The sequence below is a fragment of the Amycolatopsis sp. NPDC098790 genome (assembly GCF_044759945.1).
Lineage (GTDB): Bacteria > Actinomycetota > Actinomycetes > Mycobacteriales > Pseudonocardiaceae > Amycolatopsis.
The window spans coordinates 517,704-573,560 of sequence record NZ_JBIWAI010000002.1 but is presented as its reverse complement, the minus strand read 5'-3'; the positions used below and the strand labels follow the sequence as shown (position 1 = coordinate 573,560).

The window sequence follows — 55,857 nt, the reverse complement described above, 5'->3', positions numbered from 1 at the left end:
TCGTCGTGGTTCCACAGGGCGTCCAGCTTGGGCGCGCCCTGCAGCAGGTTCGCCGTCTGCTGCTCCCCCGACTCCGAGGTGAACTGCGCCGAGACGCGTGGGCCGACCTTGAACCCGGCGCGCCCCAGCGCGTCCGAGAAGCCCTTGCTGCGTTCCTGGGTCAGCGGCAGCGAGTCGATGCCGGCGACCTCGCCGATGATCGGGTTGGCGACGTTCTTCTTCTTGAGCTCCGCGGCGATGTAGTTGCCCGCGTTGACGCCCATCCGGTAGTTGTCGCCGCCGATCCACGTCCGGTACGCCAGCGGCGTGTCGAAGACGCGGTCGAGGTTGATCACCGGGATGCCCGCGTCCATCGCCTGCTGGCCGACCGAGGTCAGGGCCTTGCCGTCGAAGGGCAGGATCACGAGCACGTCGACCTTGGCGTTGATCAGCGTCTCCACCTGGGAGATCTGCTGGTTGACGTCGTTGGTGCCCTCGGTCGCGTTGAACTTCACCTCGCTGAACTTCTGGGCCTGGGCCTTGGCGTTCTTGGTGATCGCCGCGATCCAGCCGTGGTCGGCGGCCGGCGCGGAAAAGCCGATCGTGACCGGCTTTCCGGGCTGGGCGTTGTTGCCCGCGTTGGCGACCGGCGCGTTGGATTCCGAGTTCGCGGGCGTGTTCGACGTGCAGCCGGCCAGCAGGGCGCCGGCGCCGACGGCGGCCCCGCCCAGCAGGAACCCTCGGCGGCCGAGGAAGGGTTGTTCGGCCATGGTGACCTCCATCGGTGGGGATTAACTACCGGTCCTGGCTTTCCTGGCCCGGAACTGCAAGAGCACGGCGAGCACGATGATCACGCCCTTGGCGATGTTCTGGATGTCGGTGTCCAGGTTGTTCAGCGTGAAGATGTTCGACAGCACCGTGAAGATCAGCACGCCGATGAGGGTGCCGATGAGCGAGCCGCGGCCGCCGGTCAGCAGCGTGCCGCCGATGACCACCGCCGCGATCGCGTCGAGCTCGTAGAACATGCCGTTGGTCGACGCGCCGGCGGTCGTCCGCGCGACGACCATGAGCGCGGCGATCCCGCAGCACAGCCCGGCCACCCCGTAGACGAGCGCGAGGTGGCGCTTGACGTTGATGCCGGCCAGCCGCGACGCCTCGGCGTTGCCGCCGACCGCGTACGTCCGGCGGCCGAAGGTGGTGCGGTTGAGCACGACCCAGCCGACCGCGAACACGAGCGCGAACAACCAGATCAGCGTGGGGATGCCGAGGAAGCTGCCGCGGAAGAAGGCGAGGAAGTCCTGGTCGTCGACCACCTGGGTGCGCCGGCCGCTGATCCGCTCGGCGAGCCCGCGTGCCGAGACGTACATCGCCAGCGTCGCGATGAACGGCACGACCTTGCCGTAGGCGACGAGGACGCCGTTGATCAGCCCGCAGCCGAGGCCGACCGCGAGGCCGCAGACCACCATCACGAACGGCCCGTACGACTGCGTGGCCAGGGTCGTCAGCCAGACGCCGGCCAGGCCGACCATCGAGCCGACGGACAGGTCGATGCCGCCGCTGATGATCACGAACGTCATCCCGACGCTGACCACGCCGATCGCCGCGGCCAGCCGCAGGATCGTCGAGATGTTGCTTTCGGTGAAGAACAGCTCGGGCCGGGTGAACTGGCCGACCAGGCACAGGACGACGAGCACGCCGGCCAGGCCGAGCAGCCGCGGGTCGGCGGAGAAGGAGAACCGCCGCTTCCGTTCGACGGGAAGCGCTTCCTGTGGCGGTGCTTGCGTTTCGGTCATGCCGCGCTCCCCTCGAGAATCACGTCGAGCACCTCGGCCTCGGTCAGCCCGCCGGAGCGCCGGTCGGCGAGGACGCGGCCCTCGCGCAGCACCAGCACCCGGTCGGACAGCCCGAGCACCTCGGGGATTTCACTGGACACCAGCACGATCGCGACGCCGGTCGCGGCCAGCTCGTCGATCAGCCGGTACAGCTCGGCCCGGGCGCCGACGTCGACGCCGCGTGTCGGCTCGTCGAGCAGCAGCACCCGGCACCCGCGGACCAGCCACCGCGCGAGCACGGCCTTCTGCTGGTTGCCGCCGGACAGCGTGCGGACGATCCGCCGCGGATCGGCGGGCCGCAGGTCGAGGCGGCGCAGGCTCGCGCCGGCGTCGTCCAGTTCCTTGGCGCGCTCGGTGAAGCCGAGCTTCGCGTACCGGCCGAGGCTGGCCAGGGTCACGTTGTGCACGACCGGCAGGTCGAGCAGCAGACCCTGGCTCTTGCGTTCTTCAGGCGCGAGGCCGATGCCGGCCTTGACGGCGGCCAGGACGTTGCCGGTGCCGAGCGGTTTCCCGTGCACGGCGACGGTTCCGCGGTCGGCCTTGCGGGCGCCGAAGATCGTTTCCAGGAGTTCGCTGCGGCCCGAGCCGACGAGCCCGGCGATGCCGACGACCTCGCCCGCGCGGACGGTGAAGCTGACGTCCTCGAACTCGCCCTTGCGGGAGAGGTGCTGGACTTCGAGGGCCGTCTCCGGCCGGGCGTGGCCGTCGTGGCGCGGGCCGAAGACGGTCTCGACCTTGCGGCCGGCCATCAGCGCGACCAGGTCGGCGGTCGGCGTCGCGCGGGCGTCGAGTCCGGTGCCGACGGTCCGGCCGTCCTTGAGCACGGTCACCCGGTGCCCGATCCGGCGCAGTTCCTCGAGCCGGTGGGAGATGTAGACGACCGCGACGCCGTCGGCGGTCAGCTCGCCGACGATCCGGAAGAGGTTGTCGACCTCCTCGCCCGCCAGCGCCGCGGTGGGTTCGTCCATCACGAGCAGCCGGGCGTCGTGGGCGAGCGCGCGGGCCATCGAGACGAGCTGCTGCCCGGCCGCGGACAGCTTGCCGACCTCGGTCGACGGCCGGATGTCGGGGTGGCCGAGCCGGGCCATCAGGCGGGCGGCTTCGTCGCGGGCCTGCGAGATGCGCGTGAAGCCGAAGCGGGCGCGTTCGTGACCGAGGAAGATGTTGTCCGCCACCGAAAGGCCGGGGACGAGGTCGAGCTCCTGGTACATGGTGGCGATGCCGAGGCGCAGGGCGTCGACCGGCGTGCCGAGCGTGACGGGCTCGCCCTGCCAGGTGATCTCGCCGGTGTCGGGCTGGTGCGCGCCGGCGAGGACCTTGATGAGCGTCGACTTGCCCGCGCCGTTCTGGCCGAGCAGGCAGTGCACCTCGCCCGGTTCGACGTCGAGGTCGACGCCGTCGAGCGCGCGGACGCCGGGGAAGGTCTTCACGATCCCGCGGACGGACAGCAGGGTCATACCGAGGCCTCCTCGACGAGCGTCGGGTTCGCGAACAGCCGCTCGGCGGCCAGGTGCGCGGCGCCCCGCAGCGGAGCGCCCAAGCCGAGCCGGGACGGCACGATCCGGGCGTGGCCGAGCGGCCGGGCGGCGAGCTCGACGCGGATCGGTTCGACCAGCCAGTCGCCGAGTTCGGCGAAGTACCCGCCGAGCACGACGACGTCCGGGTCGAGCACGTCGACCACAGTGGACAGTGCGACGCCGAGCGTGACACCGAGTTCGTGGACCGCGGTGCCCGCGCGCTGGTCACCGAGCCGGACGCGCTGCTTGAGCAGGGCGACCCGGCCGCCGACGCCGAGGGCGGGGTCGTGCAGCGGATCGCCGGGCGCGGCGGCCGCGCGCAGGACCGCGGCGAGGCTCGCCTTGGTCTGCAGGCAGCCGGTCCGGCCGCAGGAACAGCGTTCGCCGGACGGGTCGACGGCGATGTGCCCGACCTCTCCCGCGAAGCCGCGCGCGCCGCGCAGGACGGCGCCGCCGGAGACGAGTCCGCCGCCGACGGAGGTGCCACCGCTGAGGTAGAAGAGTTCGCTGCCGACGCCGTCGACGGCTTCGGCGAGGGCGCCGAGGTTGGCGTCGTTGTCGACGGCGACGGCCTCGGCGGGCAGGCCCAGCCGGGCGGCCATCAGGCCGGCGATCTCGGCGTCGCGCCAGCGCAGGGCGGGGGCGAGCCGCAGCACGGCGGCGGCGGAGTCGACCAGCCCGGGGACGGAGACGGCGACCCCGACGGGGGTGCCGGGCAGCACCTGGTGGGCGAGGTGGGCGAGCTCGTCCATGCAGCGCGGCAGCCCCAGCGCGGCGACGTCGACGATCTCGGCTCTTTCGGCGACGGTCCGGCCGGCGAGGTCGGTGACGACCGCGGACAGCCGGTCGGCTTCGATGCCGAGGGCGAGGGCGTAGGCGTCTTCGCCGTGGAGTTCGACGAGCCGGCTCGGCCGCCCGTTGCCGGTCCGGACCCCGGCGGCCCGGACGAGCCCGCGCCCGGCGAGGTCGTCGAGCAGGCCGGGCAGGGCCGACTTGGCGATCCCGCACCGGGCGGCGAGTTGGGTGCGCGAGAGGGGGCCGGCACGGAGGGCGCGCAGGACGGAGGCGAGGTTGGCTCGCCTGGTGTCGGCCACGGTGCCCCCACTTGTGTCGTGTAGCGAGCGGACTTTGTCGCTCAGGCAGCGAAAGTAGGGTGGTGCGCATCACTCGTCAAGGTGATGAGGTCGCGCTATGCCCGGTTTTCACCCGGATAGACGTGCGAAACCGGACAGACTTTCGATCAGATCGTACGAAAGTCTGTCCGATTCTGACATTTCGCGACGCGAAGTAGCCGCTCCGCAAGCGGCGCGTGGCCAGTGGCGCGGGTTGCCACGGCGAGGCGTGAGTGGCGGTCCGGATGCAGGCCGCCGACCGGCGCCGCTCCCGGCAACCCGCCCGCGGGTTGCCCGGCGAAGGTTCTGCTGCGGCGACGGCCGACCACCCATCGCGCGAGGCAGCCCGGACCGGCGCCCGGCACCGGCCAAAGCTGCTCCGCGCCGGTTGCCGAGCCGCGCGCCGAAGGTGCCCTTCAGCTGCTGAGCGTGAACGCCCGATCGGTCGCCGACCAGGCCGCGCCGATCACGCCCGCCGTCTCGCCCAGCTCCGACAGCACAATCGGCAGGTTCCCCGTCGCCAGCGGCAGCGAGCGCCGGTACACGGCACTCCGGACCTCGGCCAGCAGCTGGTGCCCGAGCTGGGCCACCCCGCCGCCGATCACGACCATCCCCGGGTTGATGAAGCACACGAGCGACGCGATCACCTGGCCGAGCCGGCGGCCGCCGTCGCGGATGAGGTTCACCGCGCCGAAGTCGCCCGCCGCCGCGGCCAGACCCACGTCGCGGGCGGTGATCGCGCCGCGGTCGGACGCCGCTTCCGCCAGGTGCGTCGAGCGGCCGCTGCGGGCCAGCGCCAGGCCGTCGCGGGCCAGTGCCGCGCCGCCGAAGTACGCCTCCAGGCAGCCGACCTCGCCGCACGCGCAGGTCGGGCCGTAGTCGTCCAGCCGGATGTGCCCGATGTCGCCCGCCGTGCCCGCGACCCCGCGGTACACCTTGCCCCCGAGGACGATCCCGCAGCCGATCCCGGTGCCGATCTTGACGAACATCAGGTCGTCGGTCGAGCGCGCGACCCCCGCGTGGCGCTCCCCCAGGGCCATCGCGTTGACGTCGTTGTCCACCGCCACCGGGCAGCCCCACAGGCCGCCGAGGTGGTCGCGCACGCTGAACCGGTCCCAGCCGGGCATGATCGGCGGCGCGACCGCCATGCCCTCGGCGAAGCTGACCGGTCCCGGCAGGCCGATCCCCGCGGCGACCAGCCGGCCGGGCGCCTGGTCGCGGATCTTCGCCGCGAGCTCGGCGACCCGGCGCAGCACCGGGTGCGGCCCCTGCCGCACGTCGCAGTCTTCGATGGTGTGCGCGAGCACCTCGCACGAAGCGTCGGTGACGGCCAGGCCGACCGACGTCGCGCCGACGTCCACCGCGAGCACCCGCAGGTCGCCGGCGAGCCGCACGAGCGTGGACCGCCGCCCGCCGCGGCTGGCCGACGGCCCCGCGGTCTCGACGAGCCCGACCTCCCCGAGCCGGGTCACCTCAGCGCCGACCCGGGCCCGCGGCAGTTCCAGGCGCTCGCCCAGTTCGACCCGCGACATCGGGCCTTCGTCGCGCAGCAGGGTGAGCAACCGGGTCTGGTGCCGGGTCTCGACCATCGACTGCTCCGGACTGGATACCGCGCTCATTCGGTTGAGCGTAGTGCGTCCGCGCGCCGGCCCGGCGTCACTCGGGCCAGCGCACCTCGTCCGGGTACGAGTGGAACTGCCGCAGGTGCCGTTCTTCGGTGCGGCCTTGCAGCGGGAACTTGAAGCGGGAACCGTCCGGCCAGGTCAACGTGCGCTTGCGGAAGCTGACCTCCGGAGCCTCGCTCCCCCGCGCCTCCCACACGATCTGCGGCTCGGGCGCGTCGGCCGGGTCCAGGTAGGTCGATCCGGTGTCGACGAACGCCACCGACGTCGGCGAGCACACCAGCCACGGGCCCTTCGCCCGCCGCAGCCGATCGAGGGGGTCGAGGACCCGCGCGTCCGCCGGACCGGTCACGTGGACTTCCGGCTCGCCCTTGCCGCCGCCGCTGCCCGCCGAACTCGCCAGGTACGCGACGAAGCCGACCGCCGCGCCGATCCCGCGTGCGACGTTCCCGAACGCCCGCAGCACCGGCCGCGAGCCCTCGACCGTGCCGTCGGCGCGGCGGCCGGGGACGGCGTAGCGCAGGTCGGCGTCCCCCAGGCGCAGCACGATCACCGGCTCCCGCCAGCGGTCGCGCATCAGCGCCTCCACGCGCTCGCGGAACCCCGGGCGCACCAGAGCGGCGTCCTTCGCCGCCTCCATGCGGTCGCCGAACTCGACGGCCTTGCGCTCTAGATGTCCAAGTTCCGCCGGGTCTCGTCCGGCGTCTGGTCGCCACCGATCCGGCTCTTGTCGAACCACGGCTCGTCCTCCTCGGGAGTAACGGCTTCCTTGCCTTCGGTGAACGCCGTCTTGCCCGCGGCGATCCCGGCCTTGACGCTCGCGCCTGCCACCAGCGGACTCGCGCCGACCGACGTGCCGAACATGGTGGTGAGCATCCGGTTACCGGGCGTGAACGCCACCCCGGCCGTGTTCTCCAGCGTGTCCAGGCCGAACCGCGACTCGCCGGCGTACCGGCCGAGCCGGAACTTCCGGGTCATCTCGACGACCTTCGTCGAGTACTTCGCGAGGAACTCGATGAACGTGTCGAGCAGCTTGCCGAACTTGCCGAGGTAGCGGGTGACCTTCTGCAGCACGCTCGCGGCCTTGGCGATGGACGCCGTCATCGCCGCGGCGACCGAGCTGCCGAAGCTGATCACCGACGCGGCCAGCGCGGGCAGCCAGATGGTGATCAGCCAGGACACCAGCTCGGTGATGATCGCCTTGATCACCTCTTCGATGACCTGCATGACCATCGACCACATCTGCAGCACCTCGGCGACCGACCCGGCCGCCGAGCCGACGCCGCGGATGCCCGAGGAGAAGTCGCCGAGCGCCTCCTTGGCCGCCTTGCCCGCTTCGTCGACCCACTCGGCCAGCGCCGTGTCGCCGGTCTTCTCGAAGTCCTCGGCGAGCGCGACGAAACCGTGCGCAATCGTGCTGAAGTTCTCCGACGCGTGGCCGATGGCCGGCCCGTCGCCGGTGACCGCGTGCAGTGCGTCCTGCAGCGGCTGGACCAGCTCGAGGAGCATGTTGAGCCCGTGGCTGACCAGCCAGCCGATCGGGTCCATCGCGAAGGTGACCATGTCGGTCGCGGCGGCGCCGACGAACGCCGCGCCGTCGCCGACCAGTGCCTTGCCCGCCGAGGCCAGCTCGCCCGCGCCGTCGGCCGACGCGGCCTGCTGGGCGTGCTCAGCGATCGACTTGCCGGACTTGTAGAGGGTGCCGACGACCGGCGTGGCCTCGGCCGCGCGGTCGAGGTTCGCGCTCATGCTCTCGTCGTACGGCTGGACGTCGAGTGCGTCCGCGATGCTCCTCTTGGGTTCGGTCACTTGCCCTGCCCCCCGATCGCGTCGATCTCCGCCTCGTACCGGCCGAAGGCGATCACGCCGGCTTCTTCGGTCCCGCGGTACATCTCGGCGGCCTTGGTCATCTTGGTGGTGAGCCCGTCGACGCCGTCCTTCAGCTCGCCGAGCAGCGACCGCAGTTCGCCGAGGCGCTCGGTGTAGCCCTGCTTCGCCCAGATCCCGACGACGCCCCAGGCGGTGTCGGTCACGTCGGCGGCGTCGATCTTGGCCCCGAACTTGTCCGCTTCCCCCTCGTAGAAGGGCAGCTGGCGCGCGTATCCGGAGATCGCGTCGATGTTGGTCTGGATTCCGTCTGGCATCGCGGAGAGTTCCCTACGGTCGGATCAGGAGCGGCGGAGGATCGGGCCTTGGTCGAAGTCGTCGTCGTCCCCGGGGGCGGGACGGCGCCGCGGCCGCGGCGCCTGCGGCTCCGACGCGGGTTCGGGCGCCGCGGTTCCGAACGCTTCGGCCTGCGCCTGCCGGACCTGCCCGCTGATGTCGGAGCCGAAGGCCTCGTCGACGATCCCGGCCTGCTGCTGGGCGGCGCCGGCCACGGCCTGGCGCAGGGTGGCCATGATCCGCTGGGCGAGCTGGCCGGCTTCGAGGTGCATCGCCCCGGCGGTGAGCCGCAGGTCGGTGACGGTGCCCCCGGCCCCGGCGACGACGGTCACGGTGCCGTCCGGCGAAGTCACCGAAGTCGACACCTGCGCGACGCGCTCCTGCATGTCCCCGACGTCGGCGAACCGGGCCTCGGCCTGGCGCACCTTGGCCTGGAAGGTCTCGAACTGGGCGATCAGCTGGTCCATCTCGGCCGACATCGTCACTTCCTTCGCGGTACGGGGGCTTGGCCGGAGCATGACAGATCCGGCGCCTCCCCGCGGCATTTCGCCGGAATGCGAAGGCGGTCCCGCGCGGCAGGCCGATTCCGGTGCCACGGCTTGACCGGCCGGCGAGCGCGCGCTTCCCGACCGGCGGCGCCTTCTCCCGCTGAGGCGTGCGCGTCTCCCCGCGCGGCGCACGGCGAAGGCAGCGGGCGACGAGCGAGCTCGGCGAGCGGCGGCCCGATTCCGGTGCCGCGGCCCTGACCGGCCGGCGAGCGGCGGCCTGCCGTAGCGAGCGGCGGCCGGCAGCTCCCCTGCCGTGGCGAGCGACCGAACCCCCGCCGCCGGTCTCAGCCGATGAAGCCCGCCGCCTTGAGCCAGTCGTGGGCCACCGTTGCCGGCTTCTCGCCGTCCACGCTCACCTTCTTGTTCAGCTCCGTCAGCGTCGCCGTGTCGAGCTTCTCGGCGATCGGCGTGAACACCTGCTCCAGCTGCGGGTACTTCTGCGCGACCCCGGCGGCGATCGAGATGGCCGGGTTGTACGTCGGGAAGAAGTGCTTGTCGTCCTCCAGGACCGTCAGCTTCTGGCCGGCCACGCGCCCGTCCGTCGACGCCACCGAGCCGAAGCCGCACGTGTCGCCCTTGCCGACGCTCGGGTACACCACCGCGTCGTTCAGCAGGTGGACCTGCGGCTCGGGCAGCGTGAACCCGTACGCCTTCGCCAGTCCGGGGAAACCGTCGTCGCGGCTCTTGAACTCCGGGCCCATGCAGGTCGACGCCGCGGCCGGGTCCCTCTTCACCAGCGCCGCGTAGTCCGACAGCGTCTTCACGCCGGTCCGTTGCACCACGTCCGGGTTGCCCGCGATCGCGTACGTGTCGTTGGCCGGCGAGCGCGCCCACCACGTGACGCCGTTGGCCGCGTCCGCCTTCTTGACCGCGTCGTACTGCGCCTGCGCGTCGGCGATCGGCTTGGTCTCGCGCAGGTAGCTGATCCACGCCGTGCCGGTGTACTCCCAGTACAGGTCGACCGCGCCGCTGGTGAGGGCCTGGCGCACGTTGCTCGACCCGGTGATGTTGGTCTTGTCCTGCGGGCTCGCCCCGGCCGCCTGCAGCGCCACGAGCGCGATCTGGCCGAGCAGCAGCTGCTCGTCGAACTCCTTGGAGCTGACGCGGATCTGCGCGCCGCTCAGCGCGTCGATCTTCTTGATGGACCCCTCGCCCACCTGGGCGCCGGTCTGGTCCTTGCCGATCGTGCACCCGGCGGCGAGCGCCGTGACGATGGCGAGGACGACGGCTGTCGTGCGTCGCATGGCTTGTCCTCCTTGGGTTCTCACGTTCCGCGCGGGTGCAGGACCTCCTCGGCGAGCAGTCCCAGCCAGTCGGCGAAGAGCGCCAGCGCGGCGACGACGATGCCGAACGTCAGGCTCAGGATCGGCCGGTACAGCCCGATCCCGGCGACGAGCCCGCCGCCGAGGCCGCCGCCGTCGATGAACGTCGCCAGCGTCGCGCTCGCGACGGTGAGCACCAGCGCCGTCCGGATCCCGGCGAGGATCACCGGGACCGCGAGGGGCAGTTCGATGCGCCACAGGATCGCCGTCTTCGTCATGCCCATGCCGCGCGCGGCGTCGACGAGGGTCGGGTCGACGCCGTCGAGCCCGACGATCGTGTTGCGCAGCACCGGCAACGTCGCGTAGACGACCAGCGCCGCCACCGCCGTCGCGGTCCCCGTGCCGACCCAGAGCGCGAGCAGCACGACGAGCCCGATCGACGGGATCGCCTGGCCGAGGTTGCCCAGCCCGAGGCCGAACGGGCGGGCCCACCGGGCGCCCGCGCGGGTGAGCAGGACGCCGAGCGGCAGGGCGATGGCGATGGTGCACACCGTCGAGATCAGCGTCAGCCGCAGGTGCGCGCCGAGTTCGGCGAAGATCTCGCCGGCGTTGAGGTAGCGCTGTTCGATCGAGTCGAGCGGGTACGCGCGGACGACGAGGAACAGCGCCAGCAGCGCGACGGCGAGCAGCACCGGGCGGACCAGCAGCCCGAGCCGGCGTCGGCGCGGCCGTCGGGTCACCGTCCTCTCCGGAGCTTCCTCGACGGCGGCCGGCGGGGTTTCGGCGGCGGGCTGGAGTGCCGAGAGCAGCCGCGGGACGTCGAGCGTCCGCCCGTCCACCGCGACCGCGGTGCTTCCGGTGCGCACCATCGTGTCCAGCGCGTCCCGCAGGGTGGCCTCGCGCGGGACCGGCGGCAGCCCGTCCGCCGCCGGTCCGAGGTCGAGGTCCGCCACCGGGATCAGCGCCAGCCGCTTCAGGTTCCGCTTCGAACCGGCGAAGGAGGCGACGTAGTCGTCGGCCGGCGCGGCGAGGATCGCCTGGGGTGTGTCGTACTGCGCGATGACCGAACGCGGGCGCAGCACGGCGATCCGGTCGCCGAGCTTCAGGGCCTCGTCGAAGTCGTGCGTGACGAACACGATCGTCTTGCGCACTTCCCGTTGCAGGCGCAGGAACTCGTCCTGCAACCGGGCGCGCGTGATCGGGTCGGTGGAGCCGAACGGCTCGTCCATCAGCATGACCGGCGGGTCCGCGGCCATCGCCCGCGCGACGCCGACGCGTTGCTGCTGGCCGCCGGAGAGCTCGCGCGGGTACCGGTCGCCGTGTTCGCGGGTCAGGCCGACGACGTCGAGCAGCTCGCGCACGCGGCCGGCGATCCGCCGCCGCGTCCAACCCAGCACCCGCGGCACGACCCCGATGTTGGCGGCGACCCGCAGGTGGGGGAAGAGCCCGACCTGCTGGATGACGTACCCGGTGTGCCGCCGGTGCTCGTCGAGGTCGAGGGCCGAGACGTCGGTGCCGCCGACCGTGACAACACCGGACGTGGGTTCGACGAGCCGGTTGATCATCCGCATGGTCGTCGTCTTGCCGCACCCCGACGGGCCGGTCAGCACGACGATCTCGCCGGCCGGGATCCGCATCGTGAGGTCCTCGACCGCGGGCGCCGCCTGTCCCGGGTAGTGCTTGCGCAGGTTCCGCAGCTCGATGGTCTCGCCGGCGGTCCCGTTGGTCTCCGGCGCCGCCTCGGCGAGGTTCTGCGGACGCCGCCACGTCGTGAGCTTGCCGACCACGACGAAGGCGAGGTCGAAGAGGAGGGCCAGCAGCATGATCCCGAGCGTCCCGGTCAGCACCTGGTTCAGGGAGTTGACCGAGCCGAACCGGCCGAGGCCGTCGAAGATCTCGTTGCCGAGCCCGGGGCCTTTGACGTAGGCGCCGATCGCCGCGATCCCGATGGTGATCTGCGTCGAGACCCGGATGCCGGAGAGGATCACGGGCCAGGCGAGCGGCACCCGGACGCGCCAGAGCACCCGCGCCCGCCCGAGCCCCATCCCGCGCGCGGCGTCCACGACGGCCGGATCGACGCCCCGCAGCCCGACGATCGTGTTGCGCGTGATCGGCAGGAGCGCGTACAGCACGAGGGCGAAGAGGACGTTGGTGAGGCCGAGCCCGAACGGTCCGATCAGGATGCCGAGCAGCGCGATGGACGGGATGGTCAGGAACGCGGCGGTGGTCGTGGTCGCGAGTTCGCCGAGCCACCGCCGCCGGTAGGTGAGCAGGCCGAGCGACATGCCGACGAGCACGGCGAGCGCGACGGCGGCGAGGGTGAGGTCCGCGTGGAGGATCGCGTCGTTGACGACGTCGACCCAGTTTTCGCGGAGGTACTCCCAGAGGCTCAGAGCCCGCCCTCCTCGACGTCGGTGAATTACCGCCCGGTAGTCAGCCCAGCACGCGCACGGCCCTCTTGTCCACCTACCCGGCCGGGAGGACGCGGCCGCGGACCTCGCCGAACGCGATGCGCTCGCCGTTCGCGCCCGGGGCCGTCGCCGTGATCAGCACCTCGTCGCCGTCCTCCAGGAAGCTGCGCTGCTCGCCCTTGACCGTCAACGGCTCCTTGCCGCCCCAGCTCAGCTCGAGGAACGCGCCGCGCTGGTGCTTCTCCGGGCCCGAGATCGTGCCCGAACCGTACAGGTCGCCGGTGCGCGAGGACGCGCCGTTGACCGTCAGGTGGGCCAGCATCTGCGCCGGCGACCAGTACATCTCGCGGAACGGCGGCCGGCTGACCTCCTGGCCGTTCCATTCGACGACCAGCTCGACGTCGAGCCCCCACGAACGGCTTTCCCGCAGGTACGGCAGCGGTTCCGGGTCCTGGCCGGGCAGCGGGGTCCGCGCGGCCTCCAGCGCCAGGATCGGCACGACCCACGCCGAGATCGACGTCGCGAAGCTCTTGCCGAGGTTCGGGCCCAGCGGCACGTACTCCCACGCCTGGATGTCGCGCGCGGACCAGTCGTTGAGCAGCACCGCGCCGAACACGTGCCGCGCGAAGTCGTCCGGGGCGATCGGGGTGTTCAGCGGCGTGCCCGTGCCGACGACGAACCCGAGCTCCGCCTCGATGTCCAGCCGCGTGCTCGGGCCGAACACCGGTGCCGGGTCGCCCTTGCGCTGGCCGCTCGGGCGGACGATGTCCGTACCCGAGACCAGCACCGTCCCGGCCCGCCCGTGGTAGCCGACCGGGAGGTGCTTCCAGTTGGGCAGCAACGGTTCCGCGTCCGGCCGGAACAGCCGCCCGACGTTGGACGCGTGGTGCTCGGACGCGTAGAAGTCGACGTAGTCCGCGACCTCGATCGGCAGGTGCGGGGTGACGTCGGCGACCGCGTGCACGGCGTCGTCCGGCACCTCGCCGGCCACGAGCGACGTGATCTGCTCACGGACGGCCACCCAGCGGTCGTACCCCTGCGCCATGAACGGGTTCAGCGTCGGCGCGGCGAAGACGTCGTCGCCCAGCGCGCGGGCCAGGTCGAGCACCGAGTCCCCGACGCGGACGCCGACGCGCGGGGCGTCGCCGCCGACCGAGAACACGCCGTAGGGCAGGTTCGCGGTGCCGAACGGGGAGCCGGCGGGGATGTCGATCGTGGTCATGCCTCTCCTCGGGGCAGCAGGCCGAGGCCGGCCAGCTCGGTCAGGGGGTCGCGGATGCTGCAGGTGCCGAACGACGTGAACCGCGTGCGGACGCCGTCGTCCAGCTGCCGGACCAGCCCGGCGACGGCCGCGCCGTCGCGCTCGGCGAGGTGCGCCTCGGCGTGGTCGGGGTCGCCGGCCGCGAGCAGCAGGTTGAGGAAGCCGTGCTGCTCGAACCCGGTTTCCGGGTCGGTGTTGCGCAGCGCGTGGTGCAGGCCGGCGGTCGCCTTGAACGGGACATCGGCGTCGACGGCGGCGCAGATCGCGGCGGCCAGTTCGGCCGCGGACGGGTACAGGTCGGCGCGGACGCCGCCGGTCCGGAACTTCGCCCGGTGGCCCGTCCCGGCGAGCGCCCGCAGCAGCGGCACCCGCCGGTCGTCCCGTGGGATCTCGACGTACACCGGGGCGGTCGCGGCCGAAACCGCGTCGAGGACCTCGTCCGGTCCCATGCCGTCCGGCACGGCGATCTCCAGCGCCTGCAGGTCCACCGGCAGGGCCGGGACGGCGGCGAGCACGCCGGGCAGCTGCGCGGGGCCGCCGGGCAGCGTCACCGCGACCGGCAGCGGGTTCTCGCGCGGCTTGAGCAGGTCGGCCAGCGCGTCGAGCGCCGGGGCGGCGAGCACCAGCGGGCCGACGAGGTCGCGATACCAGGCCCGCGTGTACGCGTCGTGCGCGGCGACCGCGGTCGGCAGGGGGGCCAGGCCGGGCGGGAAGACCGCGGCGTCGTCGCACAAGCCTGCGAAGAGCGCGGGGATCACGCGACCGGCCCCCGTCCGGACCAGGTCCACGCGTAGCCGGGGTCCTCACTCGCCAGCCCGCCTTCGCCGAGCTCGAGCGGGCGGAACGTGTCGACCATGACGGCCAGCTCGTCGAAGAACTCCGCGCCGAGCGAACGTTCGACCGCGCCGGGCTGCGGGCCGTGGCTGTGCCCGCCCGGGTGCAGGCTGATCGAGCCCTGCGCGATCCCGGATCCCTTGCGCGCCTCGTAGTTCCCGCCGCAGTAGAACATCACCTCGTCGGAGTCCACATTGGAGTGGTAGTACGGCACCGGCACCGCGAGGGGGTGGTAGTCGACCTTGCGCGGGACGAAGTTGCAGATGACGAAGTTGTTCCCCTCGAACACCTGGTGCACCGGCGGCGGCTGGTGCACGCGGCCGGTGATCGGCTCGAAGTCGGCGATGTTGAAGGTGTACGGGTACAGGAACCCGTCCCAGCCGACGACGTCGAAGGGGTGCGTCGGGTAGACGTACCGGGTGCCGGTGATGCCGCGCGAGCCGCGGTGCTTGACCAGCACCTCGACGTCTTCGCCCTCGGCCAGCAGCGGCTCCTCGGGCCCGTGCAGGTCACGCTCGCAGTAGGGCGCGTGCTCCAGCAGCTGCCCGAACTTCGACAGGTACCGCTTCGGCGGCGTGATGTGCGAGTTCGCCTCGACGACGTACGCGCGCAGCGGCTCGTCACCGGTCGGGACCCAGCGGTGCGTCGTCGCGCGCGGCAGGATCACGTAGTCGCCCTGCCGGGCTTCGAGCAGGCCGAACACCGTCTCGACGCGCGCCTCGCCGGACTCGACGTACACGCATTCGTCGCCGACGGCGTTGCGGTAGAGCGGGGACGCCTCCCCCGCCGCGACGTAGGAGATCCGGACGTCGCCGTTGCCGAGCACCAGCCGGCGGCCGGTGACGACGTCGGCGCTCTTGTGGTCGTTGCCCGGGAACAGCTCGTGCAGCTTGAGGTGGCGCGGCACGAGCGGCCGGTTCTCGGTGAGCGACTGGTCCGGCAGCTCCCACGGCGTCGCGCCGACGATCGCCGAGGGCACGCCGCGGTGGTAGAGCAGCGAGGAGTCCGACGAGAAGCCCTCTTCGCCCATCAGCTCTTCGTAGTACAGCCCGCCTTCGGGTGTGCGGTGCTGGGTGTGCCGCTTCGGCGGGATGGTCCCCGCTCGGCGGTAGTACGCCATGGTCGCCTCCTAGCCGGTCGACTCAATATAGTTCAGACTTTTACTATCTTCAACGCCCGGTGCAGCCCGCTCAGCGGCGGCTGCGGGTGTCGGCCGCCGTGCGCCCGGTGATCAGCTTGCCCAGCAGCATCACCAGGATCCGCTGTTCTTCCTCGGTCAACGCGTCCGTCCAGCCGAACTCGCGCTCGTTGTGCTCGCGGAAGACCGACACCATCTCTTCGTGGCCCGCGTCCGTCAGCGACAGCCGGACCGACCGGCCGTCGCGCTCGTCGGGGTCGCGGGCGAGCAGGCCGTCCGCGACCAGCGTCTTGACCAGGTTCGACACCGCCGCCCGGCTCATCCCGGTGAGCCGGGCGGCGGCCGACGGGTCCAGGGGCCCGGCGAGCCAGACCACGAACAGCAGCCGGAAGCCCGACCACGACCGGCCGCGCGGCCGGTGCACCGCCGCCTCCAGGTCGTAGGTGACCAGGTCCGACGCCCGGTTCAGGGTCAGCAGCACCTCGGTGGCCAGCTGGTGGCGGAATCCGTACTCCGTCGCGAGCCGGCGGTTGGCCAGCTCGACGAACGACCAGAAATCCAGCTCCGCCTCCATGCCCGCAGCCTAACAACTGGTCAAACTCGAAACTAGTTTCGCTCGCGCGGGACCTTCAGGAACGCCAGCATGATCGCCGAGAGCACCAGGCAGCCGATCGGGAAGTACAGCCCGACCGTGACGTCGGTGTCCGTCGCCGCGAGTCCGATCGCGTAGGGCCCGAAGAACCCGCCCAGGGCCGCGATCGAGTTGATGGCGGCCAGTCCGACCGCCGTGTGCTCCTTCGACAGCACCTTCGAGGCCATCGCCCAGTACGGCGCCAGGTAGCCGAGCACGCCGATCGCCGCCAGCGACAGGCTGATCAGCGACAACGCCGGTACGGACTTGAACTGGATGGCGCCGAAGAAGCCCAGTGCCGCGACGAGCACCAGCGCGATCACGTGCCCCTTGCGCTCGCCGGTCCGGTCGGAGTTGCGCGCGAGCAGCAGCATCCCGACCGCGCCGACCACGTACGGGATCGCGCCGAGCAGGCCGATGTTCGTCGAGGAGTACTTCGGGTCGAGCTGCTTGACGATCAGCGGCAGGAAGAACGTCAGCCCGTACAGCCCGCACGCGATGAACAGGTTCGAGAACGCCAGGTGCAGCACCTTGCCGTTGCGGACCGCCTTCAGCTGACCGAGGAACGTCTCCTTCTCCTCCGGCACGTACTCCTTGTCGATCTCGGTCTGCAGCCACGTGCGCTCCTCGGTGGTGAGGAATTTCGCGTCCGACGGCTTGTCCGGCAGCCACAGGAAGGTGACGACGCCGATCAGCACGGCCGGCGCGCCCTGCAGCACGAACACCCACTGCCAGCTGCTCATCCCGAGCCAGTGCGCGTGGTCGAGGATCCAGCCGCCGGTGAGGCTGCCGAGGATCAGCGCGATCGGCTGGGCCAGCGCGAGCGTCGCGATGGCGCGGCCGCGCTCCTTCCCGCGGAACCACAGCGTCAAGTACAGCAGCAGCCCCGGGAACAGCCCCGCTTCGGCGATGCCGAGCACGATCCGCGCGATGACCAGGTGCGTCGTGCTCGCGACGAACCCGGTCACGACCGTGACGATGCCCCAGCTGACCGCGATCCGGCTCAGCCACAGCCGCGCGCCGACCTTCTTCATGATCATGTTGCTGGGAATCTCGAACACGACGTAGGCGAGGAAGAAGATCGCCGACGCGGCCCCGAAGGTCGCGGCGTCGATCGCCAGCTCCTTGCCCATGCCGAGCTGGGCGTAGCCGATGTTCGCGCGGTCCATGTAGTTGAAGATGTAGAGCAGGCCGACGATCGGCATGATCCGCACGGCGACCTTGCGGACGGTGCGTCTCCCGACCGCGACGCTCGCGGGTCCGGTGTGGACGGTCATGGGGTGCTCCTCGGCGTTGAGTGAGTGGCGGTGCGGCCGGCGACCCGGCCCATGGTGATGGCGTTGGCGACGGCGTTCCCGCCGCCGACGTACCGCGGCCCGAGCACGCCGGCTCCGGCCTCCCCCGCGGCGAACAGGCCGGGCACGCGCTCCCCGCGCGCGTCGAGGACGGCGGCGGTGCCGTCGATCTCGAGCCCGGCGTGGGTGCAGACGAGCTCGGCGGGCCGCGTGCGCGCGGCGTAGAGCGGCGGTTTCCCGAGCGGTTCCGGCGGTTCGGTGCGCCCCTTGGCTTTCAGCGTTTCGTGGCGGAGGAAGTCCGGGTCCTCGCCGGTCGGCAGGTGCGCGTTCCAGCGGTCGACCGTCGCCCGGAGCGCGCCGGCGGGCACGCCGAGCTTCCCGGCCAGTTCCTCGACGCTGTCGGCGCGGATCGTGCGGCCGGCGTCGGCCTCGGCGAGGACGTGGCCGGCGTCCCAGTGCGCGTACCCGGCGGGCAGGCTCAGGCGGGCCTGCTCGTCGAAGACCGTCCACACGGGACCGTCCTGGAGGTCGATGATCCCGCCGGACACGGCGTAGGAGGCGTCTTCGTCCATGAACCGGCGGCCGTGGGCGTTGACCATGATCCGCGAGACCGGCGGGAAGCCGGACTGCCAGTGGTGCAGCCGCTGGAAGTACGCGGTGGGCAGCAGCAGGCCCCAGCCGTCGCCCGCGATCGCCGCGTCCACTTGGGACCCGAACGCCAGGTGGTCGCCGCGGGAGCCCTCCGCCGCGACGACGAACAGGTCGTCGCCCGCGGCGTCGGCCGCCGGGTAGTACCGCGAGACGAGGGCGGGGTCCCGGGCGAACCCGCCGGTCGTCACGACGACGGCCTTCGCGGGCACCTCGATGCCGTCGGCGACCACGCCGGTGACGCGCCCGCCGTCGACGAGCAGCCGTTCGACGCGCGTGTTCAGCACGGCTTCGGCGCCGGCTTTCCGTCTGGCCCGGTCGAGGACCTGGACCAGGCCGTAGCCCTGGTCCTTCGGGACGTGCGCGCGCCAGACGTCCTCGACGCCGGCCCGGGTGAGGCCCGGCGAGTGCGCGTTGTGCGACACCTTCGCCGGGATCTCGGCACCCAGCCCGATCAGCCACTCCAGTGCCGGGCCCGCCTCCTCGCAGAACGCGCGGATCAGCCCGGGCTTGAGCTGCCACTGGTTGAGGTCCATGTAGTGCTGGAAGAACTTCTCCGGCGTGTCCTCGATACCGAGTCCCTTTTGGACACTGGTACCGGCGGCGGTGAACATGCCCGCCGACAGCTGCGTCGACCCGCCGAGTTCCTTCTCGGCCTCGAACAGCAGGACGGACGCGCCGCGCTCGGCGGCGGACACGGCGGCCGCGAGGCCCGCTCCCCCGCCGCCCACGACGACGACGTCGTACTCTTCGGCGCTCATCCGAGGTCACCTCCCGATTCCACGACGATGCGGTGGTAGAGCCCGTTGGAGACGAGGCCGCCGTCGACGGTGACCTCGCTGCCGGTCATGTAGGTGGAGCGCTTGGAAAGCAGGAAGAGCACGGCGTCGGTGATCTCTTCCGGACGCCCCATCCGGCCCGCCGGCACACTGTCCACAGCGGACTTGACGAAACTGTCGGCACCCGCGAGCAACGCCGTGCCGACGAGTCCCGGGTGGACGGAGTTGACCCGGATGCCCCACCGCGCGAAGTTCCCGGCGGCCGACTTCGACAGCCCGGTCAGGCCCCACTTGCTGGCCGAGTACGCGGGCGAGAAGTACCCGATCTGCCCGGAGATCGACGAGATGTTGACGATCGAGCCACCGCCGGAGTCGCGCATCAGCGGGGCGGCCGCGCGCATCCCGTGGAACGGCCCGGTCAGGTTGACCGCGACGACCTGGTCCCACACCTCGGCGGTGGTGTCCATGAACTCCAGCCGCCGAGAGATCCCGGCGTTGTTGACCAAGCCGCCGAGTTTCCCTTGCTGTGCTTTGATTTCGCCGATCACGGCGTCCCACTGCCCGGCGTCGGTGACGTCGAGGTGGTGCGCCGAAGCCGAACCGCCCTCGGTGACGATCTCACCGGCCACATCGGACGGATCGGCGACGTCGGCGACGCAGACGTGGACGCCGAGGGCCCCGAGCGCGCGGGCGTGGGCCGCGCCCATGCCGCCCGCCGCGCCGGTGACCAGGACGACGTCCGGGTACTCAGACATGCCGGGACCCGCCGTCGACGGCGATGCTGTGCCCGGTCACGTACCGGGCGCTGTCGGAGAGCAGGAACAGCAGCACACCGGCGACCTCTTCGGGCGAGCCGATCCGGTGCAGCGGGACGGCGTCGAGGGCCTTGGCCAGCGCCGGGGCGTCGTCCTGGATCCAGCGGGTCATCTCGGTGTCGATGTAGCCGGGCGCGATCGAGTTGACGCGGATGCCCTGGTCGCCGAGCTCGACGGCGAGCGATTCGGTGAGGTGCGCGACGGCGGCCTTGGAGCTGCAGTAGGCACCGCGGCCCTTGCGCACGCGCACGGCCGACACCGACGACATGTTGACGATGGCCCCGCCGGGCTTCATGTGCTTCGCCGCGGCCTGGGCGCCGAAGAGGACGCCCTCGACGTTGACCGACAGCGTCGCGCGGATCTGCTCCGGCGTGATCTCCGGGACCTCGGCGAAGGGGAAGATGCCGGCGTTGTTGACCCAGAAGTCGATCCGGCCGAACTCGTCGATCGCCGTCCGCGCGAGGGCGAGGTGGTCCTCGGCCTTGGTGACGTCGAGGGTGGCCGGCACGATCCGGCCGGGCTTGGCCTCGAGCGACTGCTCGCCGCCCAGTTCGGCGGCGGTGGCGGCCATGGCGGCACCGTCGATGTCACCACCGACGACGTCGACCCCGCGCGTGGCGAGCGCGGCGGCGAACCGGGCGCCCATCCCGCGGGCGGCGCCGGTGATCACGGCGACCTTGCCGGGGAACTCGGGGTAGCGCGTGGTGACCGGCTGGTGCAGGACCCGCCCGGGACCGGTGGGCTCGTGGGTCGTCATGGGTTTTCTTCTCTCTTCTCGGAACACTAGGAATCGCGGTGGACGGTGCGCCGCCGGACGCGCCAGCCGTCATCGGTGCGGAGGAGCTCGTCCTCGAGGACGGTCAGCCGCACCAGGTGCGTCGGCGCGACGATCTGCAGGTAGGCGTCGGCGCGCAGCGTGTCCGGGGTGTCGCCGGGGCGGACGTGGATCGTGCTGATCACATGCCTGAGCGTCTCCCCGGAGGCGTGGAAGCGCGCGGCGAACGCGGTCAGCTCACCGGTACCGGCGGCGGGCTCGGGGTAGGTGGGCGAGTGGAATTCGCCATCGGAGGTGAAGGTGGCCGCCCACTCGGCGGCGCGGCCCGAGTCGATGGCGTGGCTTTGGCGGCCGTAGAGCTGCTGCACGGCCACGACGTCTTCGGTCGCCACCATCGGAACCTCCGTTGTCCCTGTCTGTCAGACGTGCTATATTCGCACGCAGTGTGCGAATATGTGTAGGACAGTAGGTCGCCACTTTCGTGTCGTCAAGGGAGCCGTGTGTGGAATCGACGCTGCCCGCGTCCGGGACATCGAAGACGTTGCACCACGGGCTGCAGGTGCTGGAGCTGCTCGTCCAGCACCCGGGAGGCCTGACGCTGACCGAGATCGCGGACGGCATCGGCGTGCACCGGACGGTCGCGCACCGGCTGGTGCGGACGCTGGAGGCGCACTACCTGTGTCGCCGCGACCGGTTCAAGCGCATTTCACTGGGCACGGGGCTCGTTCGGCTGGCCGAGCCGGTGGAGCAGGATTTGCGCACGTTGGCCCGGCCGGTGCTGGAGGAGCTGACGGACTCGGCGCAGGCTTCGGCGCATCTGGTCGTGCGCGAGAACGCGGAGCAGGTCCGGATGCTGATGATCGTGGAGCCGAGGCGAGCGGCGATGCACGTGGCATTCCGATCGGGGCAGCTGGACCCGATCGGAAGAGGCTCGGCGGGCTTGGCGCTGCTGGCAGCGGGACCAGAGGTGGAAGGCGAGCGCGCAGAGGTGACGTTGGCGCGCGAGCGAGGGTACGCGGTGTCGAAGGGCGAGATAGCGCCGGGAATCACGGGCATCTCGGCGGTGGTCCACACGGGACGTGACCAGCCGGAGACAAGCATCGGGTTGTCGTTGTTCGAGGCTCCGGACCCGGATGAGCTGGGGCGAATGGTGGTGGCTGCTGCGCAGCGGTTGAGTTCGCTTCTGGGGTGAACGGTTGCGTTGGTGGCCTGACCGGCTTTCGTTCTTCGCAACCCCGAAGCCTTCATTGTGCCTACGGCCGGCGGTACCGCGTCAAGGCGGGAAAGCGTGCCTTGACCCGGTGCCGCCGGCCGTGTTCTGGCTTCGGATCGGGGTTGCGGGGAGGACTGGGTTTCGCAGGCCTTCGGTTTGGCTGCTCGGCGGGCCTGGCAGGGCGGCGAACGCTTCCTGTTTCGCCCTGGTCGGCTTACCGATGTCGTGAGTGAGAAACAGTGTTCTAACCCTGTTTCTCACTCACGACCGGGCGCGCGCCAGCGTCTCCGACAGCGCGTGGGCCTCCCGCAGCAACAGCGCCCCCAGCTGCGGGATCCGCTCCGCGCTGAACCGGTGCTCCACCCCGGTCAACGTCAACGCCCACCGCGGCGACCCCGCCTGGTCGAACACCGCCGCCGCCAACCCCCAGCTGCCCTCCACCACCAGACCCGGGTTCACCGAATACCCCTGCCGACGGGTCGCCGCGATGTGCCGGCGAATCTCGCTCACCTCGTGCTGCGGCCCGTGGTCCGCGGCCAGATCCACCCGGGCCAGGTAGTCGTCGACTTCCCGGTCCGGCAGGTGCGCCAGCACGACCATCCCGGCCGAAACGACCCCCAGCGGAAACCGCGCCCCCTCGAACAAGACGTGGCTGCGGATCGGGAACGCACCATCTTCCCGGATCAAACAGATGGTCTCTTCCCCCCGCCGCGCCGAGAAGAACGCGCTCTCCCCCGTCGCCAACGCGAGCCGCCGCACGACCGGCAACGCCGCCTCCGTGACGTCGTACCGCCGGGCCGCCGCCACCCCGAGGAAGTACAGCTCCGGCCCCAGCACCCAGCGATCGTCGTCGCGCTCGACCAGCCCGACCCCCTGCAACGACGTCAGCAACCGGTGCACGGTCGGCCGTGGCAGCCCCGACTCACGCGCGACGGCGGTCGTCGTAGCCCCACCCGGCTCGTGCGCCGCGACCGCGCGCAACGCCCGATGAGTCCGGCCGACAAGGTCCACAGGAGCGTCCACTCAGCGAACACTACCCCATCGGAGGCGACCGTCAGCTGAACAATCCGCAGGTGGAACGCGTTCACTGGTTGACCACGAACCGGCTCCCATCGTCTGATGACCGCCATGGACAAAGTGTTCGCTTCAGCCGGGGAAGCCGTCGCCGACGTCCCCGACGGCGCCACGCTCGCCGTCGGGGGGTTCGGGATGTGCGGCGTCCCCGCCGTTCTCGTCCAAGCACTCTTCGAGGCCGGGACCACGGACCTCGAGGTCGTGTCGAACAACGCCGGTGTGGACGGCTGGGGCCTCGGGATCCTGCTGGGCGCGGGCCGTCTCCGTCGCGTCGTCGCCTCCTACGTCGGGGAGAACAAGGAGTTCGCGCGGCAGTACCTGTCCGGCGAGCTCGAGGTCGAGCTGACGCCGCAGGGCACGCTCGCCGAGCGGCTGCGGGCCGGCGGCTCCGGCATCCCCGCCTTCTTCACCGCCACCGGCGTCGGCACCCAGGTCGCCGATGGCGGGCTGCCGTGGCGGTACGCCTCCGACGGCACCGTGGCCAAGTCCAGCCCGGCCAAGCAGAAGCAGACTTTCGACGGCCACGAGTACGTCCTCGAACGCGCGATCGTCGCCGACTTCGGGCTGGTCCGCGCCTGGCGCGGCGACCGGCACGGGAACCTCGTCTTCAAGGACGCCGCCCGCAACTTCAACCCGCTGGCCGCGATGGCCGGGCGGGTCACCGTCGCCGAGGTCGAGGAGCTGGTCGAGCCCGGCGAGCTGAACCCGAACGACGTCCACCTGCCCGGCGCGTTCGTGCACCGCGTGGTCGCGCTGACGCCGGAGCAGGCCGCGGACAAGCCGATCGAAAAGCGCACCGTGCGCATCGCCGAGGAGGGCGCCTGAGATGGCCTGGACCCGCAACCGGATGGCCGCCCGCGCCGCGGCGGAGCTGCGCGACGGCGACTACGTCAACCTCGGGATCGGCCTGCCGACCCTGGTGCCCAACTACGTCCCCGACGACGTCGAGCTCGTCCTGCAGTCGGAGAACGGCATCCTCGGCGTCGGCCCCTACCCGGCCGAGGACGAGGTGGACGCGGACCTGATCAACGCGGGCAAGGAGACGGTCACCGTCCGGAAGGGCGCGTCGTTCTTCGACTCCGCGTTGTCGTTCGGGATGATCCGCGGCGGCAAGATCGACGCCGCCGTCCTCGGCGCGATGCAGGTCTCCGCCGCCGGCGACCTCGCGAACTGGATGATCCCCGGCAAGATGGTCAAGGGCATGGGCGGCGCGATGGACCTGGTCCACGGCGCGAAGAAGGTCATCGTCCTGATGGAGCACGTCGCCCGCGACGGCTCGCCCAAGATCCTCGCCGAGTGCACGCTGCCCTACACCGGCCGCGGCGTCGTCCAGCGGATCATCACCGACCTGTGCGTCCTGGACGTCACCCCGGACGGGCTCGAGCTCGTCGAACTCGCACCGGACGTCGAGTTCGACGAGGTGCAGGCGAAGACGGGAGCCCCGATCAAACACTGACGGAGGGCGTATCGCCTACCGGAACGAGCTACCCCAGCAAACAGCGAGAAGTGCTACGCTGAGGCAGCAATCGTTCCTGTCAGCGAAACAGTTCTGAGGACCACGAGCTTGGCCGTCAACAGTACCGCCGGGCGCAAGCCCGCCACGCCGTCGGACAACGCCGGCACCGAGGCCGCCGCGCGGGTGGCCGATGTGCTGCTGCTCTTCACCGGTGGCCCCCGGTACCTGGGCGTCAGCACGATCAGCCGGGAACTGGACCTGTCCAAGGCCGTCGTCTACCGGATCCTGCAGTCGCTCGTCTCGCGCGAGATGCTGGCCACCGACCCGGACGTCGCCGGCTACCGGCTCGGGCCCGCGGCCGTCGCCCTCGGGGCCAGCGCCCTGCGGCGGTTCGACGCCCGCGTCGCCGCCACTCCCGTCCTGCGGCGGCTGCGGGACGAAACCGGGGAGACCACGACGTTGTCCGGCCTGGTCGGCGACGAACGCGTGTACCTCGACCAGTTCGAGAGCCCGCGCGAGATCAAGATGACCGTCGAGCTCGGCCGCCGGTTCCCGCTGCACGCCGGTTCCTCCGGCAAGGTGATCCTCGCGTCGCTGCCCGAAGACCGCCGGGAAGCCGTGCTGCACCGGGAACTTCCCGCTCTGACCGAGCACACGATCACCACCGCCGAACGGCTGCGCGAGGCCCTCGCCGAGGTGGCCCGCGACGGCGTCGCCGTGTCACTCGGCGAGCGGCAGCCGGGTGCCGGGTCCGTCGCCGCTCCCCTGTTCGGGCCGGACGGCGAAGTCCACGGCTCCATCAGCATCTGCGGTCCGCAGTACCGCTTCACGCCCGATGCCGTCGGCCGCTACCGCGACCTCGTGCGCGAAGCCGCGTCGGAAATCCGACAGAGCTGGGCTTGGCTTCAGGAGCCGGGCAACCGCTAGGGAACGTAGTGAATGACTCATTCATGTCGCCTGGCGACAGGAATGAGTCATTCACTACAGCGGTGCGGGGGTCAGCGGCCGCGCTTGAGGTACTTGCCCACCGGGTCGCCGGTGATCTTGCCGTCGGCGAACACGTGGTTGCCGCGCACGAACGTGTCGGTCACCTTCGCCGTCATGTCGAAGCCCTCGAACGGCGTGTACTCCTGCGTCGACTCCGACTCCGCCGCACGCACCGTCCACCGGACGTCCGGGTCGACCAGCGCGAAGTCGGCGTCGAAGCCCTCGGCGATGTCGCCCTTCGCGAGCAAGCCGTAGCGCCGCGCGGGGTTCTGCGACGTCAGCTGCGCGATCCGCTGCAACGACAACCCCCGCTTCACGCCTTCGCCGACCAGCCCGGGCAGCAGGTACTCGGCGCCGCCGAAGCCGGACTTCGCCAGGAAGACGTCGTCGCGGTCCGCGCCGAACTTCAGCTCGTCGCGGCAGCACGCGTGGTCACTGACCACCCAGTCCACCTCGCCGGCCAGCACGTGCCGCCACAGCGCCTCGACGTCTTCGCGCTCGCGCAGCGGCGGGTTGACCTTGCCGCCGATGCCCGACGCCGTGTCCACGTCGGCCAGCAGGTGCCCGATCGTCACCTCGCGCCGGAAGTCGATGTGCGGGAACGCCTTCGCCATCGTCAGCGCGGCCGACAGCGCCTTTTCCGACGACAGGTGCAGCAGGTTGATGTTCGGCAGCCCGGTCTCGTGCGCCAGGTAGGACGCGATGGTGACGGCGAGCCCCTCGGAGTGCGGCGGCCGCGACGCGCTGTAGGCCCGCAGACCGGACAGCGAACCGTCCTGCTCGACCAATTTCGTGTACGCCGTCATGATTTCCGCCGTCTCGCAGTGCAGCGAGAGCGATAGGTGCGGCGCGTACTCGGTCAGCACCTCGCGCGCGTGCTGGACCCCGCGCATGACGAACTCGAAGTGCGCGATGTCGTAGCGCTCATCCGGCGGAATCATCAGGAAGTCGCTCTGGCTGGTCGAGCGCCCGTGCAGGCCGTGGCTGCCGTAGAACATGAAGATCTTGAACGACGTGACGCCGAACTCTTCGACCAGGTAAGGGATTTCGGAGATGTGCTGCGAGCTCATCGGCGCGAGGTGGAAGGCGTAGTCGACGTACGCGTTGCCGTCGGCCGCGCTCAGCACCTCGGGGAAGAAGTCGCGGTAGCTGCCGCCCTTGTTGAGGTAGTACTGCCCGGTCCGCATGTACGTCAACGACGTCGTGACGCCGCCCTGCGCGCTCGCGCGGCTTTCGGTGCGCGTGTCGGTGGCCAGCTCGTTGTAGATACCCCAGTGCTGGTGCGCGTCGACCACGCCGGGGAACGCCAGCAGGCCGCGGCCGTCGACGACCCGGGCGGCGTCGCCGGCCGGCAGGTTCGGCGCCACGCGGGCGATCTTGCCGTCGTTGACGGCGATGTCGAGCAGTTCGGGCTCGGACCCGTCGGCGTCGCCGGGGCGGACGACCCGGACGTTCTTCACGAGCAGTTCCGTCGTTGCCATGCTTCTCCTCAGCTTGCGGTGTGCGAAGTCAGGCGCCGGGCGACGTCGCCGGCGGCCAGGTAGGCCAGCCCGAAGGCCGGCAGGAGCCCGTTGCCGGGCAGGTAGCCGGCGGCGCCGTGGCCGGAGATGCTCGCCGCGGCGCCACCCGCGGCGTACAGCCCGGGGATCGGGCGGTCGTCGTGGCCGACGACGGCGGCGTGCTCGTCGACCAGCAGGCCGCCCTGGGTGTGGAAGAGCGCGGGCACCACACGCACCGCGGCGAGCCGGCCGGACAGCGGACGCTCCCAGTGCGTGCGGCCGTGCTCGTCTTCCCGCTCGTTTCGTGCGATCGCTTGGGTGGTGGCGAGTTCGGCTTCGAGGGCGTCCGGTGGGAGGCCCGTCGCTTTCGCCAGCCCGGCGGCGTCGTCGGCCCAGACCAGCGCGCCGGCGGAAACGACGTCCCGGAAGTCCTGGAACGGCTGGCACTGCTCGAAGATCGTCTCGTCGAGCACGATCCAGCCCGTCGAGCCGGGCCGCACGGCCAGCTCGGCGGCGTATTCCGAGTAACCGCGGGTCTCGTTGCCGAAGCGGCGGCCCTCGAGGTCGACGAGGAAGCCGCCGTGGATGATCGTCGCCCAGCCGACGAGGGTGCCGGCCGCCGCGGAAACCGCGCCGTGACCCTGGTAGGCGTCGAGGAACCCGGTCGCGGCGCCGAGTTTCTCGCCGATGCGCAGCGCGTCGCCGAGGGACTGGTCGCTGCCCTGGTACAGCGCGCCGGAGATCTCCGGGAGGTGCTTCGCGACGAGGTCGGCGTCGGCGCCGAAGCCGTTGGTGGCCAGCAGGACGGCCCGGGTCGGGATCTCCTCCTCGGTCCCGTCCGGGTACCGGACCACGACCGCGCGCACACCGTCCACATCGGACAAGACGTCGGCGAGCCGGGCGGGCGCGAGCAGCTCGATGTTCTCGTGGTCGGTCACGCGCCGGGCGAGGTGGTCGACGACACCGGAGCCGTGCCGGCCCGGGATCGTGTGGCAGCGAGGCACGGAGTGGCCGGGGTAGTTGAAGTCGGTGACCAGCGACAACGGCAGTCCGACGGAGTCCGCGAGCCACTCGACCAGCGGTGCGCTCACCTCGGCGAGGGTGCGGGCCAGCCGGGCGTCGGCTTCCCCGTGCGTCTTGGCCGTGATGTCGGCGACGAACTTCTCCGGTGAGTCGTCGACGCCTTCTTCGCGCTGCCAGCGGGAGCCGGCGCCGGGGAACATCGCCGTGGACATCGACGTGTTGTTGCCGCGCCGGAAGCGCTCGCTCGCCTCGACGACCAGCACGCTCAAGCCCAGCTCGGCCGCCCGCAGGGCACCCGCGAGGCCGCCGCCCGCGCCGGCGACGACGAGGTCGGGTCCGTCGGTCACTGCTCCTCCACCGCCAGCAGACGCAGCGCCAGTCCGGTCGGGTCGACGATCCGTGCGGGCAGGTCGGCAGGCTCGACGTCGACGGCCGAGCAGCCGTTGATCACCGCCGTCGCGCCCGACGCGGCGAGTTCCTGCACGGCGGTGCCGAGCGCGGCGTTCCACGTCTCGGTCTCGGCGATCGCGGAGAACGGCAGGTCCAGCACGCGGACGCCGGCGAAGTACTCGGTCAGCCGGTAGGCGGCGATGCGCTTGGCGAACTCCTCGGCGATGGCCTCGTTGCGCACGACCGCGCCGAACCGGACACCCTTCGCGGCGAGGTAGGTGGCCGACAGCTTGAGCAGGCCGTGCACCGGCAGCGGCGGCGCGGCGACGGCGTCGGGGACGGCCGGGTCGAGCACGCAGTCCGGGAAGGCGAGGTCCCAGCCGTCGCCGGCGGCCGCGAGTGCCGAGGCGACGGCGTTCTCCGAAACCCGCATGGACTCGTCCGTGTCGAGGGTCTCCGGGGCCGCCGGGCCGACGTCGCGGAGTTCGATGGTGAGGCCGGGCGGGGCGAGCCGGTCGTAGCGCTCCTGCCGCCGCCGGATCTCCTCGGGCGGCAGGTGGATGGGCGTCACCGCGAGGGCACGCATCAGTTCGGCTCCTTCTCTTCGGTTCCGGCCAGCTCGCGCAACGCGGCACCGACACGGGGCAGGCTCGGCAGGTCGTGACCGAGCGCCGCCGCGCGGGCGACGACCGGCTCCGGCAGCCACGTCCCGAGCATGCCGACCAGATCGGGCTCGGTCAGCGGACGGTGGTCGGCGTCACCGACCGGGTTGGGTACTTCGCAGGTCAGGGACGTGCCGTCGGCGAACGCGACCGTCACGCGGGCGGCGCGCTCGTCCGGGAGGCGCGCGGTGAGGTCGGGGGCCTCGACCAGCCGCACCCGGCTCGCCAGCGCCCGCACGCCCGCGTCGCCGAGCGCGCTTCGCGGCCCGACCTCGCCGGTCAGTGCCGCGGTCGCCACCACGAACGGCGTCGAGAACATCGCCGAGAGCCGGTTCGACCAGTCCACATCGGACAGGCCGGCGCCGAGGACGTGGGTCTCCACCAGGATGCGCGTGATGGCGTCGGGCCGGAACTCCGGCCGGGACCGCAAGGAGAGCACCGCGTCGGCGGCCGGGTGGGTGAACGAGCAGGACGCGTGCCGCTTGAAGTACCCCCGGGTGATGTCCCAGCGGATGCCCAGCTCCGCGGTCAGCTCGCCCGCGTCCAGCGAACCGAGCAGCGTGCCGAGCGAGAGCGCGGCCGTGCCGGTCGTGCGGGCCATCCCGGCCGCCGCCATCCGCGCGGCGGCCAGCCCGGACGTCGCCGACGCACCCAGCCACGCGTTGCGCACCGGGTTGCCCTGGGTCGCCGAGTCGAAGTGCCCGGCGATGCCCAGGCCGGCGGCGGTGTCGATGGCCGCCCCGGCGGCGCCGGGCGGGAGCCCGAGCAGCCGCGCGCAGCCCGCCGCCGCGCCCGGGACGCCCCAGCTGCCGTGCGGGTGCGCGCCCGCACGCAGGGTGGTCGCGCGGCCGAACCGCGCCGCGACCTCGTAGGCGGCCAGCAGCGCCGCCGCCGTGTCCGCGCCGGTGCTGTCCAGCTCGGCCGCCAGCGCCAGCACCGCGGGGAAGCCGTGGGCGGCCGGGTGGCCCTTGGCGTACTTGTGGCCTTCGTCCAGCTCCAGCGAAACCAAAGCGACGCCGTTGAGCCACGCCGCCGCGTCGGTCGTCACCAGCCGCCCACCGCCGATCACCGGCGCCGGGCCGGCCGGCGCACGCCAAGCATCGACCAGCGCACGCTGCTCCGGCAGCGAAGCACCCAAAGCGGTGACGCCGACGACGTCGAGCAGGACGAGGGAAAGCCGGTCGAGCACCGCGGCCGGCACGCTCGTGACGTCCAGTTCGGACACCCACGCGCCCAGCGATGCGGTCGCCGAAGCGGCTTGTTCGCGTTTCACAGTCCCAAGTACGCCTTCCTCACGCGCTGGTCGCCGGCCAGTTCGGCGCCGGTGCCCTGCAGGACGGTCGAGCCGCTTTCCAGCACGTACGCCCGGTCGGCGATGGCCAGCGCCTGCTTCGCGTTCTGCTCGACCAGCAGCACCGCCACGCCGTTGTCCCGGATGCGCTGGACGGCTTCCAGGACCGTCCACGTCAGTTTCGGGGACAGCCCGGTCGACGGCTCGTCGAGCATCAGCAGCCGCGGCCCGGCCATCAGCGCGCGGCCGATCGCGAGCATCTGCTGCTGGCCGCCGCTGAACGTCTGCGCGAGCTGCGTCCGGCGCTCGGCGAGCACCGGGAACAGCGCGTAGACCTCGTCCAGCGACGACGCGGCCTGGGCGGGCGTGCGCGTCCACGCGCCCATCCGCAAGTTCTCCTCGACGGTGAGCGTGCCGAACAGCGCCCGGTCCTCGGGCACGTGCACCAGGCCGTCGCGCACCAGCTGGTCGGGACGGCGGCCGTCGGTCGGCGCCCCGTCGAGCGTGACGCGGCCCGACGACGGCTTGAGCTGCCCGCAGATGCTGCGCAACGTCGTGGTCTTGCCGGCGCCGTTCGCGCCGACCAGCGCGACGATCTCGCCGGCGGCGAGGTGCAGGTCGACGTCGTGCAGGATGCGCATCCGCCCGTACCCGGCGCACACCTTCTCAAGCGTCAGCATGGGTCGGCTCCTCACCGAGGTAGGCGTCGATGACCCGCGGGTCGCTGGTGACCTCTTCCGGTGACCCGACGGCGAGGACGCGGCCTTGGTCGAGCACGAGGACGCGGTCGGCCAGCCGCATCACCGCGGCCATGATGTGCTCGATGAACACCAGCGTGACGCCCTCCTGCTCGCGCAGGGTGGCGAGCAGGTCGAGCACCGGCTCGCGTTCGGCGGGGACCAGCCCGGCCAGCACCTCGTCCAGCAGCAGCACCTTGGGCCGCGTGGCCAGCGCTCGCGCCAGTTCCAGGCGCTTGAGCCCGGCGGTCGGCAGGTCCGTGGCGTTGCGGTGCGCCCACGGCCCGAGCCCGACGCGCTCGACGACGTCCACGGAGTGCTCCCGCAACTTCTTCGCGCTCAGCCGGTGGTGCTGGGCGGCGAGGCTGACGTTCTGCGCGACCGTCATGCTCGCGAACGGCCGCATCAGCTGGAACGTGCGGACCATCCCGGCCCGGGCGATCCGGTCGGGCGCGCGGCCGGTGACGTCGTCGCCCGCCAGCCGCACCCGGCCGGTGTCCGGGTTCAGGGCGCCGGAGATGACGTTGAACAGGGTCGTCTTGCCCGCGCCGTTGGGCCCGATGACGCCGAGGATTTCGCCCTCGGCCACTGAAAGGTCCACATCGGACAGTGCGTGCACGCCGCGGAACGCCTTGCCGACGCCGGTCACCTCCACGATGCTCATCGACGCCACCTCGCAGCGAGAGTTCCGACGATCCCCTTCGGCAGCAGCCGGACGATCAGGATGACCAGGACCGCGTACAGCACGACGTCGAGACCGCTGCGCCCCTGCAGGAAGCTCAAGAACTCCGGTGGGGTGCGCAGGAGGGTCGCGGTGACGTCGGTGAGCGAGCCGATGATGATCGCGCCGACCACCGGGCCCCAGACCGTGCCGATGCCGCCGATCACGACGGGCACGATCGCCTGGATCGAGATGGCCGAGCCGAACCCGAGATCGGGGTTCACGAACAGGTAGTACTGCGTGTAGAACGCGCCCGCCACGGCGGTGATCGCGGCCGACAATGCGACGGTCAGCAGCTTGTGCCGCAGCACCGGGGCACCCAGGGACGCGGCGGCCAGCTCGTCGTCGCGGATCGCCGTGACGTACCGGCCGGCGCGGGAGTGCAGGAAGACGATGCTGACCGCGACCGCCGCCCCGGCCAGGACCAGGGCCACCCAGAAGTACGCGGGCGAGTCGGCCGGGAACTGGATCAGCCACAGCGAGGAGTCCTGGATCAGCGGGACGCTGAAGCCGACGGCCTTGTTGGCGAACGCGCTGCTGGTGACGATCAGCCGCAGCATCTCCGCGAACGCGAACGTCGCCAGCGCGAAGTACGCGCCTTGGAGCTTGTAGCGGAAGGAGAAGTAGCCGATGACGACGGCGACCGCGGCGGCCACCGCCATCCCGGCCAGCATCCCGAGCCACGGCGACACGTTGTGCTTGACCAGCAGGTACGCACTCGTGTAGGCGCCCAGGCCGAAGTAAGCGGCGTGGCCGAAGCTGAACATGCCGCCGAAGCCGCTCATGATGTTCCAGCCGACGGCCATCAGCAGGAAGATCAGGATCCGGACGGCGACCGCGCCCTGGGCCGCCGGCAGGATCAGCGGCAGCGGGATGGCGACCAGCACGAGGACCGTGAGGATCGCGAGCTGCTTGTTCTGTGGCCGCAACGGCGGCGCCTTGACGGCCTCCGCGGAACCCGCGGGCGCTTCGATCGTGATGCTCACGCTCGCCTCCCGAACAGACCCTGCGGACGGAGGAACAGCACGAGCAGGAACACCACGAAGACGCCGAGCAGCGAGCTTTGGCCACCCAGGTAGATCGTGGTGAGCTGCTCGACCAGGCCGATCAGCAGGCCGCCGACGAGCGCTCCGACGACGTTGCCCATCCCGCCGAGCACCACGACCACGAACGCCGTGATGTTGAACTGCTCCCCCAGCGTCGGCGTCACGGTGACCAGCGGGCCGGCGAGCACCGCCGCGGCGCCGGCGCAGGCCGTGCCGATGGCGAAGGTCAGCGTGTGCATCCGGCGGACGTTGATGCCGACCAGTGACGCGCCCGAGGCGTTCGCGGCGACCGCGCGGATCGCCGTGCCGAGGCGGGTGCGCCGCAGCAGCCAGTACAGGAGGCCGCCGAGGACGACCGCGCCGAGGAACGCGTACAGCCGCGAACCCGCGACCACCGCGCCCAGCAACGGGAACTGGAAGTCTCCGGGCAGGTCGATCGCCTTGGGCTCGGCGCCGAAGAACATCAGCAGCCCGTTCTCCAGCAGCAGTGACAAGCCGAGCGTGATGAGCAGCTGGTTCTCCAGCGATCCGCCGCCCGCGCCCGACAGCAGTCCACGGTGGACGGCCGCGCCCAGCAGGAACAACACGGGCACCGCGACGATCAGCGTCAGGTACGGGTGCAGGCCGGTCGCCTGGATCACGCCGAAGGACAGGAACATCGCCACGGTGAGGAACGCGCCGTGGGCGAAGTTGACGATGTCGAGCACGCCGAAGATCAGCGTCAGGCCCATCGCGATCAGGCCGTAGAGCCCGCCGGTCAGGATGCCGGTGACCACCGACTGCCAGACCACCAGGCCGCTGCCCGACTGCAGCAGCGCGACGACGACCGCGACGACGAGGACGGCGGCGACGATGCCGGCGCGGCTCAGGAAACCCTTGTCCGCGCGGGCTTTCCGGTCGGGTGGTGCGGTGTCGGGCACGACGGGCGCCCCGGTGTCGAGTTCGGTCATGGTCGCCACGCCACCCTGTAGTCGGGCCGGGATTCGGCTTTTTCGGGGGGATACACCTGCTGGACCCGCCCGTCCCGGACCTGCATCAGCACCGGGAAGGCGTTGCGGTTGTCGCCGTTGGGCGCGAACTGGATCTGCCCGCGGCCGACGGTCAACGGGGACACCTGCGCGGCGGCGATCGCGTCCCGCACCTTCTCGGGGTCGGTGCTCGCGGCCTGCTCGACGCCGTGCGCGATCACCTGGACGGCGTCGTAGGACAGGACCGCGCCGGTGCGCATCGGGTCGCCGTAGAGCTTCTGGTACTTCTCGCGCAGCGCGACGGTCTCGGGGTTGGTCGCGTCGTAGTGGTAGTTGGTGCTGAAGTAGAGGTTGCCGAGCGCGGCCGCGTCGGCGACGAACTTCGGCTGGTCGTACGCGCCGTTCGAGACGCCCCAGACCGCGCTGAGGTCCGGCTTGACCGAGGCGATCGCCTTGGCCGCCAGCAGGCTGTCGCGGTAGTAGCCGGCGACGGCCAGCACGTCCGCGCCGGACGCCTTGACCTGCGTGACCTGGGCGGTCAGGTCGCTGACGGTGGTGGCGTCGTAGCTGATGTTCGGGCCGACCCCGATGCCCAGCTGCTTGGCCGCGGCGGTGAAGGCGTCGGCCGCGCCGCTGCCGAAGTCGCTCTGCTCGTGCAGGAAGGCGACCTTGCGGACGGGCTTGCCCGCCTGCTCGGACACCGCCTTCAGGTACTGGGCGGCGGCCGTCGCGATCGCCTTGCTGCCCGGCTGCACGCGGAAGGAGTACTTGTAGCCGTGGGAAAAGATCGCGTCGGACGCGGTCACGTCCATCACGAACGGGACCCGGTTGCGTTCGGCCACGACGGCGACGTTGGTGGACACCGCGCTCTGGTAGGTGCCGACCAGGCTGACCGCGCCGGCCGAGATCAGCCGCTGGGCCTCGCTCTGCCCGATGTCGGCCTTGCCCTGCGTGTCCCCCGTGACCAGCTCGACCTTGCGGCCGCCGAGCGACTTGATGCCGCCGGCGGCGTTGATCGCGTCGACCGCCAGCTGCGCGCCGCGGCGCATCTGCAGGCCGTCGACCGCGTTCGAGCCGCTGACCGGGTGCAGTGCCCCGATCTTGACCGGGCCCTCGTCCCGCCCCGCGGCGGCGCCCCCGGCCCCCATCGGAGCCGATCCCCCGCACCCGGTCGCGAGCAGGGCCAGCGCCCCGAGTCCCGCGACGAGCATTCGTGCGGACATGTCACCTCTTCCCACTGGAAGGGCTGTCGTTCCGCTAAGCGAAACGCCAGGTTTGTTGCCGGTCATCGTGACACCCGGCCCGACGTCAGGTCAACATCTGCGCATAACTTGACGGACACGTGCGATCAGTGCGAACTTGGGAAACACCGAGAGACGTCGCTACGAAACCAGACGTTCACAAGCGTTCCCCCCGGCGAAACGGCATCGAACTCCGGGCCGCCGGACGAGAAAGGCAGGTAAGCACCATGACGGGCGCTTTGTCCGGGATCCGGGTGCTCGACACCGCCACCCTGTTCGCCGGCCCGCTGGCCGCCACGCTGCTGGGCGACTACGGCGCCGAGGTGATCAAGATCGAGCACCCGAACGGCGACCCCGTCCGCAGCCACGGCGCGCAGCGCGACGGCGTCGGCCTCTGGTGGAAGATGCTCGGCCGCGGCAAGAAGGCGATCACCCTCTACCTCGGCTCCCCCGAGGGCCAGGAGATCTTCAACCAGCTGGTAGCCGACGCGGACGTCGTCGTCGAGAACTTCCGGCCCGGCACCCTCGAACGCTGGGGCCTCGGCTACGACGAGCTCAGCAAGATCAACCCCGGCCTGGTGCTCACCCGCGTCACCGGGTTCGGGCAGATCGGCCCGTACGCCAAGCGGCCCGGCTTCGGCACGCTCGCCGAGGCGATGAGCGGCTTCGCGGCGATCACCGGCGAGCCCGACGGGCCGCCGACGCTGCCGCCGTTCGGCCTCGCCGACGGCATCGCCGCGCTGACCACCGCCTACGCCGTGATGACCGCGCTGCGCGCCCGGGACCAGACCGGCCGCGGGCAGGTCGTCGACCTGGCCATCATCGAGCCGATCCTCACGCTGCTCGGGCCGCAGATCATCGCCTACGACCAGCTCGGCACGCTGCAGCCGCGCACCGGGAACCGCTCGACGAACAACGCGCCGCGCAACACCTACCGCACCCGCGACGGCAGCTGGGTCGCCATCTCCACCAGCGCGCAGTCCATCGCCGAGCGTGTGATGCGGCTGGTCGGGCGGCCGGAGCTGATCGACGAGCCGTGGTTCGCCAGCGGCGCCGAACGCGCGCAGCACGCCGACCTGCTCGACGACGCCGTCGGCTCGTGGATCGCCGAGCGCGACCGCGACGACGTCGTCAAGGCGTTCGAGGAGGCCCAGGCCGCGGTCGCGCCGATCTACACCGCCGCCGACGTCATGACCGACCCGCAGTTCGCGGCGCTGGGCACCATCGCCACGGTCGAGGACGCCGAGCTGGGGCCGGTGAAGATGCAGAACGTGCTGTTCCGGCTGTCCGAAACACCCGGCGGGATCACCTCGGCCGGGGCGCCGCTGGGCGCGCACACCGCCGAAGTCCTCGGCCGCCTCGGCCTCGGCGAGCCGGAACTCGCCGCCCTGCGCGAAAAAGGCGTGATCAAGTGAGCGAGGTCCTGCGCAGCTGGCTCTACGTTCCGGCCGACCGCCCGGACCGGATCAAGAAGGCGCTGGACAGCGAAGCCGACGCCGTGATCATCGACCTCGAAGACGCCGTCGCCGCGGCGGCCAAGGACGAGGCCCGGCGCAACGCACTGTCCGCTTTGGACGACGGCGCGAAGGCGTTCGTCCGGATCAACGCGCCGGGCACCCCCGCCGGTGAAGCCGACATCAAGGCACTGACCGGAGCCGTGGGTGTGCGCGTGCCGAAATGCGAGGACCCCGGTGAGCTGCGCCGGGTCGCCGACGCGCTCGGCGTGCCGGTGTACCCGGTGCTGGAATCCGCGCTGGGCGTGGAAAACGCCCTCGCGATCGCCACCGCGCACCCGCTCGTCGCCGGGATCTCCCTCGGTGAGGCCGACCTCGCCGCGGACCTGCGCGTCGCCGGCGGGGACGCGCTGACCTGGCCGCGCTCGCGGGTCGTCGTCGCCGCGCGGGCGGCCGGGCTGCCGAGCCCGGTGCAGAGCGTCTGGACCGCCGTGCGCGACCTCGACGGCCTGCGCACCAGCACCGAAGCCGGGCGGGCGGCCGGGTTCTTCGGCCGGTCGGTGATCCACCCCGCCCAGATTCCCGTGGTGCACGAGGTTTGCGCCCCCGATCCCGCGGAAACCGCCTGGGCGAGCGACCTGCTCGACCACCTCGAAACCACGGGGTCGGCGGCCTGGATCGACCACCACGGACAGTTCGTCGACGCCGCGATCGTGGCCCGCGCCCGCTGGGTGCTCGCGCTCGCCGGTTCGGAAGCAAAGGAAGGCCAGCACTCATGACGCGTCCCCAGGATCCGCTGCTGTCGGCGGTCGCCGGCGGGGTCCGGCTGATCGAGCTCGGGCAGCCGTTCTTCACCGGCATGCCCTGCTCGCCGAACCACCCCGGGTTCCGGATGACCCTGATCCGCCGCCACGGCGACATGCGCCGCCCGGACGGCGGCTCGGCCGCCAACGAGATCATCGTGACCGGCGGGCACGTCGGCACCCACATCGACGCGCTCTCGCACGTCAGCCACGACGGCAAGCTGCACGGCGACGTCGACGCCGCGGAGGCCCAGCAGGGCGGCGTGTTCCGCACGCACGGCGCCGAGAACCTGCCCGGCCTGCTGCGGCGGGCGGTGCTGCTCGACGTGGCCGCCGTCCACGGCGTCCCCACGCTCGAGCCGGGCTACGGCGTCACGGCCGAAGACCTGGACGCGGCGGCCAAGCGGGCGGGCACCGAGCCCGGCGCCGGTGACGTCGCCCTGATCCGCACCGGCTGGGCACGCAACTTCGACGACGCCGTTTCCTACATGGGCAAGGAAACCGGCGTCCCCGGCGCGACGACGTCGGCGGCGGAATGGCTGGCGGCGCGGGGTGTCGTCGCGACCGGCGCGGACACCACGGCCTACGAGCAGATCCCGGCCGGCGCCGGGCACGCCGTGCTGCCGGTGCACCGGATCCTGCTGGTGGAGTCGGGCATCTTCATCATGGAGCACCTGAACCTCGAGGCGGTGGCCGAGGAAGGCATCCACGAGTTCGTGTTCGTGCTGGCGCCGCTGCGGATCGTCGGCGGCACCGGCTCGCCCGTGCGTCCCCTCGCGGCGGTGAGCGCATGAGTCCCACGATCGTGCAGCAGCTGGCCGCGTTCGCCGCGTCGGTACGGGCCAAGGGACTGCCGCCGGAACTGCGGGACGACGCCGCCCGGCGCGTCCTCGACGTCCTCGGCAACAGCCTCGCGGCGACCGCCGAACGGCCCGCCGCGGCCGTCGGCGCGCTGGTCCGCGAGTGGGGCGGCGACGGGCGGGCGACGGCGATCGGCACCGGCGACCGGCTGCCCGAGCCGAGCGCGGCCCTGCTCAACGGCACGCTCGCGCACTCGCTCGACTTCGACGACACACACCTGCCCTCGGTGCTGCACCCGTCGGCGTCCGTGGTGCCGGCCGCGCTCGCCGTCGCGGAGGCCCGCGGCGCGACCGGCGCCCAGCTGCTGGACGCGATCGGCGTCGGCGTCGAGATCACGGTCCGGCTCGGCATGGCGGGGTACGACGAGGAACTCGGCAACTCGGTGTTCTTCGAGCGCGGCCTGCACGCGACGGCGATCTGCGGCGCTTTGGGTGCCGCGGCGGCCGCCGCGATGCTGTCCGATGTGGACGCCGAAGGGATCGCCGACGCGCTCGGCATCGCCGCGAGCATGGGTTCGGGACTGCTGGAGGCCAACCGCACGGGCGGTACGGTGAAGCGCGTCCACTGCGGCTGGGCGGCCCACGCGGCGGTGACGGCGGCCGGCATGGCACGCCACGGCATCACCGGCCCGCCGACGGTGCTGGAAGGCCGGTTCGGCCTGCTGCAGGCGTTCTGCGGCGACCAGTCCGATGTGGACGCGATCGTCGACGGCCTCGGCGAGCGGTGGGAGCTGCCCGGGATCTTCTTCAAGCCCTACCCCTGCAACCACTTCACGCACGCGGGCATCGACGCGGCCCGGCGGCTGCGTGCTCGCGGTGTCGACCCGGCCGAGATCGAGTCGCTGGAACTCGGCGCGCCGACGGCGGTGCTGCGCACGATCGGTGAGCCGCGCGAGTCGAAGATCCGGCCTCAGTCGGGCTACCACGCGGCGTTCTCCGGCCCGTACACGGTGGCGGCCGGGCTCTTGGGCGGCGGCGGACTGGGCGTCTTCCACGACGACTTCACCGACTCGGCGGCGGCGGACCCGGCCCGGCTGGCACTGGCGGCGAAGGTGCACTGCGTGCCGGACGCCCGTTGCGACGAGATCTTCCCCCACCAGTTCCCGGCGGTCCTGCGGGTGCGGCTGCGCGACGGCCGCGAGCTGGAGGAGCGCGTCGACGCCAACCGGGGCGGGCCGGAGAACCCGTTGTCGGCCCAGGAGCTGGCGACGAAGTTCCGGCTCAACGCGGCGCGGGTGCTGCCGGAGGACGTCAGCACGCGGATCACGGAGCTGACCTACGGGCTCGCGGAGCTGGGTGACCTGACGGAGCTGACCAGCCTGCTCCGCACCTGACCGGTAGTCATCCGGCCAGGTGTTACCTGTCCTACTTCGTGAACACTTCGTGATCATGTTCACCGGATCGATCGGCGACTGTGCCGGATCGGGCGTACCCCGGGGCAAAAGCGTCGGGGCACGCCCGGATTCCGGTCTATGAAGTATGACTGTCATGGACGAGAAGCGGCCGGTTTCGGGTCGCGACTGGGTCGCCCGGGAGATCGAGAAGCTGCTGAAGAATCCGCCCGAGCAGCCGGTGAAGAATCCGCGAGCTTGGCTGTACGAAAGTGCGAAAAACGCGGCGTTCACCCAGTTGAGCAAGCGGAAGAAGCGTCAGGAGGTCTTCTCCGAGGAGGATCCCGAGCCCGCCGGTCCGGTGACCGACGACTACCGGAGCTTGCGCAACGAACGGGACGTGCGGAAGTTCCAGGAACGCATCCTGGCCGTGGTGCGCACGCACCACCGCGACGATGTCGAACTGTACTGCGAATTGCAGCGAGGCGAGTGCACCGCGGACGAGCAGGCGAAGCGCCTGGGTGAGCCGAGGAACGTGCTCGACAACCGGCACCGGCGCGCCCGGAAGGCGGTGGCCAAGGCCGCCCCGGTGGTGGCGCTCGTGACCGATCCGGGCGAGGGACCGAACCGCTGCGTCGTGCCGCTCAGCCTCGCTCGCGAGTTGGGCGACTCGCCGGAACTGGTGCGCAAGGTCGGCACCCACATCGGCGGCTGCGAGAAGTGCGGCCGCCGCCTCGACGACCCGAACGGCTTGGGCAGGGTCGTGCTGGCCGTCACCGGTGCGCTGCTGGGCGGCACTCTGCTCACCCGGCTGCTCGGGTTGTCGAAGGCCGCGAAGATCACCGCCGGCGCCACCGCGATCGTGACCGCGGCGATGGCCACGGCCCTGCTCCTGCCGAGGGCACCGGAGCCCGGGCCGGCGCAGCCACTCCCCACACCCCGGCCGCAACCGGCGGTGATTCCCCCGGCCGCGACCGTCGCGCGGCCCGTGCGGCCCGTCCAGTCCGCGCCGCCGTCGCGCCGGCCGACCGGGACCACCACGACCACCCAGGTGCCACCGGCCGGCACGACAGCGCCGTCGCTCACGCCGTCCGGTGGCGGCGCGAATCCCGCCCGCTCGAACGTCACCGGGTCGTCGGTCCGCCCCCGGCGCATCGTCGCGGGCGACGGCGAATGCGCCGACGAGCCGCACTACTCGGTCGTGCGGGTGACCGTCACGCCCGGCGCCACGTCGGCGAAGATCCTCCTGACCGCCGCCGGCACCACCAGCCCGCTGCCGATGTCCGGCTCCGCCGACGGCACCGAATGGACCGGCCGCGTCGGATCCGTCCCGAACGAGGACGCGCACGGCCGTCTCGGCGTCGCTGTCGAGATCGTCGGCGCGAACGGCCCGCGCACGGTTGAGCTGGGACACGTCGAACTCTGCGAGTGCCGGCGATGAACTCCGTCTTCGTCTCCTACGCCCACGACGGCGAACCGCACCGGACCGCGGTGCTCACGCTGTCGGAACTGCTGGTGCGCAACGGCATCGACGTCGGCCTCGACCTGTGGTCCGACGGGGTCCGGCGGGACTGGGGTGCCTGGGCGACCGAGAGGATCACGACCGCCGGCTTCGTCCTCGTCGTCGCGTCGCCGGAGTACCGGCGTGTCGGCGACGGCCTCGCCGGCCCCGCCGACCGGCGCGGCGTGCAGGCCGAAGCCGCGACGTCGAGGACCCTGTTCCTGCAACCGAGCTGTGCCGGTCACTACGTGATCACGGGACTGACCGACGCCGGAGTCGAAGACCTGCTGCGCACGATCACCGGGCAGCCGCGCCGGGTGCGCCCACCGCTCGGCGAGGTTCCCCGTGTTGACCTGACCTCAGCGCATCAGGCGCGGGAACAGGTCGCGGACGCCGCGCCGGAAGTCGTCGAGGGCGTCTTCGGCGCCGGAGAGGTGGCGCAGCAAGGCCTGCTGGAACAAGCCGTCGAAGAGCGCGTAAGCCTCGGACGGCGAGCAGTTCGGCTCCGACTTCGCCAGGTCCGCGTACGCGGAGACGTTGCGCCAGATCATGTCCGACAACCCGGAGTCGATCTCGGCGACGTCGGCGCGGAACGCTTCCTCGAACATCGACTGCGTGCGCAGGTCGTACCAGAGGCGGTGCATCAGCGGGGCTTCTTCGAGCGCCGCCGCCAGCCCGTCGGCGCACGCGGCAGCGAGGTCCGCAGGCGTGTCGGCGGACCCGACCCCGCCCTCGTACCGCTGCACGCACGCCTCCTTGTAGCGGCGCACGCAGTAGGTGATCAGCTCGACCTTGTCGGCGAAGTAGTAGTGCAGCAGGCCGTGCGAGAACTTCGTGTGCTCGGCGATCGTGCGCAGGCTCGTGCGCGCGTAGCCGAGGTCGGCCAGGGCGAGCAACGCCGCGTCGGCCAGTTCCCGGCGGCGGTCCTCGAACTTGTCGACTCGGCGCCTCACGGCGGCTGCGCTGGTCACCGGCCGAACATACCATCGAGCACTTCTCTGACCAATCGTCCAAGAAAATCTTGACATTCGTCCAAACGGCGGCCAAGGTCGTCACCAGCCGCCGGCGGAGTTCGGAAGGGACGACGATGTCTCTGTTCTTCTACCTGGAAAAAGGCGCTTCCCTGGACCCCGGGGCGCCCTGCCTCACCCTCGACGGGGTCTCCCGCTCCTACGGCGAAGTCGTCGAACTCGCCGAGGCCGTCGCCCGCGCCCTGCGCCGGTCGGGGGTCGCGCCCGGCGACAAGGTCGGCATCCTCTCGGCCAACGACCCCACCGCGTTCACCTGCGTCTTCGGCATCTCCCGGGCCGGCGCGGTCTGGTGCCCGATCAACCCGCGCAACGCCGCCGGCGAAAACGCCGAACTCCTCGACCTGTTCGACTGCGGCACCTTGCTCTTCCAGCCCGCCTTCGAGGACCTGGTCCGCAAGATCGCCCCGAACTTGCCGAAGCTGACCACGCTCGTGCGGCTCGGCGAGGGCGACGACTTCGCACCCGGGTTCCAGAACTGGCTCGGCCTCGCGAAAGACGACCCCTCCGCCGCGGCGCCGCAGCCCGACGACGTCGTCGCCCTCGTCGGCACCGGAGGCACCACCGGCCGCCCCAAGGGCGTCATGCTCACCGACCGCAACCTCGAGGTCATGTCGGCGATCACGCTGATGAGCTACCCCTTCGAGGGCCGCCCGGTGTACCTGGCGCTGGCGCCGCTGACCCACGCGGCCGGCGTCCTGTGCTTCCCGGTCCTCGCCCGCGGCGGCGAGGTGGTGATCATGCCCAAGCCCGACGTCGGCCGGTTCCTCGAGCTGATCGAACGCCACGGCGTCACCCACACGTTCCTGCCGCCGACGCTCATCTACCTGGTGCTCGGCCACGAAGCCCTGGACACGACGGACCTCTCGTCACTGCAGTGCTTCTGGTACGGCGCCGCGCCGATGTCGACGACGCGGCTCACCGAAGCGCTCGACCGGATCGGGCCGATGGCCCAGCTCTTCGGCCAGTCCGAGGCGCCGATGATGATCTCGACGCTGTCGCCCGCCGAGCACCGGCACCCGGACGGCACCGTCCACACGGGACGCCTGTCGTCGGCCGGGCGGCCGTCGCCGCTGGTCACCGTGGCCATCCTGGACGACGACGGAAACCCGGTGCCGCAAGGGGAACGCGGCGAGATCTGCGTGTGCGGCTCGCTGGTGATGGCCGGCTACTACCGCAACCCCGAGGCGACGGCGGAAGCGTCCGCCCACGGCTGGCACCACACCGGCGACATCGGCTTCCTCGACGGCGAAGGCTTCCTCCACATCGTCGACCGCGCCAAGGACATGGTCATCACCGGCGGGTTCAACGTCTACTCCGCCGAAGTCGAGCAGGCCGTGCTGGCCCACGACGCCGTCCGAGACTGCGCCGTGATCGGCCTGCCCGACGACAAGTGGGGCGAGCGCGTCACCGCCGTCGTCCAGCTGAGACCCGGCGCCGAACTGGACACCGGCGAGCTGATCGCGTTCGTCAAGGACCGCATCGGCAGCGTCAAGGCACCCAAGCAGATCGAAGTCTGGCCGGAGCTCCCCCGCTCGACCGTCGGCAAGGTCCTCAAGGCCGAGATCCGCACGACCCTCACCGCACAGCTGGAAGGAACACGATGAAACTCGCCCTGTACCTGCCGAACTTCCGCGACAAGGTGACCGTGCCGGAGCTCGAGGACCTGACCGCGCTCGCCGAGGACCTCGACTTCGACAGCGTCTGGACGCTCGACCGGATCATCGTGCCGGAGACGTCGGACACCGAGGAGATGCAGTACGCCTTCGGCATGATCGAGGGGTTCCCCAAGGGCCTGCCGGTCAGCTCTCGGGGCGAGTTCCTGCAGGGCATGCCGCTCATCCCGTGGCTCGCGGCCAAGACGTCGAAGCTGCGGATCGGGATGAGCATCATCGACACGCCCTACCGCTCCCCCGGCGTCCTCGCCGCGGAGCTGGCCACCATCGACCACCTCTCGGGCGGCCGGCTCAACGTCGCCGTCGGCTCCGGCTGGATGCCCGAGGAGTTCGCCGCCGCGAGCGCGTCGCACATCTTCCCCAAGCGGCACAAGCACGTCCGCGAAACCCTGGAGATCATGCAGGGCATCTGGACCAACGATCTGTTCGAGTACCACGGCGAGTTCGCCGACTTCCAGCGCAGCGGGTTCGGCGCCAAGCCGGTGCAGAAGCCGCACCCGCCGATCTTCTTCAGCGGTCTCAAGGACGCGAAGCGCTCGGCTGCCCGCATCGCGAAGTACGGCCTGTCGGGCTGGATCGGCATCCAGGACTCGCCGGACGACATCAAGCGCTGGCGCACCGAGATCCAGCGTGAGCTGGAGGCGCTCGACACGCCGCGCTCGGTCGACGACCTCGAGATCTCCAGCATGATCTGGTTCGTCATCACCGACCAGGACATGGACCAGTCGTTCCTGGGCAAGGGCACCAACCTGCTCGTCGGCTCGGAACGGCAGATCACCGACCAGCTCAAGCGGTACCAGGAAGCCGGGCTGACGATGCCGTTCCTGTGGCCGCCCTTCCAGGACGTCCCGGTGGCGAAGACACTCGACGACATGAAGCGCCTGAAGGAAGAAATCCTGCCCAAGATCGAAGCGATGTGAGAGGAACCAGCATGTCCGAACTCGAGGGAAAGCGCGTCTTCGTCACCGGCTCCGGCGCGGGCATCGGCAAGGCGATCGCGGCGCTGTTCACCGAACGCGGCGCCCGGGTGGTCGTCAGCGACATGAACGCCGACGCGGCCAAGCAAGCGGCGGACGAGATCGGCGCCGCGGGTGTCGCCAACTGCGACGTCACCGACGAAGGCCAGGTCCAGGCGGCCATCCAGGAGGCGGTCGACCTCCTCGGCGGCCTCGACGTCCTGGTCAACAACGCCGGCATCGAGGTGTCGTCGCCGCTGCTGCAGCAGTCGACGGAGAGCTTCGACAAGATCTTCGCGGTCAACGTGCGCGGCACGTTCGTGGCGATGAAGGCGGCGACCCCGCACCTGCTGGAGTCGAAGGGCAACATCGTCAACATCGCCTCGATCGCGGGCGTCGGCGGCAGCCCGCTGCTCGGGTCGTACTGCGCGACGAAGGCCGCGGTCATCCAGCTCACGCGCGTCGCGGCGGTCGAAATGCGGCCGGCGGGGATCCGCGTCAACGCGGTCTGCCCGGGCTTCGCGGACACGGCGATGGTCGAGCGCCTGGTCCCCGACTTCGAGGCGGCGACCCAGGTGCCGTTCGGCGACCTCGTCGCGGCGAAGCAGGGCCGGCTGGGCACCCCGCAGGACATCGCGGAGGTGGCGGCGTTCCTGGCGTCCGACCGCGCGAGCTGGGTCACCGGCAGCCACTACGTCCTCGACGGCGGGTTGACGGCGTCGCTGGTGTGACGGACCGGCCGGCGGGTCGTGCCCCGGCCCGCCGGCCCCCTCACTCGAAGAACTTCAGGCTGAACCCGGTGTCGGTGGTCGCGCCCGGGACGTTCGCGCGGCGGTACGTCGTCGAGCCCCACCAGCAGAACGAGCCCGTGTACCAATAGCGGTTCGCCCAGGAGTACGGCGTGCCCTTCGGGACGGCGTGGAACATCAGCGGGAACTTCGGGCCGGCGGGCGGACTGGTCGCGATGTCGCCGTTCAGCAGCACGAAGGTGTTGTGGCCGGGGCCGTTGACGTACAGCGTCGGGTCCCAGCCGGTCATCATGGTCGCGCGGTTCGAGCCGAAGAGGCAGCCGTTCGCCTTGTACCAGTCCCACACGTAGGTCGGGTCGCCGCCGGCGCGCAGGCGGATCTCGGCGATGCAGTACTGGTCGCTCCAGCTGCCGTTGGCCGAGTAGACGATGTGCAGCTGACCGTTGGGATCCTTGATGGCCTCGGGTGCTTCGTTGATGTAGGGGTTGCCGACGACCCGCTCCCAGCTTTCCCGCGGCTGCGAGATGACGTACCGCGCGCCGGTCGGGGTGGTGGGGCTGCTCATCCGGGCGATGTAGAGGTTCTGCTCGACGTTGGTGTCCCCGGCCCACCCGGACCAGACGAACCAGCGCTGGCCGTTGAAGGTGAAGAGGGTCCCGTCGATGGCCCACTTCCCGTCGGGCAGCGCGAGCTGGGTCTCGGCGGTGTACCCGCTGTCGGCGACGGCGGAGCTGATGACGAACATCCGGTGCGCGGCCCCGGTACCGGCGGTGAAGTAGACGTAGAAGCGGCCGCCGTCGGTGACGATCTCCGGCGCCCAGACTTCCCCGCGCCCGCGGGTGTCCGACCAGATCTGCCTCGCGGCGGCGCTCGCGAGGCCGTCGGGCGAGGACGCTTGCCGGACAGCGATGCCCCCGCCGGTCGACTGGACGGAGACGTAGGTGGAGCCGACCCGCAGGACGCTGGGATCGGCGGCTCTGACGGAGGTTTGGCCGGCTTCGGCGGCCGGACCGGCGAGGATCATCGTCAGGAACAGCAGGAACGCGGCGGCGAGCTTCATGACCCCACCCCTCGGTCGGGTTCCGGTGGACCTCAGGCAGGATCACCGGTGATCGAGACGATTCGGTAGGGCCCCGGGCACTTGCTCGATTCAGTGACGCCGAAATTGGTCTGAACCGGTGACCGGGACAACCTCAGTCGAGGCAGAACTCGTTGCCCTCGACGTCCTGCATCACGATGCACGACTCGTTGTACTCGTCGGCGTACAGGGTCTGGAAGTGGCTCGCCCCCAACGCGATCAGCCGGTCGCGCTCGGTCTCCAGCGCCGCCAGCCGCTCCTGACCCACCAGTCCCGTGCCGACCCGGACGTCCACGTGGACCCGGTTCTTCACGACCTTGCCCTCCGGCACCCGCTGGAAGAACAACCGCGGCCCCACACCCGACGGGTCGGCGCACGCGAACGCCGCCCCTTGACGCTCGGCGGGCAACGACGCGTCGAACTCCGCCCAGGACGCGAACCCCGGCGGTGCCGGCGGGACCTCGTAGCCCAGCACCTCGCACCAGAACCGGGCCACCCGCTCGGGCTCCGCGCAGTCGAACGTGATCTGTACCTGCCTGATCGTCCCCATCCGATCACCCTAGACGGCCCGGGTCCCGCCGCGGTCCCGGGCCGCCGGCGGGCTCAGCGGACCATCGCGTCGTGGCCCAGGAGATCACCGAACACCGAGATCGCGCGGTCGATCGCGTCGTCGTCGACGCCCGCGTGCGTCACCGCGCGGATGCGGTCCGTGCCCAGCTCCTCCACCCGGATCCCGCGCCTGCGGGCCGCCTCGATCAGGGTGCGGGTCGTGTAGCGGTCGTCGCGGACCTTGAAGAACACCATGTTCGTCAACGGCGGGCCCGGGTCCAGCCGGACGCCGGGGATGCGCGACAGGCCGCGCGCCAGCCGGGCCGCGCGGGCGTGGTCCTCGGCCAGGCGCTCGGTCATGTCCGTCAGCGCCACGATGCCGCACGCCGCGATCATTCCCGCCTGGCGCATGCCGCCGCCGAGCATCTTGCGCATGCGCCGGGCCGCCGCGATCGTCACGCGGTCGCCCACCAGCACCGAGCCGATCGGCGCGCACAGGCCCTTCGACAGGCAGATCTGCACGGTGTCCGCGTGCTTGGCCACCTCGGCCGCACTCACGCCGAGGGCCACCGCCGCGTTGAACAGCCGGGCGCCGTCGAGGTGCAGGGCGATGCCGTGCGAGCGGATCAGCCGCGACACCTCGCTGAGGTAGTCCAGCTGCAGCGGCAGCCCGCCGCAGCGGTTCTGCGGCGTCTCCAGGCTGAGCACGGCCGGCGGCGCGATCTGCGGGTCGCTGCGGTCGACCGCGCACGCCTCGGCGATCGCCGCCGGGTCGATCGTGCCGTCGGGCAGGTTCGGCAGCGGGTCGTAGACGATGCCGCCGCACAGCGACGCGCCGCCCGCCTCGTAGACGTACACGTCGGACTCGTGCCCGACGATCGCCTTGCCGCCGCGCGGGCAGTGCGCCAGCAGCGCGGTCAGGTTGGCCATGGTGCCGCTCGGCATCAGGCAGCCGGCCTGCTTGCCGAGCAGCTCGGCGGCGAGCTGCTCCAGCCGGTCCACGGTCGGGTCCTCGCCGTAGACGTCGTCGCCGAGCGGGGCGCGCGCGGCGGCCTCGAGCATCGTGGGCGTGGGCAAGGTGAACGTGTCGCTGCGCAGCTCGACGTAAGTGTCCTGAGTGGACGACGTCTCCGGGCGGAGGGTCGCGAGGTCGTCGGCGAAGGTGGTCACAAGGGTCTCCTCGGAAGTCAGCGGGTGGCCATGCGTTCGCGGAGGCTCCGCGGGCGCATGTCGGTCCAGACGGTGTCGATGTGGGCGAGGCATTCCTCGCGCGTGCCGGTGACGCCGGCGCTCAGCCAGCCCGGCGGCAGGTCGCGGCCGGCGGGCCAGAGCGAGTACTGGTCTTCGTCGTTGCGGACGACGGTGAACGTCACGGCGTGCTCCGGGGTTCGGTGAGGGACCGGACGGCGTCGTCGAGCCCGACTTCGGCCTGGCTCCAACGCCAGCGGCGGTCCTCGGCCGCGGCGCGGATCCGGGCGAACGCAGTCTCGGCTTCGGTGACGGCGGCGAGCACGGACGGCCGCGCCGGGCCGCCGCCGTGCGCCGCCTGCTGCGCGACGTCGGCCGGGTCGAGCGCGTGCTGCCCGCCGAGGCGGGCCCGGGCGGCTTCGTGCAGCGGGAGCCCGGCGGCCAGCGCCTCCTTCGCGATGGCGCCGACGTCGTGGTGGGCCTGCCGGAACGGGACACCGGCGTCGACGAGCCGTTCGGCCAGGTAAGTTGCCGCGGTCTGGCCATCGACGGCCCGCGCGTACATCCGCTCCGGCACCGGTTCGGCCCCCTCGACGACCAGCCGCAGCAGGACGACGGCGTCGGTCGCGGCTTCGAGGGCCGACCACGCCGGGGCGACGGCCTCGGTGCCGACGGCGATCGCGTTGGTGAACCGCGCGGTGGCCATCGCGCTCGCCGACGCGGTGAACGCGCCGAGCGGGGCGAGCGCGCGGCCCTGGACGTGTTCCAGCAGGAACGGGTTGCGCTTCTGCGGCATCATCGAGCTCGACCCGACGACGTCGTCGGCGAGCCGCAGCAGCCCGGCCTCGGCGCTGGTCCACGCCTGGAAGTCGTGCGCGACGCGGCAGAGCAGCACGCCGAGCACGGTGGCCGCGGAGAGCTGGCGCAGCACCAGGTCCCGCGACGCGACGGCGTGCAGCGAGTTCGGGATCGGCGTCGCGAAGCCGAGCAGCGCGGTGGTGCGGTGCTGGTCGACCGGCAGCGACGTGCCGCCGACCGCGCCCGCGCCGAGCGGGTTCTGGTCGATCTCCGCGCCGGCCTGCCAGAGGCTTTCGACGTCCCGGACGAGTGCGCTCGCCACGCCGGCGAGGTAGTGGCCGTAGGTGATCGGGACGGCGGGCTGGTGGTGGGTGTAGGCGGGCATGGTGACGTCCGCCCAGCGCCGGGCCCGGTCGAGCAGGGCGCGGCCGAGCGTGTCGGACTCGGCGAGCAGGCGTTCGTGCGGTTCGCGCAGCCGCAGCCGGACGACGGTGGCGTTGAGGTCGTTGCGCGAGCGTCCACTGTGGAGGATGCCGCCGACCTCGGCGCCGAGGGTGTCGATGAGGTAGGACTCGTAGGCGAGGTACCGGCCGCGCGGCGCGGGGAGGTCGTGCAGCGGCGCAAAGCGTTGCCGGCGCAGGCTTTCGATGCCGTTGAGCAGCTCGCCGGCCGGGGCCCGGTCGACGATGCCGCGTTCGGCGAGCATGACGACGTGGGCGCGGTCGACCTGGCTGATGAGGCCCAGTTCGGCGGCGACGGGGTCGGGTGCGGGTGCGGTGTCGCGGTCGAAGAGGATTTCGCGGGCCGCGGCGGAGATGGGGCTGGTGAGCCGGCCGGTCCCGCCTGGGGCGATGGTCATTCGGGTGCTCCTTCCGGGGTGTCCGGGTGGGGTGCGGTGGCCGGCCCGGATGACGTGAATGACTCATTCATGTCGTCAGGCGACATGAATGAGTCATTCACGTCGGTTGCGAGCCGGAGCGCGGCGGTCTGGGCCACGGTGGTGACGAGAAACCGAAGAGTCACCGGGCACCTCCCGGGACGAGGGCGGCACGCAGCCGGTCCAGCCCCGCCGCGGCGGCCGCGCGAGCACCGCGGGGGCGGTCCGCAACGGCGAGGACGTACCCCGCCCGGTCGCGGTAGTCGCGGGCCGGGCGGACGACCGTGCCGTCCGGGCGGGAGATCCGCGCGTCGGCGACGCCGGGCACCGCCGACGCCTTCGCCACCGCATCCCCGGCCGAAAGCACCGACGACGAAGTCGCCGTGAGGAACCGCAGCGACGCACACGCCCGCCGGGTGGCCCGAAGGTCTGGAGGAAGCCCCAGCACCGCGGAAACCTGCGCCGCGACCAGGTCGACGCCGGTCGCCGCGCGGACCAGCTCCGGGATCATTCCGCCGGCCGGGCGCGGGTTCACCTCCATCAGCCGCGGCCCGGACGGCGTCAGCCGGATCTCGACGTGGGCCGCGCCGAAGCCGAGCCCCAGCGCCGTCACCGCCGCGCGGGCCGTGTCGATCAGCGCCGTCTCGTCGAGCGGGGGCAACGCGGCCGGGACGTCGTGGCCGACCTCGACGAAGAACGGCGCCGGTCCGAGGTGCTTGCGCACCACCGCGACCACGACGTCGCCGAACAGCTCCACCGAGTACTCCGGCCCGCTCGCGTACGGCTCGACCAGCACCTGCGCCGGCACCGGCAGCCCGCGTTCGTTGTGCGTCACCGAAAGCAGCGCCGCCGCCTGGGTCGCCACCGCCTCGGGCGTCTCGCACCGCAGCACGCCGACGCTGCCCGAGCCCTCGGCCGGCTTGAGCACCACCGGGAACTCGACGGCCGCCGCGACTGCCTCGGCCACCGAGGTCGCCACCGTGCAGGGCGCCCCGAGCACGGCCCGCTGGTGGGCCTTGTTCCGGCAGTCCGCGACGGCGACCGGATCGGGACCGGGCAGCCCCAGCTTCGCCGCGACCCGCGCGGCGACCGGGATGAAGTACTCCGAGCTGCTCGTCACCCCGGCCGGCTCACCGATGTCCGACTCCAGCACCGCGCACGCGTCCGCCGTGTCGCAGCGGACCACGCGGACGCCGTCCTCGGCCGCGTACGGGTAGCGCGAAGGGTCGGCCGCGGCCAGCACCGGCTCGAACCCGAGCGCCCGCGCCTGCCGCGCGAACAGCCGTCCGGTCCCGGTCGTGTTGCTCTCGACGAGCAGCAGCGTGCGCGTCATGACGCGTCGGCCAGCGAACGACGGCCCCAGTTCAGCCACGTCCACGACCCGCCGGGCTCGGTCGGCGCGACGACCTCGTACGGCTCGGCCGCCCCCGCGTGCGCCAGGCCCTGCGCGCGCAGCCACTCGTCGGAGTACACCGTGTCCTGGTAGCGATAGCCCTCATCGGGCAGCAGCGCGACGACCGTGGCGTCCGGGTTGCGGCGGGAGAACCAGTCGGCGACCTTGAACGACGCGCCGCTGGTCGGACCCATGAACAGGCAGTGCCGCGCGTACAGCTCCCGCGTCGCGGCGAACGCCTCGGCCGCGCCGATCCAGTGCACCTGGTCGTAGCCGGTGTGGTCGACGTTCGGCGGCACCAGGCTGTTGCCGAGCCCGCGCAGCACGCGCGGCCCGTCGGGCTGGCCGAAGATGGCGCTGCGCTGGGTGTCGACGCCGATCAGCGTCAGCTCCGGGACGAGCATCCGCAGGAACGAACTCGTGCCGGACGTCGAACCGCCGGAGCCGACCGCGCCGACCAGGCAGTCCGGGACGCCAATCGTCTCGGCAAGCTGCTCGGCGACCAGCGCGTAGGACCGCGGGTTGTCGGGATTGCTGTACTGGCCCGGTACCCAGTGGTTCGGGTACTCCGCGCGCAGCTCCTCGAGGCGGTCGAGCCGCGCACGCTGGTAGCCGCCGACCGGGCTGGGCTTCGGGCAGATCTCGACGCGCGCGCCGAGGTGTTCGAGACGCCGTTTCAGCGGCGCGTCGATCGCCGGGTCGCCGACGATCGTGAGCGGGTAGCCGCGCAGCCGGCAGACCATCGCGAGGCCGAGGCCGAAGGTGCCCGACGACGTTTCGAGCACGGTCGTGCCAGGCCCGACTTCGCCGCGTTCCTCCGCGCGGTCGAGCATGAACCGCGCGGGCAGCAGCTTCATCAGGCCGAAGGCGGCGACGTGGAAGTTGGGCCGGATGCGGATGATCCGGGGCAGCTCGGTCGCCTCCACGACGGACCGGCTGACAGCGGGGGCAGCAAGGGTCATCGGACTCACCTCTCGGTTTCGAACTGCCAGGTTTCGGTCACGTCGAGCCGCGCCGCGGCGAACTCCAGCCGCGCCGGGGTTTCGGCGTCGGTCGCGTCGAAGAGCAGGCCGGCGACGTCGCCGCTGTGGGCGACCTGCACGCCGACCGCCCCGGCCGAGCGGGCGACGGCGAGGACGTCGTCCAGTCCCGGCACGGGCAGGTGCCGCTGGTTGAGCAGGGTGCTGGCGGTGGCGACGCGGCCGAGCAGGCTCGCGTCGCCGTCCCGTACGGCCCGCCGCAGCAGGCCGCGCAGCGGGCGGAACGCTTCGATCTCCCACGACGTGTAGCGCGCGGGCGTCAGTTCGAGGGTGTCGACGCCGCGCCCGCCCGGGCTGGTGCCGAAACCCAGTACGGACAGGGGCATCAGCTCGCCGAGGTCCTCGATCGGCTCGCCTTCGCGGTGGGCGAAGACCACCGCGCGGCCGCCGTACATGAGCGAGTCGGACGCGGTTTCGGCCTCGACGGCCAGCGCGCCGACCTCGGCCGGGGAGAGCCGGCGGCCGGTCGCGGCGAGGACCGCGCCGATCGCCGACGTCACGTCCGCGGTCGAGGAGCCGAACCCGCGGCACAGCGGGATGTCGCTGGTGATGTCGAGCAGCCCGCCCGGCACCGGGTTCCCGAGCCGGGCGAGGGTGAGGTCGGCGGCGCGGCGGGCCTTGCTGCGCCACGCGGGCCGCACCGTCGTGCCGGTGTCCTCCGTGGGCAGGAAGGTGGCGCGGGTGCTGTAGAGCGGGCACGGCAGGGTGACCAAGCCGCGGCGCAACCGGCCGTCGGCGACGAAAACTCCTTGCAGGATCTCGCCGTGGTGGGCGTCGACGCGGAAGCTGCCCGCGCGCGGGTCGGTGACGGTGGCGGGGGCCGGTGCGGCGACCGCGAGGTCTTCGGTCATGGCGTTCTCCTTCACTCGTCGGCGGTCACGGCGAGCCCGGCCAGCACGGCCCGGGCCAGCTCCGCCACGTGCGGCGGTTCGACCATGTCCCAGTGGTGGCCCGAAACCGGCGTCACCGTGAGCTCGCCGCGCGTGCGGGCGCGCCAGCTCTCCGGCCGCACCTCCGGGCGGCCCTTCACCGGGTGGGTGCCGGTGGAGGTGATGAGGTGGATGCCGGTGTCGACGACCGCCCGGCAGCGGTAGGCCTCGACGGCGTCCTTGCCGGCCAGGTAGACCCGCGCCATCTGCTCGACGACCGCGTTGCCCGCGACTTCGCTCACCATGCCGCGATCGCGGGCTTCGGCGAGCATCTCGTCGAGGGTGTCGACAGCTCCCGGGGCCAGCTTCAGCACGGCCTCGCCGAACCAGGCCAGCGGGTCGCTGGTGTCCACTTCGGGCAGTGGGTTGCCGTAGTCGTCGACGCCGAGCACGGTGGCGTCGATGATGCAGAGGTGCTCGACCGGCCGGCCCGCTTTTTCCAGCTGGGCGGCCATTTCGAAGGCCACCGAACCGCCCTGCGACCAACCGGCGAGCCGGATCGGCCGGTCCCCTGCCACCGGCAGCAGGTCGGCGACGAACGCCGCGGCCAGCTCCTCGATGGTGTGCACCGGGTCCTCGCCGGGCGCGAAGCCGGGTGCCTGCAGGCCGAACACCGGCAGCGCCGGGTCCAGCTCGGCCACCAGCTGCAGGTACGGGAACGGGCTGCCGGCCGTCGGCGGCAGCAGGAACAGCGGCGCGACGCCCGCGCGTCCCGGCGAGAGCGGCACGACCAGTCCCCCGCCGTTGTCCCCGGCGCGGATGAGGTCCGCGAGGGCCCGGATAGTCGGCGCGCGGAAGACCTCGGCCAGGCCGACGGTCGCGCCCAGCTCGGCCTTGACCCGGTCGACCAGCACGACCGCCAGGAGCGAGTGGCCGCCGACGTCGAAGAAGCCGTCCGTGACACCGACGCGGCGACCGAGCAGGTCCTCCCACAGCTTGGCGAGCGCCATCTCCAGCTCGTCACGCGGGAGCACCCCGGACGTCGACACCGGCGCCGCGTCCGGGGCCGGCAGCGCGACCCGGTCGATCTTGCCGTTCGACGTCAGCGGCAAGGTGTCCAATGTGGTCAGAGTCGCCGGGACCATGTACTCGGGCAGGCGTTCGGACAGGTGCGCCCGCAGCTCGTCGGAGTCCACAGTGGACGGCGAGACGTAGCCGGCGAGCGCGCCGTCGCGGACCACCGCGACCGCTTCGATGACGCCGGGACCGCCGACCAGCGCGGCCTCGATCTCGCCCAGCTCGATGCGGTAGCCGCGGACCTTGACCTGGTGGTCGGTGCGGCCGACGAACTCCAGGCGGCCGTCCGGCAGGTAACGGGCCAGGTCGCCGCTGCGGTAGAGCCGGCCGGGCCCGAACGGGTTCGGCACGTACTTCGCCGCGGTCAGCCCCGGGTTGCCGGCGAAGCCGCGCGCGACGCCGGCACCGCCCGCGTACAGCTCGCCGGTGACGCCGGCGGGAACCGGCCGCAGGTGCTCGTCGAGGAGGTAGACCTCGGTGTTCCAGATCGGCCGGCCGACCGAGATCGGCGTGGTCACGCAGTCGGCGGCGGGCAGCAGGTTGATCACGTTGGCCACGGACGTCTCGGTGTGGCCGTACTCGTTGGCCACCACGACGTCGGGGGCGTTCTCGCGCCAGAACTCCAGGGCTTCGGCGGTGAGCTGCTCCCCACCGACCACCAGGTGCGCGGCGGCGTCGGCGGCTTCCGGCGTCAGGCAGCGGCGCAGCGGTTCGAGGTGGGCAGGGGTGAGCTTGACGAAGCTGAACTTCCGGCCGCTGGACAAGACGTCGGCGAGGCCGGCGACCGGGTGCTCGTCCTCCGGCACCAGCGTCACCGTCGTGCCGCACAGCAGCGGCAGGAACAACCCGGTGACGGTGAGGTCGAAGGCGAGCGACGAGTGGACGGGAGCGCCGTCGCCCTCGTCGGCGCGGTAGGCCTGGCGGCACCAGTCCAGGTAGTGCAGCACGCCGCGGTGGCTGATCATCACGCCCTTGGGGCGGCCGGTGGAGCCCGACGTGTAGATGATGTACGCGAGGTTCTCCGGGTCGACGACCGGGTCCCGCCACGGTACGGGGTCGTCGGCGACCGGCTCGTCGGCCAGGAGCTTGACCTCGCCCAGGTCTTCGCCCGCGAACCGGCGGGTGGTGACGAGCACGCGAGCGCCGGCCTGGCGGAGCATGTACTCCTTGCGGTCCTGCGGATAGGCCGGATCCAAGGGGATGTAGTGGCCGCCGGTCTTGAGGACGGCCAGCAGGACCGGCAGCAGCAGCGGGCCGCGTTCGCAGAGCACGCCGACCGGGGTTTCGACGCCGACACCGTGTGTCCGCAGCCGCTGGGCCAGCCGGGTGGCGCGGTCCTCCAGCTCGGCGTAGGTCAACTCGGTCTGTCCACACCGGACGGCGACGGCGTCCGGAGTGGACGCAGCCTGCGCGGCGATCCGGCCGTGCAGCGTGCCGCGCAGGTAGGGCTCGGCGGTGGCGTTCCAGGTTTCCAGGAGCAGCTTCCGCTCGTCCGCGCCGAGCACGTCCACTTCGGACAGCCGGACGCCGGGCTTCCCGGCGAGTTCGGTGAAGAGCCGGACGAAGTGCTCGCCCATCCGCGCCATCCGGACCTCGTCGAACAACGCGGTCGCGTACTCCAGCACACCTTCGACCGAACCGTCGGCCTGCCGGACGAAGGAGATCATCAAGTCGAACTTCGCCGTCGTCGACGGGAGGTC

Annotated in this window: 52 protein-coding genes and 1 pseudogene (2 of these 53 running past the window's edge); 13 read left to right on the top strand and 40 right to left on the bottom strand. The window is 71.7% G+C overall.

Translation table 11 applies throughout. From position 1 onward, the window contains the following. The 20 genes from ACIQWX_RS16220 to ACIQWX_RS16125 all read right to left on the bottom strand — a co-directional run. Window positions 1-749, bottom strand: partial view of a substrate-binding domain-containing protein gene (locus ACIQWX_RS16220; RefSeq protein ID WP_400870764.1) — the 5' portion only. The gene continues 307 nt to the left of window position 1, outside the view; the window shows 749 of its 1,056 coding nt (coding positions 1-749); it begins with the start codon at window positions 747-749; its stop codon lies off the left edge, out of view. Between the two features lie 21 nt (window positions 750-770). Further along, window positions 771-1,772, bottom strand: a complete 1,002-nt coding sequence (locus ACIQWX_RS16215; RefSeq protein WP_400870761.1) for an ABC transporter permease — start codon at window positions 1,770-1,772, stop codon at window positions 771-773. Continuing rightward, on the bottom strand, window positions 1,769-3,268 hold the full coding sequence (locus tag ACIQWX_RS16210) for a sugar ABC transporter ATP-binding protein (RefSeq protein WP_400870758.1): 1,500 nt from the start codon (window positions 3,266-3,268) through the stop codon (window positions 1,769-1,771). The genes ACIQWX_RS16215 and ACIQWX_RS16210 overlap by 4 nt, the downstream gene beginning before the upstream one ends. Next, on the bottom strand, window positions 3,265-4,422 hold the full coding sequence (locus ACIQWX_RS16205) for an ROK family protein (protein WP_400870755.1): 1,158 nt from the start codon (window positions 4,420-4,422) through the stop codon (window positions 3,265-3,267). Before ACIQWX_RS16205 ends, ACIQWX_RS16210 begins: the two co-directional genes overlap by 4 nt. Before the next feature lie 434 nt (window positions 4,423-4,856). Beyond that, a complete protein-coding gene (locus tag ACIQWX_RS16200; RefSeq protein WP_400875779.1) occupies window positions 4,857-6,029 on the bottom strand; it encodes an ROK family protein in 1,173 nt (390 codons plus the stop codon). Window positions 6,030-6,096: 67 nt separating this feature from the next. Beyond that, window positions 6,097-6,702: a hypothetical protein gene (locus ACIQWX_RS16195; RefSeq protein WP_400870754.1), complete on the bottom strand. Its 606-nt coding sequence runs from the start codon at window positions 6,700-6,702 to the stop codon at window positions 6,097-6,099. A gap of 29 nt (window positions 6,703-6,731) precedes the next feature. Next, window positions 6,732-7,871, bottom strand: a complete 1,140-nt coding sequence (locus ACIQWX_RS16190; RefSeq protein WP_400870751.1) for a hypothetical protein — start codon at window positions 7,869-7,871, stop codon at window positions 6,732-6,734. Next, window positions 7,868-8,206 carry a hypothetical protein gene (locus ACIQWX_RS16185; RefSeq protein ID WP_400870748.1) on the bottom strand — a complete coding sequence of 113 codons (339 nt, stop codon included), beginning with the start codon at window positions 8,204-8,206 and terminating at the stop codon, window positions 7,868-7,870. Before ACIQWX_RS16185 ends, ACIQWX_RS16190 begins: the two co-directional genes overlap by 4 nt. A gap of 24 nt (window positions 8,207-8,230) precedes the next feature. Then, window positions 8,231-8,704, bottom strand: a complete 474-nt coding sequence (locus ACIQWX_RS16180; protein WP_400870746.1) for a YbaB/EbfC family nucleoid-associated protein — start codon at window positions 8,702-8,704, stop codon at window positions 8,231-8,233. A gap of 353 nt (window positions 8,705-9,057) precedes the next feature. Continuing rightward, the gene (locus ACIQWX_RS16175) at window positions 9,058-10,017 is read right to left on the bottom strand and encodes a glycine betaine ABC transporter substrate-binding protein (protein WP_400870743.1); all 960 of its coding nucleotides are present in this window, start codon (window positions 10,015-10,017) and stop codon (window positions 9,058-9,060) included. Between the two features lie 20 nt (window positions 10,018-10,037). Next, window positions 10,038-12,320: an ABC transporter permease subunit gene (locus tag ACIQWX_RS16170; RefSeq protein WP_400870740.1), complete on the bottom strand. Its 2,283-nt coding sequence runs from the start codon at window positions 12,318-12,320 to the stop codon at window positions 10,038-10,040. A 181-nt stretch (window positions 12,321-12,501) separates the two neighbouring features. Beyond that, window positions 12,502-13,668: a fumarylacetoacetase gene (gene fahA / locus ACIQWX_RS16165; RefSeq protein ID WP_400870737.1), complete on the bottom strand. Its 1,167-nt coding sequence runs from the start codon at window positions 13,666-13,668 to the stop codon at window positions 12,502-12,504. Beyond that, window positions 13,665-14,495: a hypothetical protein gene (locus ACIQWX_RS16160; protein ID WP_400870734.1), complete on the bottom strand. Its 831-nt coding sequence runs from the start codon at window positions 14,493-14,495 to the stop codon at window positions 13,665-13,667. The genes fahA and ACIQWX_RS16160 overlap by 4 nt, the downstream gene beginning before the upstream one ends. Then, window positions 14,462-15,661 (bottom strand): homogentisate 1,2-dioxygenase, encoded by a 1,200-nt coding sequence (locus tag ACIQWX_RS16155; protein ID WP_400870732.1) that lies wholly within the window; start codon window positions 15,659-15,661, stop codon window positions 14,462-14,464. The genes ACIQWX_RS16160 and ACIQWX_RS16155 overlap by 34 nt, the downstream gene beginning before the upstream one ends. A 70-nt stretch (window positions 15,662-15,731) precedes the next feature. Beyond that, window positions 15,732-16,253, bottom strand: a complete 522-nt coding sequence (locus tag ACIQWX_RS16150) for a MarR family winged helix-turn-helix transcriptional regulator (RefSeq protein WP_400870729.1) — start codon at window positions 16,251-16,253, stop codon at window positions 15,732-15,734. A 32-nt stretch (window positions 16,254-16,285) separates the two neighbouring features. Then, a complete protein-coding gene (locus tag ACIQWX_RS16145) occupies window positions 16,286-17,587 on the bottom strand; it encodes an MFS transporter (protein ID WP_400870726.1) in 1,302 nt (433 codons plus the stop codon). Further along, window positions 17,584-19,014, bottom strand: coding sequence for an FAD-dependent oxidoreductase (locus ACIQWX_RS16140; RefSeq protein ID WP_400870723.1), 1,431 nt, complete (start codon window positions 19,012-19,014; stop codon window positions 17,584-17,586). The genes ACIQWX_RS16145 and ACIQWX_RS16140 overlap by 4 nt, the downstream gene beginning before the upstream one ends. Next, complete coding sequence (locus tag ACIQWX_RS16135; RefSeq protein ID WP_400870721.1) at window positions 19,011-19,787, bottom strand: SDR family NAD(P)-dependent oxidoreductase; 777 nt, start codon at window positions 19,785-19,787, stop codon at window positions 19,011-19,013. Before ACIQWX_RS16135 ends, ACIQWX_RS16140 begins: the two co-directional genes overlap by 4 nt. Further along, entirely contained in the window at window positions 19,780-20,604 is an 825-nt protein-coding gene (locus ACIQWX_RS16130) for an SDR family NAD(P)-dependent oxidoreductase (RefSeq protein WP_400870718.1), read from the bottom strand. Before ACIQWX_RS16130 ends, ACIQWX_RS16135 begins: the two co-directional genes overlap by 8 nt. Before the next feature lie 26 nt (window positions 20,605-20,630). Further along, a complete protein-coding gene (locus ACIQWX_RS16125) occupies window positions 20,631-21,017 on the bottom strand; it encodes a nuclear transport factor 2 family protein (protein WP_400870715.1) in 387 nt (128 codons plus the stop codon). A 107-nt stretch (window positions 21,018-21,124) separates the two neighbouring features. On the opposite strand from ACIQWX_RS16125, the gene ACIQWX_RS16120 reads away from it, so the two are divergent. Further along, a complete protein-coding gene (locus ACIQWX_RS16120; protein WP_400870712.1) occupies window positions 21,125-21,814 on the top strand; it encodes an IclR family transcriptional regulator in 690 nt (229 codons plus the stop codon). 282 nt (window positions 21,815-22,096) lie between these two features. On the opposite strand, the gene ACIQWX_RS16115 is transcribed toward ACIQWX_RS16120, so the two are convergent. Continuing rightward, window positions 22,097-22,858 carry an IclR family transcriptional regulator gene (locus ACIQWX_RS16115; RefSeq protein WP_400870709.1) on the bottom strand — a complete coding sequence of 254 codons (762 nt, stop codon included), beginning with the start codon at window positions 22,856-22,858 and terminating at the stop codon, window positions 22,097-22,099. A gap of 105 nt (window positions 22,859-22,963) precedes the next feature. On the opposite strand from ACIQWX_RS16115, the gene ACIQWX_RS16110 reads away from it, so the two are divergent. The 3 genes from ACIQWX_RS16110 (at window position 22,964) to ACIQWX_RS16100 (ending at window position 25,292) form a co-directional block, all read left to right on the top strand. Further along, window positions 22,964-23,734 carry a CoA transferase subunit A gene (locus ACIQWX_RS16110; protein ID WP_400875776.1) on the top strand — a complete coding sequence of 257 codons (771 nt, stop codon included), beginning with the start codon at window positions 22,964-22,966 and terminating at the stop codon, window positions 23,732-23,734. Between the two features lies 1 nt (window position 23,735). Beyond that, window positions 23,736-24,365 carry a 3-oxoacid CoA-transferase subunit B gene (locus ACIQWX_RS16105; RefSeq protein WP_400870706.1) on the top strand — a complete coding sequence of 210 codons (630 nt, stop codon included), beginning with the start codon at window positions 23,736-23,738 and terminating at the stop codon, window positions 24,363-24,365. Between the two features lie 108 nt (window positions 24,366-24,473). Next, on the top strand, window positions 24,474-25,292 hold the full coding sequence (locus tag ACIQWX_RS16100) for an IclR family transcriptional regulator (protein WP_400870703.1): 819 nt from the start codon (window positions 24,474-24,476) through the stop codon (window positions 25,290-25,292). A gap of 71 nt (window positions 25,293-25,363) precedes the next feature. Here the strand turns inward: ACIQWX_RS16100 and ACIQWX_RS16095 are convergent, their stop codons facing one another. From ACIQWX_RS16095 to ACIQWX_RS16055, 9 genes are read right to left on the bottom strand one after another with little or no spacing between them, the layout of a single operon-like run. Beyond that, complete coding sequence (locus ACIQWX_RS16095; RefSeq protein WP_400870700.1) at window positions 25,364-26,833, bottom strand: dihydroorotase family protein; 1,470 nt, start codon at window positions 26,831-26,833, stop codon at window positions 25,364-25,366. 8 nt (window positions 26,834-26,841) lie between these two features. Beyond that, window positions 26,842-28,221: an FAD-binding protein gene (locus ACIQWX_RS16090; protein ID WP_400870697.1), complete on the bottom strand. Its 1,380-nt coding sequence runs from the start codon at window positions 28,219-28,221 to the stop codon at window positions 26,842-26,844. Then, window positions 28,218-28,850, bottom strand: coding sequence for an aspartate/glutamate racemase family protein (locus tag ACIQWX_RS16085; protein WP_400870694.1), 633 nt, complete (start codon window positions 28,848-28,850; stop codon window positions 28,218-28,220). Before ACIQWX_RS16085 ends, ACIQWX_RS16090 begins: the two co-directional genes overlap by 4 nt. Further along, entirely contained in the window at window positions 28,850-30,199 is a 1,350-nt protein-coding gene (locus tag ACIQWX_RS16080) for an MmgE/PrpD family protein (RefSeq protein ID WP_400870691.1), read from the bottom strand. Before ACIQWX_RS16080 ends, ACIQWX_RS16085 begins: the two co-directional genes overlap by 1 nt. Further along, window positions 30,196-30,897, bottom strand: a complete 702-nt coding sequence (locus tag ACIQWX_RS16075) for an ABC transporter ATP-binding protein (protein ID WP_400870688.1) — start codon at window positions 30,895-30,897, stop codon at window positions 30,196-30,198. Before ACIQWX_RS16075 ends, ACIQWX_RS16080 begins: the two co-directional genes overlap by 4 nt. Further along, on the bottom strand, window positions 30,884-31,618 hold the full coding sequence (locus ACIQWX_RS16070; RefSeq protein ID WP_400870685.1) for an ABC transporter ATP-binding protein: 735 nt from the start codon (window positions 31,616-31,618) through the stop codon (window positions 30,884-30,886). The genes ACIQWX_RS16075 and ACIQWX_RS16070 overlap by 14 nt, the downstream gene beginning before the upstream one ends. After that, window positions 31,615-32,661: a branched-chain amino acid ABC transporter permease gene (locus tag ACIQWX_RS16065; RefSeq protein WP_400870682.1), complete on the bottom strand. Its 1,047-nt coding sequence runs from the start codon at window positions 32,659-32,661 to the stop codon at window positions 31,615-31,617. The genes ACIQWX_RS16070 and ACIQWX_RS16065 overlap by 4 nt, the downstream gene beginning before the upstream one ends. Then, the gene (locus ACIQWX_RS16060) at window positions 32,658-33,671 is read right to left on the bottom strand and encodes a branched-chain amino acid ABC transporter permease (protein WP_400870680.1); all 1,014 of its coding nucleotides are present in this window, start codon (window positions 33,669-33,671) and stop codon (window positions 32,658-32,660) included. Before ACIQWX_RS16060 ends, ACIQWX_RS16065 begins: the two co-directional genes overlap by 4 nt. Further along, window positions 33,668-34,912, bottom strand: a complete 1,245-nt coding sequence (locus ACIQWX_RS16055; protein WP_400870678.1) for an ABC transporter substrate-binding protein — start codon at window positions 34,910-34,912, stop codon at window positions 33,668-33,670. The genes ACIQWX_RS16060 and ACIQWX_RS16055 overlap by 4 nt, the downstream gene beginning before the upstream one ends. A 245-nt stretch (window positions 34,913-35,157) precedes the next feature. On the opposite strand from ACIQWX_RS16055, the gene ACIQWX_RS16050 reads away from it, so the two are divergent. The 6 genes and pseudogenes from ACIQWX_RS16050 to ACIQWX_RS16025 all read left to right on the top strand — a co-directional run. Next, complete coding sequence (locus tag ACIQWX_RS16050; RefSeq protein WP_400870676.1) at window positions 35,158-36,345, top strand: CaiB/BaiF CoA transferase family protein; 1,188 nt, start codon at window positions 35,158-35,160, stop codon at window positions 36,343-36,345. Then, complete coding sequence (locus tag ACIQWX_RS16045) at window positions 36,342-37,163, top strand: HpcH/HpaI aldolase/citrate lyase family protein (protein WP_400870673.1); 822 nt, start codon at window positions 36,342-36,344, stop codon at window positions 37,161-37,163. Before ACIQWX_RS16050 ends, ACIQWX_RS16045 begins: the two co-directional genes overlap by 4 nt. Continuing rightward, on the top strand, window positions 37,160-37,981 hold the full coding sequence (locus ACIQWX_RS16040) for a cyclase family protein (protein WP_400870670.1): 822 nt from the start codon (window positions 37,160-37,162) through the stop codon (window positions 37,979-37,981). Before ACIQWX_RS16045 ends, ACIQWX_RS16040 begins: the two co-directional genes overlap by 4 nt. Then, window positions 37,978-39,381, top strand: coding sequence for an MmgE/PrpD family protein (locus tag ACIQWX_RS16035; protein WP_400870667.1), 1,404 nt, complete (start codon window positions 37,978-37,980; stop codon window positions 39,379-39,381). The genes ACIQWX_RS16040 and ACIQWX_RS16035 overlap by 4 nt, the downstream gene beginning before the upstream one ends. A gap of 154 nt (window positions 39,382-39,535) precedes the next feature. Next, window positions 39,536-40,819: a hypothetical protein gene (locus tag ACIQWX_RS16030; RefSeq protein WP_400870664.1), complete on the top strand. Its 1,284-nt coding sequence runs from the start codon at window positions 39,536-39,538 to the stop codon at window positions 40,817-40,819. After that, window positions 40,816-41,031, top strand: a pseudogene (locus tag ACIQWX_RS16025) (SEFIR domain-containing protein); the annotation flags it as partial. The gene ACIQWX_RS16030 and the pseudogene ACIQWX_RS16025, both read left to right, overlap by 4 nt. Window positions 41,032-41,238: 207 nt before the next feature. On the opposite strand, the gene ACIQWX_RS16020 reads toward ACIQWX_RS16025, so the two are convergent. Next, window positions 41,239-41,850 (bottom strand): TetR/AcrR family transcriptional regulator, encoded by a 612-nt coding sequence (locus ACIQWX_RS16020; protein ID WP_400870661.1) that lies wholly within the window; start codon window positions 41,848-41,850, stop codon window positions 41,239-41,241. A 116-nt stretch (window positions 41,851-41,966) separates the two neighbouring features. Here ACIQWX_RS16020 and ACIQWX_RS16015 point away from each other — a divergent pair, with 116 nt between their 5' ends. Genes ACIQWX_RS16015 through ACIQWX_RS16005 form a run of 3 tightly spaced genes read left to right on the top strand, consistent with a single transcriptional unit; the run spans window position 41,967 to window position 45,270 of the window. Beyond that, complete coding sequence (locus ACIQWX_RS16015; RefSeq protein ID WP_400870658.1) at window positions 41,967-43,514, top strand: long-chain fatty acid--CoA ligase; 1,548 nt, start codon at window positions 41,967-41,969, stop codon at window positions 43,512-43,514. Beyond that, window positions 43,511-44,503 (top strand): LLM class flavin-dependent oxidoreductase, encoded by a 993-nt coding sequence (locus ACIQWX_RS16010; RefSeq protein ID WP_400870656.1) that lies wholly within the window; start codon window positions 43,511-43,513, stop codon window positions 44,501-44,503. Before ACIQWX_RS16015 ends, ACIQWX_RS16010 begins: the two co-directional genes overlap by 4 nt. Window positions 44,504-44,514: 11 nt before the next feature. Continuing rightward, window positions 44,515-45,270: an SDR family NAD(P)-dependent oxidoreductase gene (locus ACIQWX_RS16005; RefSeq protein WP_400870653.1), complete on the top strand. Its 756-nt coding sequence runs from the start codon at window positions 44,515-44,517 to the stop codon at window positions 45,268-45,270. 40 nt (window positions 45,271-45,310) lie between these two features. Here the strand turns inward: ACIQWX_RS16005 and ACIQWX_RS16000 are convergent, their stop codons facing one another. From ACIQWX_RS16000 to ACIQWX_RS15960, 9 genes are all read right to left on the bottom strand, one after another. Beyond that, a complete protein-coding gene (locus ACIQWX_RS16000; RefSeq protein ID WP_400870650.1) occupies window positions 45,311-46,348 on the bottom strand; it encodes a glycoside hydrolase family 43 protein in 1,038 nt (345 codons plus the stop codon). 133 nt (window positions 46,349-46,481) lie between these two features. Then, window positions 46,482-46,916: a VOC family protein gene (locus ACIQWX_RS15995; RefSeq protein WP_400870647.1), complete on the bottom strand. Its 435-nt coding sequence runs from the start codon at window positions 46,914-46,916 to the stop codon at window positions 46,482-46,484. 53 nt (window positions 46,917-46,969) lie between these two features. Next, the gene (locus ACIQWX_RS15990) at window positions 46,970-48,085 is read right to left on the bottom strand and encodes a GntG family PLP-dependent aldolase (RefSeq protein ID WP_400870644.1); all 1,116 of its coding nucleotides are present in this window, start codon (window positions 48,083-48,085) and stop codon (window positions 46,970-46,972) included. A gap of 17 nt (window positions 48,086-48,102) precedes the next feature. Beyond that, window positions 48,103-48,288, bottom strand: a complete 186-nt coding sequence (locus ACIQWX_RS15985; protein ID WP_400870641.1) for an MbtH family protein — start codon at window positions 48,286-48,288, stop codon at window positions 48,103-48,105. Continuing rightward, window positions 48,285-49,760, bottom strand: a complete 1,476-nt coding sequence (locus ACIQWX_RS15980) for an argininosuccinate lyase (RefSeq protein ID WP_400870638.1) — start codon at window positions 49,758-49,760, stop codon at window positions 48,285-48,287. The genes ACIQWX_RS15985 and ACIQWX_RS15980 overlap by 4 nt, the downstream gene beginning before the upstream one ends. A gap of 160 nt (window positions 49,761-49,920) precedes the next feature. Further along, on the bottom strand, window positions 49,921-51,111 hold the full coding sequence (locus tag ACIQWX_RS15975; protein ID WP_400870635.1) for an ATP-grasp domain-containing protein: 1,191 nt from the start codon (window positions 51,109-51,111) through the stop codon (window positions 49,921-49,923). Continuing rightward, window positions 51,108-52,133 (bottom strand): pyridoxal-phosphate dependent enzyme, encoded by a 1,026-nt coding sequence (locus ACIQWX_RS15970; RefSeq protein WP_400870633.1) that lies wholly within the window; start codon window positions 52,131-52,133, stop codon window positions 51,108-51,110. The genes ACIQWX_RS15975 and ACIQWX_RS15970 overlap by 4 nt, the downstream gene beginning before the upstream one ends. A 5-nt stretch (window positions 52,134-52,138) precedes the next feature. Continuing rightward, entirely contained in the window at window positions 52,139-53,062 is a 924-nt protein-coding gene (locus ACIQWX_RS15965) for a kinase (protein ID WP_400870630.1), read from the bottom strand. Between the two features lie 11 nt (window positions 53,063-53,073). Then, window positions 53,074-55,857 carry the 3' portion of an amino acid adenylation domain-containing protein gene (locus ACIQWX_RS15960; protein WP_400870627.1) on the bottom strand. The gene runs 1,191 nt beyond the window's last position, so 2,784 of the gene's 3,975 nt are visible here — the last part of the coding sequence; its start codon lies off the right edge, out of view — the gene reads right to left on this strand; its stop codon occupies window positions 53,074-53,076.

What these genes read in the sequence shown, in the direction of transcription:
- ACIQWX_RS16005 (WP_400870653.1), top strand. Translation starts at nt 44,515, where the DNA reads ATGTCCGAACTCGAGGGAAAGCGCGTCTTCGTCACCGGCTCCGGCGCG.
- ACIQWX_RS16040 (WP_400870670.1), top strand. Translation starts at nt 37,160, where the DNA reads ATGACGCGTCCCCAGGATCCGCTGCTGTCGGCGGTCGCCGGCGGGGTC.
- ACIQWX_RS16105 (WP_400870706.1), top strand. Translation starts at nt 23,736, where the DNA reads ATGGCCTGGACCCGCAACCGGATGGCCGCCCGCGCCGCGGCGGAGCTG.
- ACIQWX_RS16070 (WP_400870685.1), bottom strand. Translation starts at nt 31,618, where the DNA reads ATGAGCATCGTGGAGGTGACCGGCGTCGGCAAGGCGTTCCGCGGCGTG.
- ACIQWX_RS16035 (WP_400870667.1), top strand. Translation starts at nt 37,978, where the DNA reads ATGAGTCCCACGATCGTGCAGCAGCTGGCCGCGTTCGCCGCGTCGGTA.
- ACIQWX_RS15980 (WP_400870638.1), bottom strand. Translation starts at nt 49,760, where the DNA reads ATGACCATCGCCCCAGGCGGGACCGGCCGGCTCACCAGCCCCATCTCC.
- ACIQWX_RS16000 (WP_400870650.1), bottom strand. Translation starts at nt 46,348, where the DNA reads ATGAAGCTCGCCGCCGCGTTCCTGCTGTTCCTGACGATGATCCTCGCC.
- ACIQWX_RS15975 (WP_400870635.1), bottom strand. Translation starts at nt 51,111, where the DNA reads ATGACGCGCACGCTGCTGCTCGTCGAGAGCAACACGACCGGGACCGGA.
- ACIQWX_RS16195 (WP_400870754.1), bottom strand. Translation starts at nt 6,702, where the DNA reads ATGGAGGCGGCGAAGGACGCCGCTCTGGTGCGCCCGGGGTTCCGCGAG.
- ACIQWX_RS16135 (WP_400870721.1), bottom strand. Translation starts at nt 19,787, where the DNA reads ATGTCTGAGTACCCGGACGTCGTCCTGGTCACCGGCGCGGCGGGCGGC.
- ACIQWX_RS16180 (WP_400870746.1), bottom strand. Translation starts at nt 8,704, where the DNA reads ATGTCGGCCGAGATGGACCAGCTGATCGCCCAGTTCGAGACCTTCCAG.
- ACIQWX_RS16125 (WP_400870715.1), bottom strand. Translation starts at nt 21,017, where the DNA reads ATGGTGGCGACCGAAGACGTCGTGGCCGTGCAGCAGCTCTACGGCCGC.
- ACIQWX_RS16145 (WP_400870726.1), bottom strand. Translation starts at nt 17,587, where the DNA reads ATGACCGTCCACACCGGACCCGCGAGCGTCGCGGTCGGGAGACGCACC.
- ACIQWX_RS16185 (WP_400870748.1), bottom strand. Translation starts at nt 8,206, where the DNA reads ATGCCAGACGGAATCCAGACCAACATCGACGCGATCTCCGGATACGCG.
- ACIQWX_RS16215 (WP_400870761.1), bottom strand. Translation starts at nt 1,772, where the DNA reads ATGACCGAAACGCAAGCACCGCCACAGGAAGCGCTTCCCGTCGAACGG.
- ACIQWX_RS16130 (WP_400870718.1), bottom strand. Translation starts at nt 20,604, where the DNA reads ATGACGACCCACGAGCCCACCGGTCCCGGGCGGGTCCTGCACCAGCCG.
- ACIQWX_RS16085 (WP_400870694.1), bottom strand. Translation starts at nt 28,850, where the DNA reads ATGCGTGCCCTCGCGGTGACGCCCATCCACCTGCCGCCCGAGGAGATC.
- ACIQWX_RS16210 (WP_400870758.1), bottom strand. Translation starts at nt 3,268, where the DNA reads ATGACCCTGCTGTCCGTCCGCGGGATCGTGAAGACCTTCCCCGGCGTC.
- ACIQWX_RS15970 (WP_400870633.1), bottom strand. Translation starts at nt 52,133, where the DNA reads ATGACCCTTGCTGCCCCCGCTGTCAGCCGGTCCGTCGTGGAGGCGACC.
- ACIQWX_RS16095 (WP_400870700.1), bottom strand. Translation starts at nt 26,833, where the DNA reads ATGGCAACGACGGAACTGCTCGTGAAGAACGTCCGGGTCGTCCGCCCC.
- ACIQWX_RS16110 (WP_400875776.1), top strand. Translation starts at nt 22,964, where the DNA reads ATGGACAAAGTGTTCGCTTCAGCCGGGGAAGCCGTCGCCGACGTCCCC.
- ACIQWX_RS16015 (WP_400870658.1), top strand. Translation starts at nt 41,967, where the DNA reads ATGTCTCTGTTCTTCTACCTGGAAAAAGGCGCTTCCCTGGACCCCGGG.
- ACIQWX_RS16200 (WP_400875779.1), bottom strand. Translation starts at nt 6,029, where the DNA reads ATGGTCGAGACCCGGCACCAGACCCGGTTGCTCACCCTGCTGCGCGAC.
- ACIQWX_RS16140 (WP_400870723.1), bottom strand. Translation starts at nt 19,014, where the DNA reads ATGAGCGCCGAAGAGTACGACGTCGTCGTCGTGGGCGGCGGGGGAGCG.
- ACIQWX_RS16155 (WP_400870732.1), bottom strand. Translation starts at nt 15,661, where the DNA reads ATGGCGTACTACCGCCGAGCGGGGACCATCCCGCCGAAGCGGCACACC.
- ACIQWX_RS16055 (WP_400870678.1), bottom strand. Translation starts at nt 34,912, where the DNA reads ATGTCCGCACGAATGCTCGTCGCGGGACTCGGGGCGCTGGCCCTGCTC.
- ACIQWX_RS16060 (WP_400870680.1), bottom strand. Translation starts at nt 33,671, where the DNA reads ATGACCGAACTCGACACCGGGGCGCCCGTCGTGCCCGACACCGCACCA.
- ACIQWX_RS16030 (WP_400870664.1), top strand. Translation starts at nt 39,536, where the DNA reads ATGGACGAGAAGCGGCCGGTTTCGGGTCGCGACTGGGTCGCCCGGGAG.
- ACIQWX_RS16010 (WP_400870656.1), top strand. Translation starts at nt 43,511, where the DNA reads ATGAAACTCGCCCTGTACCTGCCGAACTTCCGCGACAAGGTGACCGTG.
- ACIQWX_RS15965 (WP_400870630.1), bottom strand. Translation starts at nt 53,062, where the DNA reads ATGACCGAAGACCTCGCGGTCGCCGCACCGGCCCCCGCCACCGTCACC.
- fahA (WP_400870737.1), bottom strand. Translation starts at nt 13,668, where the DNA reads ATGACCACGATCGACATCCCCGCCGGCTCCCCGTTCGGCACCGCGAAC.
- ACIQWX_RS16150 (WP_400870729.1), bottom strand. Translation starts at nt 16,253, where the DNA reads ATGGAGGCGGAGCTGGATTTCTGGTCGTTCGTCGAGCTGGCCAACCGC.
- ACIQWX_RS15995 (WP_400870647.1), bottom strand. Translation starts at nt 46,916, where the DNA reads ATGGGGACGATCAGGCAGGTACAGATCACGTTCGACTGCGCGGAGCCC.
- ACIQWX_RS16170 (WP_400870740.1), bottom strand. Translation starts at nt 12,320, where the DNA reads ATGTCGCTCGGCCTGCTCACCTACCGGCGGCGGTGGCTCGGCGAACTC.
- ACIQWX_RS16050 (WP_400870676.1), top strand. Translation starts at nt 35,158, where the DNA reads ATGACGGGCGCTTTGTCCGGGATCCGGGTGCTCGACACCGCCACCCTG.
- ACIQWX_RS16075 (WP_400870688.1), bottom strand. Translation starts at nt 30,897, where the DNA reads ATGCTGACGCTTGAGAAGGTGTGCGCCGGGTACGGGCGGATGCGCATC.
- ACIQWX_RS16175 (WP_400870743.1), bottom strand. Translation starts at nt 10,017, where the DNA reads ATGCGACGCACGACAGCCGTCGTCCTCGCCATCGTCACGGCGCTCGCC.